Here is a 56680-nt window from a genome sequence, read left to right as displayed (position 1 = left end):
CTTTCGCCGCGAAGGACATCGTGCCTGTTGATGTCGGCATTCCGCTGGTTCTCGGGGTCAATATCGGTGGTGGGCTGATCGCGCTCTGGCTGACGCGCGGCCTGCCGGTCGAGGGGAGACGGCTGCCGCTCGGCAACCTTCTCTTTCGCGCCCTGTTCGGCGCAACCGTCTTCGGCGCATTCTCGTTGCATGCCCCCTTCGACTGGCTTCCGGGAGAGACGGCGGCCGCAAAGCTCGTCAACCTGCATGTGCATTTCAATGCCGCCCTCGTTCTCGTCGGGATGGCCTCCTGCGGTCTGATGGCGCGTCTTGTCCAGTTGTTCATGCCGGATGCCGCCGGCGCCGGCGACCGATCGGTCCATGTCAGCGCACTCGACCGCACGCTGATCGACAAGCCGCCGCAGGCGCTTGCCGCTGCGGCGCGCGAGGTATTGCATATGGGCAATCTCATCGCCCGAATGCTGGAGCCGGTGATGACGGTCATCCACGCGCCAACGCCTGAGGCCGTAAAGACGCTGCGAAGCATCGACGGGGAGATCCACCGGGCGCACAGCGAGATCAAGCTTTACATCGCCGCCGTCAACCGCGGCATCCTCACGGAAGAGCAATCGCGACGTGGCATCGAACTCACGGAGGCGGCGATCCATCTCGAATATGCCGGCGACGTGGTCGCAAAGAACCTGCTGCAAATGGCCGAGGAGCGGCTGGATGGGGCGGGCGCCTTCTCACATGACGGGTGGCGCGAACTCACCCTGCTGCACGCGGCCGTGTCTTCCAACGTCAGGCTAGCGGCCAATCTTCTCGTTTCACCCGACCCGGTGATCGCTCGCGAGATGGTCCGGCAAAAGGAACATGTGCGCCGCCTCGTCGAGGAGAGTAGCAAGAGCCATCTGGAGCGGCTTCGCCAGGGTGTGGCGGCCAGCATCCTGTCGAGCGACATGCACTTGGAAATCGTTCGGGCGCTGAAGGAAGTCAATTCGCTGGTGACGACCATGGCCTATCCGCGCCTGCGCGAGAGCGGTGACCTGCTGGAAAGCCGGTTGGTTCCCGCCGCATAGGACGTATAAGCTAGATCGATAGATTGATACAAAAGAACGATTTTACAGATATATGTTTCCGCCCCATTGTCGTTCTCGAACACGCCAACCGCGAGGACGGACAATGCCAAACACCGCTTCTGACAGAACCATCGCGCCCCTGGAAACACCGAGGCTCGGCGAGCCCTATCTGCTCACGCCCGGCCCGCTGACAACGGCCTACGAGGTCAAGGAAGCCATGCTGCGGGACTGGGGCTCCTGGGATGGCGACTTCCGGGCAATGACCGCCAGGCTGCGCCGCGAACTGCTCGACATTGCCGGTGATAACAAGGGCGAGTTCGATTGCGTGCCGATGCAGGGCAGCGGCTCGTTTTCGGTGGAGGCGATGCTTGGCAGCTTCGTTCCGAAGGACGGCAAGGTGCTGGTGCTGATGAACGGCGCCTATGGCAAGCGCATCGCCCAGACGCTCTCCTATCTCGGTCGCGACCATGTGACGATCGACAAGGGCGATTACATGCCGCCGCGCGGTCCGGAAGTCGCAGCCGTTCTCGATGCCGACCCTGCCATCACCCATGTCGTCGTCGTCCATAGCGAGACCAGCTCCGGCATCCTGAACCCACTGAAGGAGATCTCCGACACCGTCTATTCCCGCGGCCGCAAGCTGCTGGTCGATTCCATGAGCGCCTTCGGCGCCGTGCCGGCCGGCGTCAACGACTTCCGCTACGAGGCGATCGTCTCGTCCGCCAACAAGTGCATCGAGGGCGTGCCCGGCTTCGGCTTCGTCATTGCCCGCAAGAGCGAGCTGGAGGCTGCCAAGGGTCGCAGCCATTCGCTGAGCCTCGATGTGCATGCCCAGTGGGACTACATGAACAAGACGGGCCAGTGGCGCTTCACGCCGCCGACCCATGTGGTCGCGGCCTTCCTCGAAGCACTGCGGCTGCACCGCGAGGAGGGAGGCGTCGCCGGTCGCGGCGCGCGCTACGCCCGCAACCGTGATGTCATGGTCGCCGGCATGCGGGAGGCAGGCTTCGAGACGCTGCTTGCCGACCAGTGGCTGTCGCCGATCATCGTCACCTTCTTCAGCCCGGCCCATCCCGCCTTCGCCTTCGATCGTTTCTACGACCTGATGAAGGACACGGGCTTCATCATCTATCCGGGCAAGCTGACCGTGGTCGACAGTTTCCGCGTCGGCTGCATCGGCCGCATGGACGAGCATGTCATGCGCCGCGTGGTCGCAGCCGCTCGTGAATCCCTCAATGAAATGGGCGTCGATAGCGCCGCCCCGCCGGCCGTCGCCCTTGAGGAACGCCGCCGTCTCGCTGCCTGAACGAAGGAAATTCCAATGAACCAGATGTCCAAGATTACCGTCACCGCCAACCGCCGCACCTATCCCTGGCCGAAGGTTCCGGCCATCGCCATCTGCCTTGACGGCTGCGAGCCGGCCTATCTCGACGAGGCCATCAAGGCCGGGCTTATGCCGACGCTCGAGCGCATCCGCAAGACAGGAACGGAGCGCACGGCGCTCAGCGTCATCCCGAGCTTCACCAACCCGAACAACCTCTCCATCGCCACCGGCCGCCCGCCGGCGATCCACGGCATCTGCGGCAACTATCTCTATGAACCGCAGACCGGCAACGAAGTGATGATGAACGACCCGCGCTTCCTGCGCGCGCCGACCATCTTTAGGGAATTCTACGATGCCGGCGCGAAGGTGGCGGTGGTAACGGCGAAGGACAAGCTGCGGGCACTTCTCGGCCACGGCCTCAAGTTCGACGAGGGCAGGGCGATCTGCTTCTCCTCGGAAAAGTCCGACAAGACGAGCAAGGCGGAAAACGGCCTCGACAATGCCTCGGCCTGGCTCGGCCGCCCTGTGCCGGAAGTCTATTCGGCTGACCTTTCCGAGTTCGTCTTTGCCGCCGGCGTCAAGCTGCTCAAGGAGTTCCGGCCCGACGTCATGTATCTGACGACGACCGACTACGTGCAGCACAAGTATGCGCCCGGCGTGCCGCAGGCGAATTCCTTCTATGAGATGTTCGACAAATACCTGACCGAACTCGATGCACTTGGCGCCGCGATTATCGTCACCGCCGACCACGGCATGAAGCCGAAGCACAAGAACGATGGGTCGCCGGATGTCGTCTACGTCCAGGACCTGCTCGACGAGTGGCTCGGCAAGGACGCCGCCCGCGTCATCCTGCCGATCACCGACCCCTATGTCGTGCACCACGGCGCGCTCGGCTCCTTTGCCACGGCCTATCTGCCGGAAGGCGCCGACAAGGAGGAGATCATCGAGCGCCTGAAGGTGATCGAGGGTATCGATGTCGTCCTTACACGCCCGGAAGCCTGCGTGCGTTTCGAACTGCCCGATGACCGCATCGGCGATCTCGTGCTGATCTCAACCGAAAACAAGACGCTCGGCACCAGCGAGCACCGGCACGATCTCGCAGCACTCAACGAGCCGCTGCGTTCGCATGGCGGGCTCACCGAACAGGAGGTGCCCTTCATCGCCAACCGCAAGCTTCCGGAACTTCTGACGGCCGGCACGCTGCGCAATTTCGACGCGTTCTTCTACGCGCTCGTCGCAGCGGCACAAACGGCGCACTAGGGAGGGCTCGATGACCAAGGTGGAAACGACGTTCGCCATTCGCCACGAGCCGATGCGGATCGCCGGCAAGGCGGTCGATACCGAAGGGCGCATCGAGGTGCGCTATCCCTTCAACGATGCCGTCATCGGCACCGTGCCGGCGGGTAACGCCGAGCACGCCCGCAAGGCCTTCGAGATCGCGGGGGCATACCAGCCGAAGCTGACACGCTATGAGCGTCAGCGCATCCTGCTCAAGGCCGCCGACCTACTCGTCGCCCGCAAGGAGGAGATTTCCGACCTGATCACGCTGGAGCTCGGCATCTCCAAGCAGGATTCGCTCTATGAAGTCGGCCGCGCCTTCGACGTGCTGACGCTGTCGGGGCAGATGTGCATCCATGACGATGGCGAGATCTTCTCCTGCGACCTTACCCCGCACGGCAAGGCGCGCAAGATCTTCACCACCCGCGAACCGCTCAACGCCATTTCGGCGATCACGCCCTTCAACCATCCTCTCAACATGGTGGCGCATAAGGTGGCGCCGGCGGTCGCGACCAACAATTGCGTGGTGCTGAAGCCGACCGAACTGACGCCGATGACGGCGCTGGTCTTCGCCGACATCCTCTATGAGGCCGGCCTGCCGCCGGAGATGCTCTCGGTCGTGACCGGCTGGCCCGCCGATATCGGCATGGAGATGATCACCAATCCGAACTTCGACCTCATCACCTTTACCGGCAGCGTTCCGGTCGGCAAGCTGATCGCAGCACACGCCCATTACAAGCGTCAGGTGCTGGAGCTCGGCGGCAATGATCCGCTGATCATCCTCAACGATCTGTCGGACGACGATCTCGCAAGAGCGGCGGATCTTGCCGTTGCCGGCGCCACCAAGAACTCCGGCCAACGCTGCACTGCGGTCAAACGCATCCTCTGCCAGGAGAGCGTTGCCGACCGCTTCGTGCCGCTGGTGCTGGAGCGAGCGAAAAAGCTGAGGTTCGGCGATCCGATGGACCGGGCGACCGAGCTCGGCACGGTCGTGCATGCTCGCGCGGCGGAAGTCTTCGAACAGCGTGTGTTGAAGGCTGCGGAAGAGGGAGCGGAGATCCTCTATAACCCCGGTCGAAAGGGTGCCTTGTTGCCACCGATTGTGGTCGACCGGGTAGCGCATTCCAGCGAGCTGGTGATGGAGGAAACCTTCGCGCCGATCATCCCGATCGTGCGCGCCCCCGACAACGACGACGCGCTGATCGCGCTCTCGAACTCGACGGCCTTCGGCCTTTCTTCCGGCGTCTGCACCAATGACTTCCGGCGAATGCAGAAATACATCGCCGGGCTGAAGGTCGGCACGGTCAACATCTGGGAAGTGCCGGGTTACCGGATCGAGATGAGCCCCTTCGGCGGCATTAAGGATTCCGGCAACGGCTACAAGGAAGGCGTCATCGAGGCGATGAAGAGCTTTACCAACGTCAAGACATTCTCCTTGCCATGGTGATCTCAAGCGTTTCCCCCCGCTGACTCACCCCTCTGGGAGCCGCCTTGGCGGCTCCCTTTTTTATGGTTCGGAGCGTCTCACTGCATCGTCTTCGGTGCACAATCGTAGATCTGCCCCTTCTTTCGGCAGGTCGTGCGAAGTTGTATCGAAACTTGCCGCCGCCTTGATCAATCGTGGCTTGTCATGCCCAGTTCTGCGGCGGATCATCCATAGTTTTAATCTTCTGAACGATAAGAATAATAAATTTTACTTACAGGAAACCGCTGCGCAGAATGTTTCCCGAAGCCGATCACAAGAGGGCAACGACAAGATTGCCCGCCGCGCTTCCCCGGTTTTACCAGGACCTCAGAGGAGAACTTCAATCATGAACAGACGCATGCTCTTCGTGCTTGCCGGCGCCGCTTCCGCTGTGCTTCCTGCCATCGCTGCCGCTGAAACCCAGCTCACCGTCTACACCGCCGTCGAAGCCGTAGACCTCGACCGCTACAAGGCGACCTTCGAGAAGGCCCACCCGGACATCAAAATCAACTGGGTGCGCGATTCCACCGGCGTCATGACCGCCAAGCTGCTCGCCGAGAAGGACAATCCGCAGGCCGACGTCGTCTGGGGGCTCGCTGCAACCTCGCTGCTGCTCCTGAAGACCGAAGGCATGCTGGAGCCTTACCAGCCGAAGGGTGTCGAGGCGCTCGATCCGAAGTTCGTCGACAAGGACACGCCGCCGAGCTGGGTCGGCATGGACGCCTATGTCGCAGCCCTTTGCTACAACACGGTCGAGGGTGAAAAGCGCGGTCTCACACCGCCGGCGAGCTGGAAAGACCTGACGAAGCCCGAATACAAGGGCCACGTGGTGATGCCGAACCCGGCATCCTCGGGCACCGGTTTCCTCGACGTCTCGGGCTGGATGCAGATGTGGGGTGAGGAGAAGGCCTGGGACTTCATGGACAAGCTCCACCAGAACATCTCCGCCTACACCCATTCCGGCTCCAAGCCGTGCAAGATGGCGGGTGCCGGTGAAGCCGTCATCGGCGTGTCCTTCGAGTTTCCGGGTGCCAAGGCCAAGAGTGCCGGCGCACCGATCGACATCATCTTCCCCGCGGAGGGTTCAGGCTGGGAGGCGGAGGCAACCGCGATCATCGCCGGCACGGCAAATCTCGAAGCCGCAAAGACGCTGGTCGACTGGTCGGTCACCAAGGAAGCCAACGAGATGTACAATTCCGGCTATGCCGTCGTTGCCTATCCGGGTGTCGCCAAGCAGGTCGAGCACCTGCCCGACGACATCGCTTCCCGGATGATCGTCAACGACTTCGAATGGGCCGCCAACAACCGCGCGGAAATCCTCAAGGAATGGCAGAAGCGCTACGACGCCAAGTCTGAGCCGAAGAGCTGAGCCTGATGGCCGGGCGTAGCGCTACCGCGCTGCGCCCGTTCGCATTTCTCTTGGAAATCCCTCAAGCCAGCGGAGCTTGCAGATGAGGCATGCCCTGTCGATCGAACCGACGCCCACCAGCCGTCAGCACTTCGCCGATGACGCGGCCGCGGAGCCGGCTCCCTATTTGCAGATCTCGGATCTCTGGAAGACCTATGGCGATTTCGTTGCGCTGCGCGACATTTCGCTGAGCATTGCCAGAGGCGAGTTCGTCTGTTTCCTCGGTCCCTCCGGCTGCGGCAAGACAACATTGCTGAGAGCCATCGCCGGTCTCGATCTGCAGACGCAGGGCACCATCCTGCAGGATGGCCGCAACATCTCGACGCTGCCGGCCTCCAGGCGCGACTATGGCATCGTCTTCCAGTCCTACGCGCTCTTTCCCAACCTGACGATCGAGCAGAACATCGCCTTCGGCCTGGAAAACACCGGCCGATCGAAGGCGGGGGTCGCCTCCCGCGTCGCCGAATTGCTGGAAACAGTCGGCCTGTCGGCTCACGGCAAGAAGTATCCGGCTCAGCTTTCCGGTGGCCAGCAGCAGCGCATTGCGCTTGCCCGCGCCATCGCAATCTCCCCGGGGCTGTTGTTGCTTGACGAGCCGCTTTCGGCACTCGATGCCAAGGTCCGCGTGCATCTTCGCCATGAGATAAAGGCACTGCAGCGCAAACTCGGCGTCACCACCATCATGGTCACGCACGACCAGGAGGAGGCGCTTGCCATGGCCGACCGGATCGTCGTCATGAACCACGGCGTCATCGAGCAAGTCGGCTCGCCCACCGAGATCTACCGTCACCCCGAAACGCTGTTCGTCGCCGATTTCATCGGTGAGACCAACCAATTCCCAGCGCGTGTCACCGGGGACGGCGAGGTCGAGATCGGCCACTCGGCTTTCTGTTGCTCGACCCTGGATTTTTCGGCGGGCCATGCGGCAACGGCCGTCGTCCGCCCGGTTGATATCATCCCGCACGGTGCCGATGCCCATGCCGCCAACGCCATCGACCGGCCGGCGACGCCGCAGAACCTGATCGATGCCGAAGTGCAGGAGATGGAGTTCCTCGGCATGTTCTGGCGCACGCGCTTGACGGCACCGCGCCTTGGCGAACGCACGCTTGTCGCCGACTTCTCCGTCAATGCCGTCAGGCGCCTCAGGATCGAGACGGGCGGCGCCATCCAGGTGGAAATCCCGCGGGAACGTCTTCTGCTCTATCCAAGGGGTGCCTAACGATGAACATGGTCCTCGAAGCGCCTCACCTCCCCATGATCGGCAAACGGCTCCGGCAGGACGCCTCCCGCGACGATCGCATCAAGCTCGGCTTCATGGCGGTCATCGGGCTTTACCTGATCGTGGCGCTCGGCGCGCCGCTCTTTGTCATGCTGTCGAAGTCGCTTTCGACTTATCGGTTCGACCTTGCAGCTTTCGAATTCCAGATGAGCGATGAGACCGGCGCGAACTGGGGGCCGATCGTCAGTGCCGCAGACCTGAACCGGGAACTCGGAGCGGTGACGGAGGGCGAGCTTTCCAGCAGTTCAGACGGACGGCTGGCGGCCACAAAATTCTTTCCGGAATTCAAGTTCCGCAGCCCGGTCCATTACCGCATTCGCGGCACCACGGATGATGCGGCCTTCCTTGTCGGCTCCACCCTGGAAAAGGGGACGGAGTGGCGCGAATACGATTCCGGTACCTTCCGGCGCGTGGTGCTGCGGCCCGCACGTGTCTTGGGTTTTACGAACTTCACGGCCTATTTCTCGACGCCCGCGTTGGCGCAGTCGATCTACAATTCCGTGCTGATGGCGGTAATCAGCACGGTGTTCACGATCTCGATCGCCTTTGCGCTTGCCTACGGTCTGACGCGAAGCTGCATGCTGCTCAAGGGTCTGTTCCGCGGCATCCTGACGATACCGATCCTGGTGCCGTCGCTGCTGCCGGGCATCGCACTCGTCTACCTCTTCGGCAACCAGGGCATCTTCAGGGATTGGCTTCTCGGCTATTCGATCTACGGGCCGATCGGCATCGTCATCGGCTCGATCTTCTTCACCCTGCCACATGCCTTTCTGATCATCCTGACGGCGCTCTCCATTGCCGATGCCCGGCACTATGAGGCTGCCGCGTCGCTCAAAGCCAGCAAGTGGCGCACCTTCACGACCGTTACGGTCCCCGGTGCGCGCTTTGGCATTGTCTCGGCCGCCTTCGTCGTCTTCACGCTGGTCATCACCGACTTCGGCTTGCCCAAGGTGATCGGCGGGCAATACGGCATGCTGGCCGTCGACATCTACAAGCAGGTGATCGGCCAGCAGAACTTCGAGATGGGCGCGGTCGTCTCCGTCATCCTGCTTGTCCCAGCCGTGCTTGCCTTTGCCGTCGACCGGCACATGCAGAAGCGACAGGTAGCACTGCTGTCGGCGCGCGCCGTGCCCTACGCGCCGAAGCCTAACGCGCGTTTGGACGGGCTGTGCTTCGCCTTCGCCTGCCTCGTCAGCCTCTTCATCCTCGGCATGATCGCCATGTGCCAGATCGCAGCGGTGGTGAAGTTCTGGCCCTATGACCTGACGCTCACGAGCAAGAACTTCGCCTTCGACCTGATGGACGGCGGCGGCTGGGCGGCCTATGGAAACTCGATCCGGCTTGCGCTTTTGACAGCTCTCTTCGGTTCGGTCGTCGTCTTTGCCGGCGCCTACATGGTCGAGAAGGCCGACGGTTTCCGCTTCGGCCGCGGTGTCTTCCATTTCCTGGCGATGATGCCGATGGCCGTGCCCGGCATGGTGCTCGGCCTCGCCTACATCTTCTTCTTCAACAATCCGACCAATCCGCTGCACCCAATCTATGGCACGATGACGATCCTCGTCGTCTCGACGGTGACGCACTTCTACACGGTCGCGCATCTGACGGCGCTGACGGCGCTGAAGCAGATGGATCCGGAGTTCGAATCCGTCGCCGCCTCGCTGAAGCAGCCCTTCCACCGGCTGTTCTTCCGGGTCACGGTGCCCGTCTGCCTCCCGGCGATCCTCAACATCGCGATCTATCTCTTCGTCAACGCGATGACGACGGTCTCAGCGGTGGTGTTCCTCTATTCGACGGACACCAAGCTTGCGTCGGTCGCGGTGCTCAACATGGACGATGCGGGTGACATTGCGCCGGCTGCGGCCATGGGCATGATGATCTTCTACACCAATGTCGCGGCCAAGCTCGTCCATGCGCTGATCGCGCGCGGCCTGCTCGCCCGTACTCAGGCGTGGCGCTAGCCCGCTTCCGCCCCGCAATTCGTCTCGCCTTCCTTCGTCGCCGAAGGGGGGCGACGCCTTTGCCGCGTCAACCTAAGCCACCCGAATCTCTGCCATCACCGCTCTACGGTCGTTTCCCGCGCGCAGGCGTTCCATTTCGGCGAGACGCGTGCGCTGTGGCGTAAGTCCATAGCGCTCGCGGTAGGTGCGGGAAAAGTGCGAGGCGGTGGTAAAGCCGCAGGCGACCGCGATCTCGATGACCTGGAGAGATGAGGTGAGCAGCAGAAGATGGGCGCGCTCCAGCCGTAGGTCGAGATAATAACGCGCCGGCGTGCGGCCCATTTCCTTTCGAAACAGCCGCTCCGTCTGCCGCCGCGAAAGGCCGGTCGCCGGCGACATGTTGGCAAGCTTCAGCGGCTCAGCAAGATTGGCCTCCATCTGCTCGATGATCCGGATCAGAAATGGGTTGTCGATGCCAAGGCGTGCCTGCAGCGGAAGGCGCTGGCGCTCGCCTGTCTCGCGAAGACGTTCGCAGAGCGCCGCCTCGCAGATGCGGTTGACCACGTCCGGGCCGAGGTCTGCTTTGATGATACGCAGGAACATGTCGAAGGGCGCATTGCCGCCGGCGCAGGTGTAAAGGCTGCCGTCGATCTCGAAGGCGGTCTGGCGCGCACCGGCAATGAAGAACCGTTCTGAGAAATCCGGAAAATGCTCCCAGTGCACCGCGCATCGACGCTCGTCGAGCAGGCCCGCGCGGGCCAGACAGTAGACGCCGCCGGCAAGTCCGGCGAGGCGCACCTGACTGCGAGCGCAGTGCCGAAGCCAGGCCTCCAGAGCCCGGTCGGCGGGCGGCTTCGTGCGGCTGCCGCAGATGACGACGAACCCCGGCTGTTCGCCCCGGTGGAACCGGCCGCGCTCATCCGCGAGCGGTCCGGCCGCAGCAAGGCGTGTGCCGCAGGATGAGACGGCGGATGAGCCATCTGCCGTTACAATGTGCCAGTGGTAAACGGCGCGCTCGGCCACGTCATTGGCAAGGCGCAGCGCTTCGATCGCTGCGGAAAAGCCATGCAGGGCAAAGCCATCGAGCAGATAGAAGGTGAAGTGGCGGACCAGCGCGCGTGCCTGCTGCATTGTCTCTTCCTGATAATGAAAGGTCGCGACGTGTTGCGAGTTGGATAGAACAGTTACATTATGCAACATAACTAACCGTTGCCAAGCCGGTTTCGACGGCTGCGGAGGAAAATTCTCCGCGATCTCGCGTGAAATGCCGGTACTTTCCAGCTAGGCGAGCCGCGAGGCTGTGGCGCGACTTGTCAAATGGACAAAAATGAACACAGTTGGTTCCATGTCTGACTCTCAAAGCGCCCGCGCTCTTGCCCCACGCCGCCATGGCGAAATCCTTAGACGTCTTGCTGCCAACGGTACCGTGGGTATCACCGAACTGGCGGACTTTTTCGACGTGTCGCGCCAGACGATAAGGCGCGACCTGAAGCTGCTTGCCGATCGCGGCCAGCTTGATCTTGTGCATGGCGGCGCCACCCTGTTCGAACCCACTGAGGCAGCTTTTACCGAGCGACGGGAGGAAAATGCCGGGGCGAAGGCGGCGATCGGCCGTGCTGCGGCGGGTCTGGTGCGCGACGGCATGGTGATCTTCCTGGATTCCGGCACCACGACGCTGGCCGTGGCCCACGCGTTATCCGGGCGAAAAAACCTAACGATTTGCACGACTTCACTGTCGATCGCGCTTTTGATGTGCCGGCAACCACTCGTGCGGGTTCATATGCTCGGCGGAGAGATCGATCCGGACGAGGAAGCGGCCGTCGGCATCGATGCGCTCGAGGCCATCAACCATTTCCGTGTCGATGTCGCCTTTCTCGGCGGCGGCGGGCTCTCGCCGGATGGCGAGGTGACCGACTTTACCCGCAGCGGCGCCGAGCAACGATCCCGCATGGTGACGACTGCGGCCAAAGCCTATTTCGTGCTCGACAGCTCCAAGTTCGGACGGCTGACGCCGCTGCGTATTCCGCGCTTCGAAGTCGCCGCCGGGGTGATCGTCGATCGGCGCCCGCCGGAGGCGATCCGCGAGGCGCTGGAGCGTAAAGGTCCCATTCTAATCGTCGCCGAACAATGAAATGTAATATTGTGTAACGTTTTGTCTTGTTCTTTGTCAGCGTTTTGTTACCGTGTGGCCTTCCATGGTTTCGGGAGGTCGTTTCATGGCGCAGAAATTTCCAACGCAGGCCCAGGTCGTCATCGTCGGTGGTGGTATCATCGGTTGTTCGGTCGCCTATCATTTGACCAAGCTCGGCTGGAACGATGTCGTTCTTCTGGAGCAGGGGCAGCTGAGCGGTGGCACCACATGGCACGCGGCCGGTCTCGTCGGCCAGTTGCGCAGCCACGCCAACATGACGAGCCTCATCAAATACTCGACCAAGCTCTATAGCGAGCTGGAATCGGAGACCGGTCTTGCCACGGGCTGGAAGAATTGCGGTTCCCTTTCCGTCGCCCGAACAGAGGACCGCATGACCGTGCTGAAGCGCACGGCGGCCTCCGCCCGTGCGCAGGGGGTCGAGATCGAGGTGATCTCGCCGAAGGAGGCACAGGATCTCTGGCCGGTGATGGCCATCGACGATCTCGTCGGCGCCGTCTGGCTGCCTGGCGATGGCAAGGCCAATCCGACCGACCTCACGCAATCGCTCGCGAAAGGCGCGCGCAATCGCGGTGCGCGTGTCATCGAGCGCGTCCGGGTCACCGGTATTTCGACGAAGAACGGTGTCGTGACCGGGGTGGAAACCGATCGCGGGGCCATTGCCGCCGAGATCGTCGTCAACTGCGCCGGGCAATGGGCGCGCAAGGTCGGCCAGATGTGCGGCGTCACGGTGCCGCTGCACTCGGCTGAACACATGTATATCGTCACCGGCCGGATCGAGGGCGTGCATCCCGATCTGCCGGTCATGCGCGATCCAGACGGCTACATCTATTTCAAGGAGGAAGTCGGTGGTCTCGTCATGGGCGGCTTCGAGCCGGAGGCGAAGCCCTGGGGCATGGCCGGCATTCCTGATGATTTCGAGTTTGCTCTTTTGCCTGATGACTGGGACCAGTTCGAGATCCTGATGCACAACGCCCTGCAGCGGGTGCCACAGCTTGCGACCTCAGAGGTGAAGAAATTCTACAACGGGCCGGAGAGTTTTACCGCAGACAACAATTTCATTCTCGGCGAGGCGCCGGAGCTGAAGAACTTCTTTGTCGGCGCGGGCTTCAATTCCATGGGGATCGCCAGTGCCGGCGGAGCAGGGCGGGCACTTGCCGAATGGATCGTCAACCGCGCGCCGACCATGGATCTGTGGCCGGTTGATATCCGCCGCTTCGCCGGCTTCAACAACAATCCTCGCTGGCTGCACGACCGTGTCAAGGAGACACTGGGCCTCCACTACGCGATGCCCTGGCCGAACCGGGAACTGGACACGGCCCGTCCCTTCCGCCGCTCGCCGCTCTACGATCGCCTCGCCGCCAAGGGGGCGTGCTTCGGTTCGAAGATGGGATGGGAACGCGCCAACTGGTTTGCCGCAGAAGGCGAGAGTCCCGTGACGGAATACGCCTTCGGCCGGCAGAATTGGCACGACGCGGTCAAGCGCGAGATGCAGGCGACGCGCGAGGCTGCCGGTATCTTCGACCAGACCTCGTTTGCCAAGCTGCTCGTCCAGGGTCGGGATGCCGCAGCAGAGCTCAATCGCATCTGCGCTGCGGAGATCGACGTCGAGATCGGCCGTTCCGTTTATACGGGCATCTTGAACAAACGTGGCGGCTACGAAAGCGATCTGACGGTGATGCGCCTTGCCTCCGACCGCTTCCTGCTGATTACCGGATCGGCGCAAGCCGTGCACGACGCGGACTGGATCCGCAAGAACGTACCCGCGGACGCCCATTTGACGCTGACCGACGTTACCTCCGCCTATGCGGTCCTGGCGCTGATGGGGCCGAAGTCGCGCGACATCCTCTCTCGGGTCACCTCTGCGGATCTCTCGAATGAGGGCTTTCCCTTCGCAACGATCCGGGAGATCGATGTCGGTTACGCCACGACCTATGCAAACCGCATGACCTATGTCGGCGAACTCGGCTGGGAACTGATCGTGCCGACGGAATTCGGCGTCGGGGTCTACGAAGCGCTGCACGAGGTCGGCCGCGATTTCGGACTGACGGATTGCGGCTACTATGCGCTTGAGGCCCTCAGGCTCGAAAAGGGCTATCGCGCCTGGAGCCGCGAGCTGACGCCGGACGTCAATCCTTGCGAAGCGGGTCTCTCCTTTGCAGTCGCCGCCGACAAGACGGGCGGCTTCATCGGCCGGCAGGCCTATCTTGCCGCAAAGGCGAAGGGCGCTCCTTCTCGCCGTATTGTGCAGTTTACTGTGAACGATCCGTGGCCAATGCTCTGGGGCGGCGAGTTGATCCTTCGCGATGGGAACCCCGTTGGCGAGGTGCGCTCGGCCGCCTACGGACATACCCTTGGACGTTCGGTCGCGCTGGCACTGATCGAACATGCAACCGGCGTGGATACCGACTTCGTGAAGTCCGGCAACTTCGAGGTCGAACTCGCCGGCGTTCGTTTCGCTGTCACCCCTCACGTTACGGCCGCCTATGACCCGAAAGCCATCCGCATCAAGGCCTAGTCGCTGCAAGCACTTGGCGCGCCAGGCCGATCGCGCGCGCCAACCGATATTACCGCAAGGCGATATCTGCCGAGGGAATATGGCCGGTGTCCTCAGTGGCCGACCATCTTGAGCGCCGCTTCGGGAAGACGCTCGCCCTGAACCTCGATTTTGGAGAGGCCTGCGGCGATCTCGGAGCGGTCTTCGGCGGTCAGTTCGAGGTCAACCGCGCCGAGATTTTCCTCGAGCCGGTGCGACTTCGTGGTGCCCGGGATCGGCACGATCCAAGGCCTTGGGGCAAGAAGCCAAGCCAAGGCGACCTGCGCGAGCGTGGCTCCCTTGCGATCCGCTACCGCTTTCACGATATCGACCAGCGCCATGTTGGCTTTGCGGGCGTCGGGGGAGAAGCGCGGCACCATGTTCCGGAAATCCGTCGGATCGAACGTGGTGTTCTCATCGATCTTGCCCGTCAGGAACCCGGCTCCGAGCGGGCTGAAGGGGACGAAGCCGACGTTCAGTTCCTCGAGTACCGGAAGCAGTTCGGCTTCAGGCCCACGCCAGAACAGCGAGTATTCACTCTGCACGGCGGCAAGCGGATGGACGGCATGGGCGCGACGGACTGTACCGACACCTGCTTCCGAAAGTCCGTAATGTCTCACCTTCCCTGCCGCGACGAGGTCCTTGATGGCTCCGGCAACGTCCTCGATCGGCACGTCCGGATCGACGCGGTGTTGATAGAAGATGTCGATACGATCGGTCTTGAGCCGCTTGAGGCTGGCGTCGGCGACCGCCTTGATGTGCGCGGGGCGGCTGTTCGTTCCCCCGCCACGCTTGCCTGTCTTGAGATCAATGTCGAAGCCGAACTTCGTCCCGATCACGACCTGGTCCCGGATTGGTGCGAGCGCTTCTCCGACGAGCCCCTCGTTCACGAAGGGCCCATAAGCTTCGGCAGTGTCGAAAAACGTGACCCCACGTTCATAGGCACCGCGGATAAGCTTTATCATCTCCGCTTTGTCGGCCGGAGGACCGTAGGCCGCGCTCATACCCATGCATCCGAGCCCGATGGCAGAGACTTCGAGTGCTCCTAGTTTGCGCGTTTCCATTTCTCTTTTTCCTTGTGTTTGTGGCGACGACACATCGGTGACAAACGTTGTGGGGCGCCGGGCAGTTCATGCCTCATGGCTCATGGCGGCGCCCGACCGCGCTGTACTTGTCCGGAATCTAGCGATTGAGACTGTTTTCGATTAGTCGCTATAATCGGCATGAACCTATTAGCTGGACTACTGAATGCCCCAGGAAAATTACAACGACCTCGTCGCGTTCCTGACCGTCGCGAGAGAACGGAGCTTCACCAAGGCGGCAGCAAAACTCGGCGTCTCGCAGTCGGCGCTCAGCCAGACCGTGCGGGGACTGGAGGCCCGCCTCGGCATCCGGCTGCTCACGCGCACGACGCGGAGCGTCGCGCCGACAGAAGCGGGAGAGCGCCTGCTCAAGACGGTCGGCCCGCGCTTCGAAGAGATCGAGGCGGAACTCGGCGCGCTCAGCGAACTCAAGGACAAGCCCTCGGGCACGATCCGGATAACGGCCGGCGAGCACCCGGCGATTTCCGTTCTCGCGCCCGCGATCCGGAAACTTGCCATCGAGTATCCCGACATCAACGTCGAGGTGACCGTCGATTACGGTCTGACGGACATCGTCGCGGAGCGCTACGACGCGGGCATCCGGCTTGGCGAGCAGGTCGCCAAGGACATGATTGCGGTTAAGGTGAGCGGCGACATGCGCATGGCGGTCGTCGGGTCCCCGGCATACTTCGGGCGCCATGGGCGGCCGGAGACGCCCCAGGACCTGACCGGTCACAACTGCATCAACATGCGGCTGCCGACCCGCGGTGGCATCTATCCTTGGGAGTTCGAACGCGACGGTCGTGAAATCCGGGTCAGGGTCGATGGCCAACTTGTCTTCAACACTCTCGCAATGCGGATCGACGCAGCACTTTCCGGCCTGGGCCTTGCCTACCTACCCGAAGACCAGGCGACCGAGCACCTTGCAACTGGTCGCCTTGAGCGCGTCCTCGAGGACTGGTGCGAACCGTTCCCCGGCTATCACCTCTATTATCCGAACCGAAGACATGCTTCGCCTGCCTTTGCCGTCTTTGTAGACGCCCTTCGGTTTCGGGGCTGAAGACTGTTTTTTCAATCACGGCTTATCAACTGACCGTGATTAAGAAGCAGGCCTAATAAGCTCATCCCGGTTTCGGCGTCTAATGCCGCGGCCCGCTCTCACGTACCGTTCGCTTGTCCAATTCGTGAGAGAAACCGATGACACGCACTAAACTCTGGCTGGGCGCGCTGGCATTTTCCGCCGCAGCCGTTGACACCCAGGTCTACGCCGAAGCGAACCGCGTCCAGTTCCCGAAAGATCTGGACGACCTTGTGCACTACACGACCGTCCGCCGGAGCGAGGTGGCGGAGCACATCATGACCACGCGCGAGGCGGTCGACGCGGTCAAGAACGGGCAACCCATCCCTGATGGCACGCACTTCGTGCTGGTCGACCACCGAGACGGAAAGGTCCGCCGCTACTTTGTCATGCAGAAGGGGGAAGGTTGGGGCAACGACTATCCCGAGAGCCGGCGGACGGACGACTGGCAGTTCCAATGGTTCTGGGCCGACAAGTCCGTCAACATGGACGAGAACACCGCCCGCTGCCAGTCCTGCCATTCCTCCCGTTCTGGGGAGAACTTCCTCTACACGTTCGACGCGCTTGGCGCATTCGACGGCACGGTGATCGAATGACGGAGGGTTGGCGATGCCCCCCGTTTTCCTGATGCGCCTCGGGTTGGACTTCCTCGCCGTCGGTCTGTTTGTGGTCGCCATGGCCTATTGGTGGATGGACAACCGTTCGCATGAACTGATCGGCACGAGCATGTTCGCGCTGCTCCTCTTCCACAACGTCTTCAATCGCCGCTGGTACGGGGGCATAGCCCGAACGCGGCGTCAGGCGAGGCCGCTGGTAACCGTCGGGTTGAACCTCACGCTGCTGGTCACGATGCTGACCTTGCTGACCACGAGCATCCTGATTTCGCAGTCGCTTTTCGGGTTTTTCGCCGTCGGCGGCCCCTCCGCCAGAGACGCCCATATCCTGGCCGCCTATTGGGCCTTGATCATCGTCTCGATCCACCTCGGTCTTCACTGGTCGATCGTCATGAACGTCGTCCGAAGCCTGCTCGGACTCCATCGAAACCACCTCGGCCGTACGGCAGTCCTCAGGCTTGCCTCCTGTGGAATCGCGGCCTGCGGCGTCTACAATTCCCTCGAACTCGATATCGGATCGAGACTTCTCCTGATCCCCACCATGCAGTTCTGGGATTTCAACGAAGGCGCCGCTGGGTTCTTCCTCCGCATCGCCTCCATCGCCGGACTATACGTCGCTGCGGGGTACTACGGCATCTCGGCCATCCAGGCTCCCCGTCGTCGGTCGGCCGACGCCGATGCGCTCGGAGAGGACCGAGCCAAATCCATCTCCATCTCCTGACCAGTTCGCCCACCCCCTTCAAATCAAAACGAGAGAGGATACGAGAACATGGAGCTTAATCGTCGAGACCTGCTTTTGGCAGCGGGCACCCTGGCCGCCGTGACGAACGCCGGTGTCGCTGAGGCGCAGACCGCCACACGGGAGCGCGTCCCAACCAGCACGGCTGTGTCGGAAATCGGACGGAGGAAACTCGGCTCCCTCGAAGTTTCGAGCGTCGGGCTCGGCGTCCAGAACATGAGCCGGACCTACCAGCGCATCGTTCCGACGCGCGCGGAGATGCACAATATCATCCGAACCGCCTTCGACCGTGGCCTCACTTTCTATGACGCCGCCGAAGCCTATGGCCCGCACGAGGTGGAAAGGATCCTGGGCGAGGGCGTGGAGCCTTTCCGCGACCAGGTCGTCATCGCCACGAAGTTCGGCTGGAACATCGATCAGGAGACCGGGGAACGGAAGCCCGGCCTTAACAGCCGCCCCGAGCACATCAGGCTTGTCGTCGAGGGCATGCTGAAGCGGCTGCGTACCGATCGCATCGATCTTCTGTACCAGCACCGGGTTGATCCGCAGGTGCCGATCGAGGACGTCGCCGGGACCGTCAAGGACCTGATGTCCGAAGGCAAGGTCCTGCATTGGGGGCTCTCGGAAATGGGCCTGAACACGCTTCGTCGCGCACATGCGGCGCTGCCCCTGACCGCGGTTCAGAGTGAATATTCGATGCTTTGGCGCGGCCCGGAGACCGGTGCGATCCCGGTTTGCGAGGAACTCGGCATAGGGTTCGTGCCGTGGAGCCCTCTTGGTGAGGGTTTCCTCAACGGTGCGATCGATGCGGAGACGCGGTTTGCCCCCGGGGATATCCGCGGCATCGAGACCCGCTTTGCCCCTGAAAACCTGCCCCACAACCTGGCACTCGTCGAGCTCCTGAAAGTTTGGGCCGAACGCAAACAGACCAGACCGGGGCAAATCGCTCTGGCCTGGCTGCTGTCTCAAAAGCCATGGATCGTGCCGATCCCCGGAACGACGCAGATGGCGCATATGATCGAGAACATCGGCGCGCCGGCAATCCAGTTTTCGCCCGCCGAAATCGCCGAACTGAACGCCTCCGTATCAGTGATCGAAATCCGTGGCGCGAGGCTGCCAGACGCTGTCCAGGCCTATTCGGATGTTGAAGCACCTCTGAAGTCGTAATCGCAACTTAGGCCCGCCCAAAGCAATCTGTTTGCTTTAGGCTCGCAACGGCAAATCGGAAGTTATCTGTTCTAAAGTCGTCGTGTTGGAGGAAGCCGCGTTCATTTGTGGCCCGCTTGTCGAAATAACGGGCGCCCAGGCGGTTGCGTGAGGTGGGGCGTTCGCGGGTCCTATTTCGCAGATTGCCTTGGCATCTCGATTAGCCACTGCGCCAGAAGTGTCAGTGCCTCGGTCAGATCTTCGAACGATGCGCCGCCAAGGCAAAGCCGAATTCCGCTCGCCCGATCCTCTCGGTCCACCATCATGGAATCCGGTGGGGTCAGTTGGATGCCGGCCTCCGCAGCGGCGGATACGAAGCGGTTGGCAGCGTCGCGCGGCATCGGCAGCCAGGCGTTATACGCATCGGGATCAGAGACAAGTTCGGCCGTACCGAGAAGCGAGACAGCCAGACTGGATCGACGCCGCGCCTCATGGCGCAGATCGCGCTGGATCGAAGGGATGACGCCGGTGATCAGCCATTCCTCGACCACTGCACAGGAGAGCGGCGAGGGGGCCAGAGGCATGTCTTGCAAGGCGTCTTCCGCTGCTTCGTTAAAACCAGCCGGCAGCGCGAGCACGCCGATCTGCAATCCGGGGCCAAGCGACTTGGACAGCCCGTTCACATGAAAGGCGATCTCGGGCGCCAATGCCGTCAGCGGAGGCAAAGCCGGCTCGGCCGGCGCATAGACGCCGTCCTCGATGATCCATGCGCCCGCCAGACGGCAAATTTCCGCGATGGCCTGCCTTCGCTCCCCGCCCATCGTGGCGGTGGTCGGATTGTGAAGCGTCGGGGTGAGGTAAACTGCCTTTCTGCCGGCCGATGCGGCCCTGTCGAGCGCCTCTGCCAGTGCCTCTGGCACCATCCCTTCTGCGTCGATCCTGACACCCTGCATCCGATATCCCTTGCGCCGGGCCAGCGCGATCGCGCCGGGATAGGTGATCCGTTCGGTCAGAAGCAGTCCCTGCGGACCGCAGGCGAGGTCGAAGGCCAGTGAGAGCGCCTGGCGGGCGCCGCTCGTCAGCACCAGATGCGACGGATCGACGATGAGACCCAGTGTTTCGAGCCAGCGGGCCAGAACGCGGCGGTGCTCCAGATGTCCGGCGGGTGGGGCGTAGAGATTGAGATGATCCGCATCGATCTTGCGCGCGATCCCGGTCAATGTCCGCGCCAGCAGGCGTGCGTTGAGCGTTGCTGGCGGGGCGTTGGATGAGAGATCGATCTGCCGATCCTTGTGTGCGTGGCGGATCGCCACGAACGTTCCCCGGCCCTTGACGCTACGCGTCAGACCTCGACGTTCCAGAGCGGCATAGGCTTTCGTCACCGTGCCGAGGCCAATCCCCAGTTTCCATGCGACATCGCGATGCGCCGGCAGGCGGTCGCCTCCCGTCAGCCGCCCTTCGATGATGTCGTCGGCGAGAGCGAGGACCAGCCGCTCGGCGGCATTCGCCTCTATGTCGGCGAGACGTGGTGCCCATGGCGATTGAAGGAGCATGTTCGCCACCTCGATAAAAGTGTCACATGACACTATTCAGATAAACAGCAAGTGTAACATACGCTATGACGACGCTGAACGAAATACACACTTGCAGGAGGCGCCTGTCCGCGATGACGGGCGCATGGAGAGCCAGATGTTCAGTCATGTTACCGTCGGGGCGCGCGATCTTGAGCGGGCGGGTCGTTTCTATGACGCCGTGCTCGCTCCGCTCGGCCTGAAACGCCGCGTCGTTGCCTCCGATGGCGGGCCTCCGGCGCTTTGCTGGGTGGCTATTCAAGCGCCACTGCCGCGCTTCTATGTCTACATCCCCTTCGATGGCGAGTTGGCGACGGCCGGCAATGGCTGCATGGCCGCCTTTCTGTCCCCCTCGCAGGAGGCCGTGAGGACGGCCTACACGGAGGGTCTCACGCACGGCGGGACGGACGAAGGCGCCCCAGGCCCGCGCCCACACTACGGCGACGGTTACTTCGGTGCGTATCTGCGCGACCCCGATGGAAACAAGGTCCACATCGTCCACCGCGGAGACCTCCAGCATTAGTGCTGGAGAAGCCTCCTGTTTCTGGAGAATTTCGAATGATCGGCAGTCAGATAGCACTCGTCTACGGCACCTATCTCGTCGCCACCGCCAGTCCTGGGCCGAGCAACATGGCGATCATGGGAACGGCGATGCGCGACGGTCGCCTGCCCGCGCTCGTCTTGGCGGCGGGCGTTATCACGGGCTCACTCTTCTGGGCAGTACTGGCGGCGACGGGCATTTCCGCCGCGTTGGCCGCCTATGCAGAGGCGCTTTTCGTCATCAAGATCGTTGGCGGTGTCTATTTGCTCTATCTGGCTTTTCGTGCGGGCAAGTCGGCTCTGAAGCCGATCTCCGACATCACGAAGAAGGACGCAAGGCCTGCCACGCCTTGTTATCGATCGCTCTATCGGCAGGGCATTCTCATGCATATCGGAAACCCGAAGGCGATTCTGGCCTGGATAGCGATCATGTCGTTGGGGTTCCGTCAGGATGCTCCCGCAGGCACGCTACCGGTGATCATTGGCGGTTGCGCCATCCTCGGCGTCCTGGTGTTCGGTGGTTACGCCATCGTCTTTTCGACGGCCTCCATGATTGCCCTATACGCCAGATTGCGGCGCTGGATTGAAGGTGTGCTCTCGGCGGTCTTCGCGGTTGCGGGACTTAAACTGCTTGTTTCGCAGAGCTGATATCCGGTCCGTCGATGCCCCAATGAAGTGACCCAAATTGAAAGCGCGATGTCATGACCCTTGCCGTCCATATGGTCGATGTGTTTGGCGCCGGGCCGTTTTCTGGTAACCCGCTGGCGGTCGTCATCGGCGCAGATGCCATGTCGACGGATGAAATGCAGCAGTTGACGCGGTGGTTCAATTTGTCGGAGACCGCCTTCCTCTTATCGCCCACGCATCCAGATGCTGACTACCGGGTCAGGATATTCACGCTGGACAGGGAGATGCCTTTTGCCGGGCACCCGACGCTTGGAAGCTGTCATGTCTGGCTCTCGACGGGTCGGGTGCCGAAGAAGGCGACGGAAATCATTCAGGAATGCCGCGCCGGTCTGGTCACGATCCGGCGTGCGCATGGGCGGATTTCGTTTGCCGCCCCGCCGCTGATCCGTTCCGGCGCGCCAACACAGGGTGAATTGGATGGGGCCCGTCAACTGTTGGGCATTGAACCTTGCGATATCCTTGATGCCGCCTGGATCGACAATGGGCCTGGATGGTTGGGGATCAGATTGGCATCGGCGGAGAAAGTGCTTTCGCTCAATCCGCTCCGAAACTGGGCCGGTCGGATCGACGTTGGTGTGGTTGGTCCGCGTGCAAAGGGTGGCGATGCAGCCTTCGAGGTTCGTGCGTTCTTCAGCGACCATCTGGGTGCAATCGTCGAAGACCCCGTCACCGGAAGCCTCAATGCCTCGATCGCACAGTGGTTGTTCGCTGGAAGTGTGGTTGAGGAGGACTATGTCGCCGCCCAGGGGACCCGTCTTGGGCGCCATGGCCGAATTCATGTGGGCCGCGATGATGTTGGCCGAATTTGGGTAGGTGGCGAAACGCGCACGCATGTCGAAGGCCGGCTACACGGCCTTTGAAAAGGGAAAGAAGAGGTGTTTCATTGGGTACAATCGATAGGGCAGAAATTGAGCTCCCCGTCCAAAGACAGCTCGAAGCCTACAACGCCCGAGACATTGAGGCATTCATGCCCTGGTGGGCTGATGATTGCCAGTACTACGCATTTCCCTCCACGCTTCTGGCAGGGGGTGCTGTCGAAATTCGAGAGCGACATATCGAGCGGTTCAAAGAGCCTGATCTACACGGAACGGTGCTGACACGTATCGTGGTCGGCAATGTCGTCATCGACCACGAAACGGTTGCGCGAACTTTTCCGGAAGGGAAGGGCGAGGTCGATGTCGTTTGTATCTACGAAGTTGAAAACGGCAAGATTGCCAAAGCCTGGTTCAAGATCAGCGAGCAGAGGCATTTGTAGCCTTAGACAGACTGTATGAGGCCAATTGCATGGCCATTGAAGCGGCAAACAAGAGAGTGGTGACTTGATGGACGAGAGTGTTTTCCGGCCGATCGCGGAGCGTGTATTGGCGGATGATTGGGGACGGCTGACCAAGTACGAATTTGAACTTCGGCTCAGGGATGGAGGTTGGCAGCGGCAGACCCGAGAGACTTACGATCGTGGCAACGGGGCGACATGTCTGTTGTACAATCCCGGAAGTGGCCGTGTTCTGCTGACCCGTCAGTTTCGTTTGCCGGTTTTCTTGAATGGTGGTCTGGAGTCACTGATCGAAACCCCGGCGGGACTGCTTGATGGTGCCGAGCCGGCAACGCGGATGCGTGCAGAACTGATTGAAGAAACTGGTTATGATGTCTCCGAGCTGACGCATCTTTTCGACATCTACATGAGCCCCGGATCGGTCACGGAATACCTGGCATTTTTCTACGGCGAATATACCGAGAAACACAGGGTGGGAACTGGCGGCGGCGCTCCTGACGAGGGAGAAGACATAGACGTACTGGAAATTTCGTTGTCCGACGCGATCCAGATGATCGACCGTGGTGAGATTCGCGACGCCAAAACGATCATTCTGCTTCAGCACCTGACGATCCGGCTCTTTCAGGAACACGACGTGAAGCGCTGATCCGGATCTCCGGGCCATATCGATCTCGGACAGATGATGATCCTGCTAAGATTGCCGTCCCCGACATGGGAACCTCGAGATGGATCAGTTTGCCCCGAATGTCCTTTCCGACTTCGACATCGACATCGACATCGACATCGACATCGAAGTCATCCCGCCAGAGCGCGACGGAGGCCAGTCCGGAAACGCGATGATAGGCCTCTGTTGTCAAAAGAAGCGGTCGGCCTCGCGAATGGACGCCGACGGTCGCTGCAATTGTGACGAGTGCCTCGCGCCATGACGCCGTCGGTGCCAGAGCTATCGTCTGAGGTGCTGGTCAAGTTTGAGAAGGCGCTTGCGCAGCTTCCCGACGGCTATGGACAGGGAAGCTTCGCAGGTCGCCCATGGGGCGTGACCGTCAGGCGCTCGGCCGATGGCAGGCGGATCTGGTTATATGGCGAGGAACTGGGCGGAGCGGATGTCGTCAGCTTCAACTTTTATGTGCTTTCTGGTGCGAGCACCACGCTCAAGCCCTGCGAAATGTCCTCGTCGAAGGTCGTCGATTTCGTGCTTGGCTTTAAACCAACCTAAAGCGGTGATCTGCTTTCCGCTTTGATGGCTCAGCTTGCCATTACCGAGATCGCCCGACCAAAAGAAGTCCGGTAGGTCGAGACGTTCAAGCTGGCCTGACGTTTTCGGCTTTCGATTTTCCTGTCTTGCGGTCCTGGCCAAGTTCGTAGCTGACCTTTTGACCCTCTCGAAGTGGGCTTCCGCCTTCCACCGCTGACACATGGACAAAGACGTCCGCTCCACCGTTGTCCGGTGTGATGAAGCCAAAGCCCTTGTCCTGATTGAAAAACTTAACGGTACCGATTGCCATGATTATCCTCGTCAGCTGAGTGGCCTGCAAATTGCCACTGCAGCTTATTCAAGGCTGCCCCCTCCCGCAACCGCGCATTCACGCGATTCGCGGCTCGGACGGCGCGCGGTCGAGCTCTTTCGTGTCGTGTTGGCGAAGGCCGCCTCCGGCCACTGCCGTGCCCGTCGTAGACGGTGCCTAATGATTGAAGGCGAACGCTGCGACTTTTCGCGCACGATATCGCGCGGCGGGGCAGTGAACTCTCACACAAGCGGAGGTGCGCTCGGGGGCCTCATGCCATCCGACCTGACGATCATACATTGCGCCCCGATTGCGCTATGAGCTCATCGGTATTGGCTAGAAGTCGCCGCACGGCATTGCGAGCCGCGTTCGGGCGTCCGAGGCGGATGCTTTTCTCGATGTTCTCGTGGAGCTTCAGCGCGTGGACGGAGCTGCTGTCCTCCCGGGTCACCAGCAGGAAAAGGTGGTTGAGTGCAGATTCGATCAGCGCGCCCAGCGGCACCAGGAGATCGTTTCCCGACGCGCGCAGGATTGCAAGGTGGAAGCGTGTGTCGGCCTGGATGCGGGTCTGCAGCGTTGTCGCCTGTTGCATGTCTTCCAATGCGGCGCTGATTTCGGTCATCTGCTTTTCGTTCCGGCGGGTGGCGGCGAGCGCCGTCGCCTCCGGCTCCAGGATGTGGCGAAATTCCTGCACGGTCTTGAGGAACTGGAGATGGTCCGGTGAGACCGCATACCAGCTCAGAACGTCGCGATCGAGCAGGTTCCAACGCTCCCTCGGCTCCACCCAGCTGCCGACTTTCGGGCGCGAGGCGAGCAAGCCCTTGGCCATCAATATCTTGATCGCCTCTCTCACCGCAGTGCGACTGACGTTGAAGATTTCCGTCCATTGCGTCTCGTTCGGCAGGATCGTTCCGGGCGGATAGTCGCCACGCACGATACTGAGCCCGATGTCATCGGCAAGCGACATGTGGACGCTGGGTCCCGACATACGCGGCGCATCGAGGCGTCGGCTCGCACGCTTCGCCTCTGCCGTGGTCGAACCGGCGGAGACTTTTTCTGATTGTCGTTCAGCCATTTTCGTCTTTTCTCGCGTCTGTAACGCTCAGCCGCGCAGAGCGTCACCCGACGTCAACATATTTCCGCCAGCTGTGTTGCGGCTCAAAGTCGAGCATCGCGCGGGCTTTGCGGTTTGATAAGAGCGTCTCGTATTCGCCGATCTGCCCCTTGACAGGAACGCCTTGGTAGAACCGGTCGATCAGTTCGCGGGTTGGAATGTCGGAGGACGTATCGTCGCTTGCTGCGTTGAAGACCTGGAACCCAAGACCGTCCGTCTCCACGGCCCTCAGTGTGATCTGGCCGAGGTCGCGCGCATCGACATAGCTCCAGGCAATGCGCTTGCGAAAGCCCGGATCGGCAAACCAGCCGGGGAAGAGATGGTATTCGTTGGGCTCGATCACATTGCCAATGCGCAGGGCATAGATGTCGGCGCCGCTTCTGAGTGCAAAGGCGCGCGCGGTCTTTTCATTGACGACTTTGGAGAGTGCGTAGCTATCCATCGGGTCGACGTCATAGTCCTCGTCGAGCGGGAAATAGCGTGGGTTTCGCGGCTCGTTGGCGAAGACGAGGCCGTAGGTCGTCTCACTCGATGCGATGACGATCTTGCGGATGCCAAGCTTCACCGCCGCCTCGATGACATTGTAGGTGCCGATCGCATTGACGCGAAAGAGCTCGTTGTCGGGGGCGATCAGGATGCGCGGGATCGCGGCAAAGTGGACAACGGCATCGATCGGCTGCGGCGCGAGCGAAGGGTCGAATTCGTGCAGGCCCGTGTAGCTTGACAGTGCATTGAACACTTGGCCGCTGTCCGTGATGTCGGTGATCAGCGTGCGCACTTTCGGGTTGTCGAGGGGCTTCGTGTCGAGGTTGAGCACCTGGTGGCCCTGTTCGACGAGGTATTGCACGACATGGCGGCCGGCCTTGCCGCTCCCTCCGGTGAAGATGATCCGCTTGGTCATTGTGTTCTCCATGTCCTGCAAGATTGGGGGATGATCCCTATCGATGATAGTTCGTAAGGGAGATCTTCCAAGCGGGGTCGTTGCAGGTTACCGCGGCCAGCCGGCAAGAGTGCGCGCTGACCCCGGTTGTCGCGGATAGGGCGAAGGCCGGGACGCTCGGTAAAGGGCGCCCCGGCGGCGGTTTTACTTCTGAATGCAGGTATCCGCCGTGTCCTTGGTGCATTCGTCGAGACCCGTGAATACCGGATCCTCCACCGGCTTGCCGGCGATCAGGTCCAGCATGACCGACGGCGCCTTGTAGCCCATTTCGAACGGGCGCTGGCCGACGAGCGCAGTTACGAGACCTTCCTTGGCAATCGCCACCTCGTCGCCGATCGTGTCCGCCGCGCCGATGACGAATTCATTTTTCGCGATCTTGTCCGCCATCGGCTTGAACAGGTCGCGATAGGGTTGCGGCGCGCCGAAAAGCGGCCAACCGCCCATGATGCCGAAGGCGTCGAGGTCGGGATTGGCAGCGAGGATATCCGTCATCGCCTGTACGCCCTTGGCGCCGTCGTCATTGGTAAAGACCGGGCAACCTGCGACCTCCGTCCACCCGCCTTCACCCTTCAGTTCGGCAAGCCCGTCTTTCCCGGTGAGCACGTCACGCATGCCCTGGGCCCGCCGCAGGATGTTGTCGGCACCAGGGTTGCCCTCGATCGTGCAGATCTTGCCACCGTTCGGCTTGGCCTTCTTGATGTAATCGGCGATCCGCGCCCCCATCGTGTAGTTGTCGGTGCCGAGATAGGTCTTGCGCAGACCCGCGTCTTCCTTGGCGAGATCGGCGTCGAGCGTCATGACCGGAACCGTCGGATTGGCGGTTTTCAGTGTCTGGGCAATCAGCTTGGCGTTGGATGGCGAAATGGCAATCGCAGCCGTGCTGGGCTTGCCGAGCATGTCCTGGACGATCTGCGCCTCGCCGGCTTCGTCGGAGGTCGACGCCGGGCCGGTATAGAAGCACTCATATTCCGAGCTTGTGTTTTCCTTGTTCCACTTCTGGCATCCCTGGTTGATTGCCTCGAAGAACGGATTGTCGAGGCCTTTGACGACAATGACGAGCTGCTTCTTCGTCTGGGCGCCGGCGGAGCCGGCGGCCAGCGCGAGCGCTGCAACTGCAAGCACCAATGCTTTCCTCATTCTATCCTCCCGTTGAACAAGCGGACACTATCTGTCCGCGGCACAAATCAACCCGGATACCAGACGATGCGAGGGTCGCTTGACGGCCGCTCGTATTGCCAGGCCTGGTCGATAAGCTTTTTAAGATCGTATTCCGGCTGCCAGCCCAGCAGGTACTTCGCCTTGCTGTTGTCCAACCAGTTCGAGTGGAAGTGGCTTGGAACGTCGACGGACGGCAGACCGCGCGTGCGCCTGAGGTAGCTTGCGACCTCGCCGTAGTCGACCGGGCGATCCATGGCGACGTTGAAGCGCTGGCGTTCTGCGCGCGGATTGTCGATCGTGTTGAGTATTGCCGAGACGAGGTCGCTGACGTGAACGAAGTTGCGCTTGAGCGGCCTTCCGTCGGCATCGCGCAGCAACGGAACCGTTCCGGCCTCTGCGTAGCGCCTGGCTTCGTCGGGCGCAAAAAGCGTTTTCCAGTCGGGTCCACCGAACACGTCGTCACCGAAGGAAAGCGAATATTTGAAGTCGTCCTTCTCCATGATCCACGGAGCCCGGAGGCAACAGACGTTCAACCCGTATTGGATCGCGTACTGCTCGACGACCACTTCCTCGAGCACTTTCGAGAGCGCGTAGCAGCCGGGATAGGCGCGGTGCGGTGTCGACTCCGTTATCGGTCCGTCATGAGAATAGAAGAAATGCCCGACCGCGGCGTCGCCGCCGATCAGGATGAACTGCCGTGCCGTGGGGCTCGTTCTGAACGCTTCGAGCAGCCAGAAGAGGCCCTTGACTGTCACGTCCATGACGTCGGCCGGTGTTTCCTTGCAAGTCGCCAGATGCACGACGTGGCTGACACCGGCAATCGCGTCTTCCGCGACCGCACGATCGGCGATAGAGCCGCGGATGATATCAAGCCGCTCGGCTGGATCGAGCACACGGTTATGGCAGAGCGCGCGAACGCGCGCTTGCGAAAAACGTGGCCGATCAAGCAGCGTTGCTATGAGGTGCCGCCCGACCTTGCCAGTTGCCCCGGTGACAAGGATAAGCATGCTTATCTCCCAAGAATTAGCTAATATATGATCGCTTCGCCTCAATGTCTATTTGTCATACAAAACAGGTTTATCGGGTGAGAGATCATTGACGCGTTCATGACGATTTGCGTAAATAAGCAGTCGCTGGATCGCGAGGGGGCGGACATGCGGCGAGGCGTCCTGGCGGATTGGCGCGTGTTGGCGAGTCTGGAAGGCTGATCGTGCTGCTAGAGCTCAGCAATATTTCCAAGCATTTCGGGGCCATACAGGCAGTGAATGACATTTCGCTGTCGTTAGAGGCCGGTCAGGTTGTCGGCCTGATGGGCGACAACGGCGCCGGCAAATCGACGCTTGTCAAAATGATCGCAGGCAATTTCCGTCCGAGCCACGGAACCATTCGCCTTAACGGCAGCGATATCGTGCTGCATCGCCCCATCGAGGCAAGGCAGTTCGGCATCGAGATTGTTCACCAGGATCTGGCCCTTTGTGACAACCTCTCCGCGGCCGCGAATGTCTTCCTCGGCCGCGAACTGAGGCGCGGTATCGGCCCCCTGCGCGTGCTAGACTACAAGGCTATGTACCGCCGCGCCGGGGAGATCTTCAAAGAACTCCGCTCGGAGACCAGGCCACGCGACCTCGTGCGGCAGATGTCGGGTGGCCAACGGCAAGCGGTGGCGATTGCGCGTACGATGATCTCGCAGGCGAAGATCGTCTTGATGGACGAGCCGACGGCGGCAATTTCCGTGCGCCAGGTGGCCGAAGTGCTGCATCTGATCCGGCAGTTGCGCGATCGCGGCATCCTGGTTGTGCTCATCAGCCATCGTATGCCCGATGTCTTCGATGTCGCCGATCGCGTCGTCGTCATGCGCCGGGGCCGCAAGGTGGCGGACAAGCCGATCTCGGAGACCTCGCCGGAGGAGGTGACGGGGCTGATTACTGGCGCCATCGAGGTTGGATGAGGGACAAGCGAGCTCGATCTTCTGCACCGGAGGAATGGGAGGAACGATGGCAACGACGCTGGACCAGACGATCGAGCGCAGGCAGCGCACGCTCGGAGGAACGATCCTCGGCAACCAGACCTTCTGGGTTCTGATCGCTGTCATCCTTGCCTGCATCTTTCTGTCCTTTGCCACCGACAGCTTCGCGACCGCAAAGAATCTTTACAACATCACCCGCAACGTCACCTTCGTCGCAATCATCGCCCTCGGCATGACGCTCGTCATCATCACCGGCGGGATCGACCTCTCGGTGGGCTCGGTGCTGTGCCTGTGCAGCATGGTGCTCGCCGTCACGATGCACGCGGGATACAGCATCGAGACAGGTATTGCCGTCTCAATCGCGACTGCGTTGGTGATCGGTGCGTTCAATGGCATCCTCATTGCCTATCTCGGCTTTCCGCCCTTTGTCGTGACCCTCGGCATGCTCTCGATTGCCCGAAGCCTGGCCATGGTCGCGTCCAACAATACGGTGGTTTTCGAGTTCGGCCCGGACCACGACAAGCTGCTGTCGCTCGGCGGCGGATCCGTCTTCGGTATCGCCAACCCGGTGATCTACATGATCATGTTGGCACTGCTCACCGGTTTCGTGCTGCGCTGGACCCGGATTGGCCGCTACATTTACGCCATCGGCGGCAACGAGAAGGCGGCCACGGCCACGGGCCTCCCCGTGCGGCCGATCAAGGTCTGTGTCTACATGATCTCGGCGCTCTCGGCCGGCGTCGCCGGCATCATCCAAACCGGCTGGCTCGGTGCGGTGACGACCAATATCGGCGCCGGCATGGAACTGCAGGTCATCGCCGCGGCCGTGATCGGGGGCGCGAATCTCGCTGGCGGCGTCGGCACTGCCTTCGGCGCGCTCGTCGGCGCAGCACTGATCGAGGTGATCCGCAATAGCCTCGGGCTTCTCGGCATCAATGCCTTCTGGCAGGGTACGTTCATCGGCAGCGCGACTATCCTCGCAGTTCTTTTCGATCGTATCCGCAATTTCCGCCAGAGCGAGTAGCATTCAGTCTTCCTCTACACTGGTGCGTGAATTCTCACGAGGACTGCAGAAGGGGATGGGATTGCGACGCAAGCCAGCCGTTACGCGGTGAGTGGTGTCCCGCCGAAGCATCCCAGTTCTTCAATGAATCTACTGACATTGCTCGCTTTAAAGCCGGCGACGGGGCCGCAAGTTTGTTTGCGGGCTCATGAAATCATCTGTTCCGGAATGTGCGCAGACTGCCAAGAAGGGAGCCACCCTGAGGGTCGCGCACTGGCAAGTCGCCCATACGAAGCCGGTTTGGGCTCCGCGCGGCCTCATTCGATTATGTTGCCGACAATATTCTTGTGAAAAATCCTTCCCTCAGGCACAATTTATGAACGCAACCGAAGTGCGGCGCTATCTGAATTCCGGCCGTCACGCGCCGCGGAACGGTTCGCGCGGGAGAGGCTGCGTCAATGGGCCAGGGGTTCTTCCTTCTGTTTGCTGCGGGGGCCGTGATCACCGCCCTGACAGTCGTCCTGGCGCGCAACCCTGTTCACAGCGCATTGGCGCTGATGGCATGTTTCCTGCAGATTTCGGCAATCTTCGTCCTGCTCGAGGCGCCGCTGCTCGCGGTCGTGCAGATCTTCGTCTATGTCGGCGCCATCATGGTCCTCTTCCTGTTCGTGATCATGATGATCGACGTGCGCGAGGCGGTGCTGCAGCGGTTTATGCCGGGGCGAAATCTGCCTGCTTTGACCCTGCTCGTCCTGCTTGGGGTCGAGATGCTGGCACTGGTGCTCTGGAGCGGCCGCTTCTCGGCGGTTGAGCCGATAGCACGGCGCGCCGGTGATCAAGTCAGGCAGCTCAGCACGACACTTTTCGCCGACTATCTCCTGCCGTTTGAAGTCGCTTCGATCATCCTTCTCGCGGCACTTGTCGGCGCCATTGTGCTGGCACGAAAGGAGTCCGGGTGATGGTTCCGCTCTGGTGGTACATTTCACTCGCAGTGGTCCTGTTCGTGATCGGAGCCGCGGGTGTGCTGCTCAGGCGCAATATCCTGGTCGTGCTGATGTCGCTCGAACTGCTGCTCAACTCGGTCAACATCAATTTCATCGCGTTCGGACGTTACTACGATGATTTTCGCGGGCAGATCTTCGCGATCTTCGTCATCGCCATCACCGCGGCGGAGGTTGCCGTCGCCCTCGGCATTCTGGTCGCCCTCGTGAGGAACAAGTCCACCCTCAAGATCGACGACGTGACGGCGATGAAAGGATAGCGGCTTGGAACCGGTGCTATCAGTCCGGCCGCTACTTGCCGTCGCCATCGCCGGGCTGGCGGCACTTGCAGTTCTCCTCCTGAACAAGCACGAGAAAATCCGGGATGCCGTCTCGCCTCTGGCTGCGGTCGCCATGTTCGCGATCGTCATCTCGATGGCGCCCATCGTGCTGGCGGGCGGCACCGTCGAACTGCGCCTGTTCGAGATCCTGCCGGGGATCGACTTCGTTTTCCGGGTCGACGCGCTCGGCATGGTGTTTGCCACCGTCTCGTCGCTGTTGTGGATCGTCGCAGCGGTCTATTCGATCGGCTACATGCGGCACCTGAACGAGCACGCGCAGACCCGCTTCTTCGCCTGCTTTGCCACTAGTCTCGCCGCCGCCGTCGGTGGTGCTTTTGCTGCCAATCTGTTCACGCTGGTGATCTTCTACGAGGTGCTGAGCCTCGTGACCTATCCGCTCGTCTACCACCATGAGGACGAAGAGGCCTGGTCGGGCAGCCGCAAGTACCTCGTCTACCTGATGGGCGCGTCGAAAAGCGTGCTTCTCGCCGCGCTGGCGCTGACCTATCAAATTGCCGGGTCCCTCGACTTTGTACCCGGAGGGTTGCTGGCGAGGGTCGATGCCTCGGCGCCGCTGCTGACGGTTATCTATTTCTGCTACCTGTTCGGCTTCGCCAAGGCCGCAGTGATGCCGATGCATGCCTGGCTGCCTGCTGCAATGGTTGCACCGACGCCGGTCAGCGCGCTCTTGCATGCCGTGGCGGTGGTCAAGATGGGCGTATTCTGCGTGTTGCGGGTGGTGTTCCATGTCTTCGGCGTGGAACTGGTGGGCAGGCTGGGTCTCGGCATTGCGACGGCCTACCTCGTCTCCTTCACCATCCTGATGGCGTCGATCTATGCCCTGACCCGGGACGACCTCAAGGCGCGGCTCGCCTATTCGACGGTCAGCCAGCTCTCCTACGTGGTGCTGGGCGCGGTGCTTTTGTCTCCCGTGGCGATGATTGGCGGCATCCTTCATATCGCAGTGCACGCCTTCTCCAAGATCACGCTGTTCTTCTGCGCCGGGTCGATCTACTGCGCCTCGGGAAAACGAAACATCAGCGACATGGCCGGCATCGGCCGCCGGCTGCCCTGGACGATGGGGGCATTCTTCGTCGCTTCACTCAGCATGATCGGCGTGCCGCCAACCGCCGGTTTCATCAGCAAGTGGTATCTGACGCTCGGCTCGGTCGAAGCAGGCGAGATGGCGTTCCTGGCCGTCCTCTTGGCGAGCTCGGTCCTCAACGCCGCCTACTTCCTGCCCGTCAGCTATATCGCCTTTTTCAAAGCGGAGGCGCCGGGAGCGGCGGAACCTGTCCGTGAAATTCCGCTGGTGACGATCCCACTGGTCGCGACCGCTGCCTTGTCGGTGTTGATGGGCATCTTCCCCGGTTATTTCCTCGCCTTGGCGGAAGGAGTGGTCAGATGATCAAGCGGCTCGTCGATTTCTTTGGTGACGAGGGCTATGCGCGGTCGCGCCGCCGGTTGTTCTATATCGTGCTCGCTCTCATCGTCGTCGCCGATTTTCTGGTTCCGCGCGAACACGCCGAATATCTCTGGGACCGTTTGCCTGGCTGGTCTGCCGTCTATGGCTTCGGCTCCTGCCTGCTGCTCATCTTCGTTTCCAAGTTCCTCGGCCATCAGGGCGGGCTCATGCGGCGCGAGGACTATTATGATTGAGTTCGTCCATCCCGCCCTTCTGTTCATTCTCGGTGCCGTGCCGATCCCGTTCCTGAAGGGATCCATCCGCAAGACCTACCTGGTGCTAATCCCGGCTCTGGCGATCGCCGCGGTCCTCGCGATGGAGCCGGGCAGCTATGGCGCGGGGCGCTTCATCGGACAGGAAATCCTGTTTGCAAAGGTTGACAAGCTCAGCATCGTTTTCGCCACCGTTTTCACCATCATGGCGCTGATCGGCATGGTCTACGCGCTGCATCTGTCGCAAGCTGGCCAGCATGTGGCCGCCTTCGTCTATGTCGGCAGCGCGCTCGGTGTTGTCTTCGCCGGCGACTACCTCACCCTTTACCTCTTCTGGGAGGGCATGGCGTTTGCGTCGGCCTATCTGGTCTTCGCGCAAGGGGGTGAACGGGCAATCCGTGCCGCGTTCCGCTATCTGATGGTGCATCTCACGGGTGGCGTCGCTCTGCTCGGCGGTATCGTGCTTCACGGGCTCGCGGCCGGCTCGCTGCTCTTTGGCCCGATCGGGGGCGGCGCTCTCGCGGGAACAATGGATACGGGCGGCTATCTGATCCTGGCAGGGTTCCTGCTCAATGCCGCGGTGCCGCCGCTCAATGCCTGGCTGACTGATGCCTACCCCGAGGCGACCGTCACGGGGGCGGTGTTCATGAGCGCCTTCACCACCAAGACGGCCGTCTACGTGCTGGCGCGCGCATTTCCTGGAACCGAGCTTCTCGTCTGGCTCGGCGCTGTGATGGCGCTCTACGGCGTCATCTACGCGGTGCTTGAGAACGACTGTCGGCGGCTGCTTGCCTATCACATCGTCAGCCAGGTGGGTTACATGGTGGCGGGTATCGGCATCGGCACCGAGATGGCCGTGAACGGAGCCACCAGCCACGCGTTTGCCCATATCCTCTACAAGGCGCTTCTCTTCATGGGCGCGGGGGCGGTGATTGAGGTCACCGGGCGGCGTAAGCTCACCGAGTTGGGCGGCCTCTATAAAACCATGCCGCTGACGGTTGCCCTCTACATGGTCGGCGCTTTCGCGATCTCGGCCTTTCCGTTCTTCTCGGGTTTCGTCACCAAGTCGATGGTGATAGCCGCCGCCGGGCAGGACCACCGGGCGCTCGTGGTTCTGGCGCTCACGATGGCATCGTCAGGGACGTTCCTGCACACCGGACTCAAGCTGCCCTACTACATGTTTTTCGGCACGGACCGAAAGCTGGAGGCGCGGGAGCCGCCCCGCAACATGCTGGTTGCCATGGGGATAGCGGCGGTGTTTTGCATCGTGATCGGCGTGTTCCCGGAACCGCTTTACGCGCTGCTTCCCTATCCGGTCGCTTTTGAGCCCTATACGGGCGTCCATGTCACCGAGAGCCTGGGCTTGCTGATGTTTACCGCGCTGGGCTTCGTCCTGTTCTTGAAAGCGCTCGATCCGGAAAACACAATCAGCATCGACACGGACTGGTTCTACCGCAAGGGTGTGCGTGCCTTCCTGTGGCTCGCAGAGAAGCCGCTGGCGCGCTATGAAAAGGCGGTGAGCAACGTGTCCGACACCTTAGCGCTGCCGCTTCTGCACGGGACGGCGCGCGCCGGGCTGCGGGTCGACCTCAACGGCGTCGATGCCGCCGTGAATGGCTTCGCGCGTGCCATCCTTGTTGGCGGCGGTGCGCTGCGGCGTCTGCAGACCGGTGTCGTCACTCACTACGCGCTGGCGATGATCGCCGGTGTGATCGCGGCGATCGCCGTTTTTGCCGTCGTGTGGCAGTAGAGGAGGAGTGATGGCGTTCCCGCTGCTCAGCCTCATCGTCTTCGTACCTGCCGCCGGGGCAGCGGTCGTGATGTTCTTGCGCAGCGACGATCTCGTGCGGTGGGTGGCGCTCGGCTTCACCGTGCTCGACTTAACGCTCGCCATCGCGATGCTCGCCGGTTTTGACACCGGGACCTCCGAGATGCAGTTCGTCGAGAAGCGCCCGTGGGTGCCGGCGCTCGGCATTACCTTTGCGCTCGGTGTCGACGGAATCAGTGCGCTCTTCGTGTTCCTGACTGCGCTGTTGGGCTGGATCTCGGTGCTCGCCTCATGGATCGCCATCGACCGCAAAGTGAAGCAGTTCATGGTCAGCCTGCTCACCATGCAGGCCCTGATGTTGGGTGTGTTCTCGGCGCTCGACCTGTTTCTGTTCTATGTCTGCTGGGAGGCGATGTTGATCCCGATGTATCTGATCATCGGTATCTGGGGCGGCGACGGCCGGGTCTATGCGGCGTTCAAGTTCTTCCTCTACACCCTGGCGGGCAGCCTCCTGTTCCTGATCGGCATCATCGTGCTGTATTTCGAGGGCGGCAGGACCTTCGACATCCTTGTCTTGATGGAACTCGACCTACCATTCGAGGTTCAGTCCTGGCTGTTCTTTGCCTTCCTTGTCGCATTCGCGGTCAAGGTGCCGATGGTCCCGCTCCATACCTGGCTGCCGGACGCCCATGTGCAGGCTCCAACGGCAGGCAGCATCATCCTTGCCGGCGTGCTCCTGAAGATGGGCGCCTACGGGTTCCTGAGGTTCTCGCTGCCGATGCTGCCGGAGGCCTCGGTCCATTATTCGACCCTGATGATGGCGCTTTCGGCGCTCGCGATCGTCTATGGCGGCCTGCTGGCGCTGGCGCAGGACGACCTGAAGAAGCTCGTCGCCTATTCCAGCATCAGCCATATGGGATTCGTGACGCTTGGGATTTTTGCCCTCAACCCGCTCGGGCTCCAGGGCAGCATCCTGCAGATGTTCAATCATGGCGTGACGACCGGCGCCCTGTTTCTGTTCGTCGGCCTGATCTACGAGCGCACCCACACCCGCAGCATCGCCGACTATGGCGGCTTGATGAAGGTCGCGCCTGTCTACACCGGGTTTCTGGCGCTGTTCGTGCTGTCCTCGATGGCGCTACCGGGAACGAACGCGTTCGTGGGTGAGTTGCTGGTGCTGTCGGGCGGGTTTGCGGCCAACCTTGCCCTCGGCGCGGTCGCGGTTTTGGGCGCATTGCTGGGCGCAGCCTATCTGCTCGGCATGTACCGGAAGGTCGCGCTTGGTCCGGCGAGCGTCGGTGCGCGCTTCAAGGTCCGCGATGTCAACGGCCGCGAGATGGTGGCGATCCTGCCGCTCGCCGTCTTCGTGTTTTGGGTCGGGCTCTACCCAAAACCCTTTCTCGCCATCATCGATAGCTCGGTCACGCATCTCTTGCAGCAGGTCTACGACAAGGGGAACGGCCCATGACAGCCGTAGCGCTCCTTCCGTCGATCCTCGCGAGCCTGCCCGAAATCATCGTGGTTACGGGGGCCTGCATCCTGCTGATCGCCGGACAGTTCGTGCCGAAGGGGCGGGACGCTGTCCTTGTCTGGTCCTCGGTCGCAATCGTGCTGCTTGCCGCCCTGGGGACATTCACACTGTCGGGTGGGGCGCAGCCGGCCTATGCGGGCATGTTCGTCGCCGACCCGTTCTCTGTCTTCTTCAAGTCCCTGTTCTACCTGGCGATCGTCCTGACGTTCCTGCTCTCGCGAAACTATGCTGACATCGAAGGGATTGGCGGCAGCGAATATTACGTCCTGCTGCTCCTTGCGCTTTCCGGCATGATGATCATGGCCTCGGCGACCGATCTCCTGTCGATCTATGTCGGTCTCGAACTGATGGTGCTCTGCACCTACGTGCTGACCGGCTTCCTGCGGCGTGAGCAACGGTCAAACGAGGCGGCGCTGAAATATGTGATCCTCGGCGCAGTCTCGACCGGGATATTCCTTTATGGCGTCTCGCTGGTCTACGGCCTCACCGGCACGACGCAACTGGACCGGATGGCGGCGGCAGTCACCGGTGATCCGCTCGATCCGGGCTTGCTTTTGGCGGTGGTCTTCATCGTCGCCGGACTGGTCTTCAAGATTGGCGCGGTGCCGTTCCACATGTGGGTGCCGGATGTCTACGAGGGTGCACCGACGACGATTACCGCCTTCATGTCCGTCGGGCCGAAGGCGGCGGGCTTCGCGGTGATCCTCAGGGTGTTTCTCAACCCGCTGGTCGCCGGCTCCAACGTCTGGATCATATTGGCCGTCATCGCGGTGGTGACGATGGCGCTCGGCAGTTTCGTGGCGCTGGTGCAGGACAATTTCAAGCGTCTGCTCGCCTATTCCAGCATCGCCCATGCCGGCTTTGCCATTTTCGGCATTGTGGCCGGCGGTGCCGACGGGGTCGCCAGCGTGATGCTCTACCTCTTGATCTACACCTTCATGAATCTCGGCATCTTCGGCGCCGTCATCATGATGCGAAACGGCAATTTCTCGGGCGAGGTTATCGAGGACTATGCCGGTTTCGCCAAGCTGCATCCGGGGCTGGCTTTACTGATGTTGCTCTATCTGTTCTCGCTCGCGGGTATTCCGCCAACGGCCGGCTTTTTTGCCAAGTTCTACGTGCTGGTCGCGCTCGTCGAGCGTGGTTTTGTCCTGCTCGCCGTGATCGCAGTACTCTTGAGCGCTGTCGCCGCCTATTTCTACATCCGCATCGTCATGGTGATGTTCATGCGCGAGCCGGAACGGGTGTTCGAGCCGGCGCTGACGCCTCTGGTCGGCGCCGCTCTCGCCGTCACTGCCGCCGGCACGGTCGGCATCGGTCTGTTTCCAGCATGGTTTCTGAAGCTCGCTCAGCAGTCGGCCTTCGGCGGCTGAGCGATCGGATTTGCATTGGCCTATGCGACGGAATAAACTAGCGGTTTAGGAAAGGAATGCCCTTAGTCGCTTCCCGGGGCGACCGCGTTACCGGCCCGAAGGAGCCGATCGCGGCTTGAGCAACGTCCCCGATGGGTGACCGGGCTGCGCAATATGTCTGCAGCGGAATTCCTCCCGGTTCTTTTCATGATCGCCGGAATTGTTCTGGTGGTGGGGGCGACGCTTTTTGTTTCCTCGCTCTTGCGGCCGTCCAATCCTTATCTCGAAAAGAACATGCCCTATGAATGCGGCATGGACCCGGCAGGCGAAGCCGCCGGGGGGCGCTTCAGGGTGCAGTTCTTCATCCTCGCGATCCTCCTGGTCGTCTTCGATGTCGAGGCGATGTTTCTCTTTCCCTGGGCGGTCGTCCTCAAAGAGATCGGTATCGTCGGCTATCTTGAGATGTTCGTCTTCATCGTCCTGCTTCTCGTGGGCTTCGCCTACGCCTGGCTGAAGGGAGCGCTGGAATGGGAGGAGTAGGAAACACGATCCAGGACAGCGTGCTGTTCACCACGGCCGAGAGCGTCATCAATTGGAGCCGAAGCTCGGCCTTGTGGCCCGAGACCTTCGGTATCGCCTGTTGTGCCATCGAAATGATCTCGGCCGGTTGCGCGCGCTACGACCTCGACCGGTTCGGTGTGGTGTTCCGCCCTTCGCCGCGGCAGTCCGATGTGATGATCATCGCCGGCACCGTGACCCGGAAGTTCGCGCCCGTCGTGCGCCGGCTCTACGACCAGATGCCGGAACCGCGCTGGGTGATCGCCATGGGTACCTGCGCCATATCGGGCGGCGTCTACAACACCTATGCCGTGGTGCAAGGGTCTGAAACCTTCGTTCCGGTTGACGTGCACGTCCCCGGATGCCCACCGCGCCCCGAGGCGCTGATGCATGGCTTCCTGCTGCTGCAAGAAAAGATCAAGAGGTCCCGCGCGCTGGCCGGAACGCCTCTCGATCGGGCTGCGGCATCATGAGTGTCGAACCGTCTCTCAATCGCGCTCCGATCCTGGAGCGCTTCGGGGAAACGATCGAGGATCTCGGCACTGCGCATGGCATCGATGTCTTTGTGGTTCCGCCCGAAAAGATCGTCGAGTTCTGCCGGTTCCTGAAAGACGATCCGGAGCTCAGGTTCAATTTCCTTTCCGACATCTGCGGCGTCGACCACTATCCCGAAACGCCGCGCTTCGAGGCGGTCTATCATCTCTATTCGCTGCCCAACCGCTGGCGGGTCCGCATCAAGTGTCGGCTTGGCGATCCGCCCGAGGTCCCCTCGGTCACCCCGGTCTGGCGCACCGCCAACTGGCATGAGCGCGAGGCCTGGGACATGTATGGCATCCGGTTCCAGGGGCATCCCGATTTGCGCCGGATCTATATGTGGGAGGGCTTTGAGGGCTTTCCTCAGCGCAAGGATTTCCCGCTCAGGGGTTACAAGGACAAGCTGAACCCGTTTGGTGCCGAAGGCCCGCCGCCGACACAGCCAGACCTCGCCACGCGGGAGATTCCATAGGGAGGGAGGAAAGGTGCGGGCGGATTTCCGCTGGGACCGATCCGAAATCATCATGAACTACGGAGACCGATCGACGCTGGAGAGTTGAGATGACCGAAGTCACCGAGCTCACGAGGCCGGAAGGAGAAGCGCTCAACAGCAAGGAAGTGCTTCTCAATCTCGGGCCCCAGCACCCCAGCACCCATGGGGTCCTCCGGCTCGTCCTCGAACTGGACGGCGAATATGTCAAGCGTGTGGACCCCCACATCGGGTACCTGCATCGCGGCACCGAAAAACTGGCGGAAAGCTTCACCTATACGCAGATCTTCCCGCTGACCGACCGGCTCGACTATCTCTGCCCACCTTCGAACAACCTGGCCTTCGCGCTTGCGGTTGAGAAGCTCCTTGGCATCGAGGCCCCGATCCGGGCGCAATATATCCGCGTGATGATGGCGGAACTCGCGCGCATATCCGGTCATCTGCTGATCACCGGCGCACTGCCGATGGATCTTGGCGCCATGACCGCGCTGCTTTACGTGATGCGCGAACGCGAAATGATCATGGATCTCATGGAAATGATCACCGGTGCGCGTATGCACACTTCCTTCTGCCGGGTTGGTGGCGTGCGCGAGGACCTTCCTGACGAATTCTTCCCGAAGATCCGGGAGTTTTGCGAGATCTTCCCGAACCGGATCCGCGACTATGAGCGGCTGCTCGAAGACAACCGGGTGTTCCTCAAACGCACTCAGGGGATTGGCGTGATCTCTGCCGAAGACGCCATTGATCTGGGCCTCAGCGGTCCGAACCTGCGGGCCTCCGGCGTCGACTGGGACATCCGCCGTGACGAGCCTTACGAGATCTACGACCGGCTCGATTTCAATGTCATCACCCGCACCGAGGGCGATTGTTATGCGCGTTGGCGGTGCCGGGTCGACGAGATGCGCGAAAGCATGCGGATCATCGAACAATGCATCGACCAGATGCCCGAGGGGCCGTTCCAGGTCGACATGCCGACGATCGCCTTCCCCGTCGACAAGGAGCGCGTGCATTGCTCGATGGAGGCGTTGATCCAGCATTTCGACCTGTCGGCCTACGGCTTCAACGTGCCGAAGGGGGAGGTCTATTCGGCAATCGAGGCACCCAAGGGTGAGCTGGGGTTCTACATCATCAGCGACGGGTCGCCGAAACCGTTTCGCATGAAGGTCAGGGCACCCTCGTTCGTCAACCTCCAGGCGGTCTTCGGAGTGACGAACGCTCGCTATCTGGCGGACATGATCGCCGTGCTCGGCAGCCTCGATCCTGTGATGGCGGAGGTGGACAAGTAGCAGGGATTTGGACGTGATGACGTTGCGTGAAAAGATCGAACAGGCGGCAGCGCGGTACCCCGACCAGCGCTCGGCGATCATGCCCGCGCTTCTGATCGCGCAGCGGGAACATGGCCATCTGCCCGGGCCGGTGCTGGAAGAGGTCGCCGACATCCTCGGCGTCGAGCGGATTTGGGTCTACGAGCTGGCGACCTTCTATACGCTTTTCCATACCGAGCCGGTGGGGACGTTCCATCTACAGCTCTGCGACAACGTCTCCTGCATGTTGCGGCGATCCGAGGATCTGCTGACGCATCTGGAGGAGGTCCTTAGGATCAAGAAGGGCGGCACGACCCCCGACGGGCTGTTCACGCTCTCGACCGTCGAATGCCTCGGTGCCTGCGAGATGGCCCCGGTGATGCAGGTCGGCGACGACTATCACGGCAATCTCGACGTCGAGCGGATCGATGCGCTCCTCGCCCGGCTGCGCGCGACGGTGCCTGAGACGACCGGCGCCGATCTTGCTGCCGCCGAACCACCGGGGGAATAGCGCCATGTACGAACCGGTTCTTTTGAAGAACGTGCACGTGCCGGATGGACATCTCCTCTCCACCTATGAGGCCGGCGGTGGCTACCGAGGGCTTGCCAAAGCCCTCAAGGAATACACGCCCGACGAGATCATCGAGCTCATAAAAAGATCGAACCTGCGCGGCCGCGGCGGAGCCGGGTTTCCGACCGGCATGAAGTGGAGTTTCGTGCCGAAACGGGCCGACAAACCGAAATATCTCTGCTGCAACGCAGACGAAGGGGAGCCCGGCACCTTCAAGGACCGTATCGTCATGGAGCGCGACCCGCACCAGCTGATCGAGGGCATGGCGATCAGTGCCTACGCGATCGGGGCTGAGGTCGCCTATGTCTATATTCGCGGAGAGTATGTGCTGGCGATCCGGCGGCTGGAACAGGCGATCGCGGAGGCCAAGGCCAAAGGGTATCTCGGAACCCGGATACTGGGCTCGGATTTCAATTTCGTCGTCCACGTCCATTGCGGCGCGGGTGCCTATATCTGTGGCGAGGAGACCGCGATGCTCGACTCGCTGGAGGGCAAGAGGGCGCAGCCGCGCCTGAAGCCGCCTTTCCCGGCGGTTGCCGGGCTCTATGCCAGCCCGACTGTCATCAACAATGTCGAGACGCTGGTCTGCGTGCCGCATATCGTGGCTCGGGGCGCCGATTGGTTCCGCAGCATCGGACCGGAGAAGAGCCCCGGACCGAAGCTCTATTGCGTCAGCGGGCAGGTGCGCAAACCCGGGCTTTACGAACTGCCGATGGGAATTCCGCTTCGCGAACTCATCGAGGACCATGCCGGCGGGCCGCCGGCCGGTCGCAAGATCAAGGCGGTGATCCCAGGTGGTGTTTCCGCGCCGGTGATCCCTGAGCCTGGCCTGGACGTCGGGATGGACTTTGACTCGCTTGCTGCCGCCGGCACGATGCTGGGCTCGGCCGGGGTGATCGTCGTCGACGACACGACCTGCATGGTCAAGGTCGCCACCCGCATCATCGAGTTCTTTCACCACGAGTCCTGTGGCAAGTGCACACCCTGCCGCGAGGGGCTGAACTGGGTGGTGAAAGTGCTGCGCCGGATCGAAGCGGGCGAGGGCGCCCCCGGCGACATGGAGCAGCTGGATATGCTCTGCAAAGGCATTTTCGGCAATACGTTTTGTGCTTTGGGTGACGGCGCGGCGATGGGATTGCGGGCCTCGCTGGCGCATTTCCGCGAGGAGTTCGTCGCCCATATCGAGGAGCGGAAGTGCCCGTTCCACTGAGGAGCGCTCTAGCGCGGGCGAGTAGGCCATGGTTAGCGTTACGATCAATGGGCAAACACTGGAAGTCGAGGCCGGCTCGACTGTGTTGCAGGCCGCCCAGCGATTGGGCATCGAAATTCCGACCTTCTGCTACCTGAAGCGCCTGCCGCCGCTTGCCTCCTGCCGCATGTGTCTCATCGAGATTGAGGGGCTGCGTCGGCTACAGCCGTCCTGCGCCACAGCTGTCACTGAAGGCATGGTCGTGCGAACAGACACGCCGCTGATTGATGAAACGCGTTCTTCCATGCTGGACATGCTGCTCGCCAACCACCCGCTCGACTGTCCGATCTGCGACAAGGGTGGCGAATGCGAGCTTCAGGACATGGTGATGGCCTATGGTCCGGGGAGAAGCCGCTTTCATGATCCCAAGCGCGTCTTCCATTCTCGCGATATTCGCCTCAGCCCCGTCGTCATCATGAACGTCAACCGCTGTATCCAGTGCCAGCGCTGCGTGCGGATGTGTGAGGAGGTCGTCGGCGCGGTCGCCCTCGGCACCGTCGAGAAGGGCATGGATACGGCCGTCACCGGCTTTGAGGGCAGTCTCGCCAGTTGCGACCAATGCGGCAACTGCATCGAAGTCTGCCCGGTCGGCGCGCTGATGAGCTTTCCCTATCGCTACAAGGCGCGGCCCTGGGATCTCGCCGAGGTCGACACGATCTGCCCGCATTGCGGCACCGGATGTCAGCTGACGGTCGGCGCGCGCAAGGGCGAGTTCATGCGGGTTCGCTCCAAGGAGGAGCACGGCGTCAACCGCGAAACGCTATGCGCACGCGGCCGGTTCGGCCTTGACTTCATCGAAGGCCACGACCGGATCAAACGACCAATGATCCGCCGCGATGGCGCGCTGGTTCCGGTTTCCTGGGACGAAGCAGGAGACTATCTGCGCCGGCGGCTGGCGGCGGTCGAAAGCAAGGCTTCTGGCGGAGTTGTCTCGCCGCGCCTGCCCAATGAGGTGCTCTATCAGTTCCAGAAGCTCATGCGTACGGTCTTCCGGACCAACAACATCGACTGCTCGTCGCGCTGGTCTACGCCCTTCGATGCACTCGCCCCTCTGATGGCGAGCTACACGCGTGCGCCGCTGCAGGAGGTGATCGGTGTCGACCGCGTGCTTGTCATCGGTGGCAACGTGACCGAGGAGAACCCGGTCACAGAATATCTGCTGCGGGATGCCGCCCGGCGGCGCGGCACCCGATTGCTCATGCTCACAACGCGACCGTCCCGCCTCGACGCCGATGCCGAGGCTGTGGTTCGCGTACCGCCCGGTGGCGAGGCGACGAGCCTTGCGTCCGTTGTCGCCGCACTGGCGGTGGCAGCCGGCGAGAAACTGTCGGGTGACGTTCTTGCAGAGATCGGGGCAACGATCGGCGGCCCGGCAGCTCGCATTGGCAGCGGACCAGATCGCCTGGCCGCCGCGCTCAACGAAGGCGACACCGTCACCGTGCTCGTCGGTGTCGACCTCCTGAGATCGTCCGAAGCGCGGGTGGTGTTGCACCAGCTCAACAACCTCTTGCAACTGCTCCGCCTCCTCGGCAAGACCCCAGCATTGCAGATCCTTTTCGACCGCGCCAACCAGATGGGCGCGTGGGATATGGGGGCTTTGGCCGCCGACGATACGGTGCGCAGCGCTCTTGCCCGGAACTGGGGCACCGAAATCCCTCACGAGCCGGGTTCTGATCTCGACGCGATGCTGGATCTGTGCGTCGCTGGGCAGATGGGCGCCCTCTACCTTGTCGGAACCGACCCGCTGATCGCCTATCCGGACAGGGAGTTCGTGGCACGGGCCCTTGGGGCTGCTGATCTGCTGATCGTGCAGGACAGTTTCCTTACGGAGACGGCCGCACTGGCCGAGGTCGTTTTGCCAGCGGCGGGCTACGGTGAAGAGCACGGCAGCTTTACCAACAACGAGGGTCGCATCCAGCAGGTCCGCAAGTTCCGGGAACCGGTCTTCGAGGCGCGGGGCAATCTCGCTATCTTCGATTTTGTCGCAGCACTGCGCGGCCAAACATTGCAGCATTCGACACACGTCGAGATTTTCGATGAGATCGCCCGGCTGCTTCCGGCCTATCAGGCGTTGACCTGGGCCGGGCTTGGCGCCGACGGTGCCTTCACCAAGGCGAGCCCGACGCCACCCTTGGGCGCCTTCTATGCACCGCCGGCTGTTTCCCGGGCGAGCGACGGGCTCATGCTCGTCACTGGCAACTGTTTGTTCCACAATGGCTATCTTTCGGAGCGCTCGGAGATTCTGAATACGGTCGCCAACGACCCCTATGTCGCGATGAGCGCCGAGGATGCTGCGCAGCTTGGCCTTGCAGATGGTGATCAGGTTGTCGTTCGGTCAACCCGTGGCGAACTGAGCGCGCAGCTTAAGGTCGAGAAGCCGTTTCCCAAGGGCCTCGTCTTTATCCCCGAAAACTATCGGTCTCTGCGCCTCAACAGCTTGATGCAGCGGGGTGAATACCCGTGTCCGGTCGAGGTTCAAAAGGCGCAAGCCGCCCACGAAATCAAGGGCACGAACCGGATCTGGCGTGGAGCGTGAGGTTGGGCGCGAGGCACTGTTCCCTGCATTCTCGCCATTCGGCCGGCGCGGACCTCATCAGTGGTAACCGGCCCCGGCAATGTATTCGTGCAGGTGCCGCTCCGTGCGCTGCGCTTCGTCCAGCCGATGCTTGACCACATCGCCGATGCTGACGACGCCCACAATGGCCTCCTCCTCTATGACCAACACGTGACGTGTCCGTCTCTGGGTCATGATCGACATCACCAGGGGTAGCCCGTCGACAGCCGAGCAAATCGCCACGTTGCGGTTCATAATATCGGCGACCGGCATCAGCGCCGCCTCGGGCCCGTATTCCGCAAGTGCGTTGCAGCAGTCCCGTTCCGACAGCGTGCCCAGATACCTTCCGGGCGCGTGGCTGACGACCACGAAGCCGATATTGTTGTCACGAAAGAGCCGCAGGATCTCCACCATCGTCTGGTCGGGAGCGACCGCGATCACTCCAGCGCCCTTGTCTTTCACGATTTCACCGACAAGCATCTGAGCCTCCTATCTGCGCGCGCCGGTTTGATCGTTGCTCCTCACGTTCGCCGGATGTTGCGCCACCAGTTATAGCCATGCGGCTCGCTCGTCTCGACCAGCACGTCCTGTTCCGTGTTCAGGCGTGCGGCGACGACGCCACCGCCGGTCATTGCCTTTCCAGGTTTGCCAAGCAGATCGTCACGTCCGATCACCAGGTCACGTGACGAGAAACTCGAGAACTCGTACTGCTGGCCAAGTGCGATGGCGTCCGCAGGGCAGGCGTCCTCGCACAGGCCGCAGAACAGGCACCGGGCCGTGTCGATCTCGAATTTTGCTGGGTGGCGGTTGCCCTTCTCGTCCTCATAAGGAACGACTTCGATGCAATCGCAGGGGCAGATGCGAGCGCAGAGTTCGCACGCGACGCATTTGATTTCGCCCTCTTCGTCCCGTTTCAGGAAGTGATGCCCGCGATAGCGCGAGTAGGGGAGCCATTTCTCCTTGTCCGGATACTGCATGGTCACCGGCTTGGAGAACATATAGCCAAAGGTCAGCGTGAAGGCGCTTAGCAGATCCGCAAAAAGCGCCCAGCCGATCCATGTTCCAGCTCTGTCGACTACGCGTGACATCGTCGCGCCATTCTACAGCGGCGTGCGTTTATTCCGACGCAGGAGGGTCGCTGTAGTCCCTTCGATCGCTGTACGTACCTTCCTCGGATCGACACCGATCCAGGAACGCACGCGGAGGAGCCGCCATGGCCCCTAAGTGAAAGCAATACCAGTGATAATTATGTTCGCCATCGACAAAGGAAGCAAGACCTTCCATCCGATCGCCATCAGTTGGTCATAGCGATAGCGAGGCAAAGTGAAGCGGAACCACATAAAAACATAAATGAAGAATGCCACCTTGAGCGCAAACCAGAGAAGCGGTGGCAGCGGAATCAGAATACCGTTCCAGCCGCCGAAAAACAGGATGACGGAGAGAACCGATACCAAGAGCACGATGACGTATTCGCTGACCATGAAGAGCGCGAAACGGATACCGCTGTACTCGGTGTGGAACCCGGCGCCGAGATCCCCTTCCGCCTCGGCCAGGTCGAAGGGAATGCGCTGCGCTTCGGCCAAGCCCGCGACGAAGAACACGAAGAACCCGATCGGCTGATAGACGATGTTCCAGAGATCGCTCTGGGCGCGCACGATGTCCACGAGGCTCATCGACTGTGCCAGCATGACGACGCCGATGACCGCGAAACCCATGGGGATTTCGTAGCTGATCATCTGCGCGCAGGTCCTGAGACTGCCTAGAACCGCGTATTTGCTGTTGGCGGCCCAGCCGCCGAAGATGACGCCATAGACCTCCAACCCGATCACCGCGAATACGAAAAGCAGTGCCACGTTCAGGTTGGAAACGTAGAGCGTGATCTCGGCATTGAACACTGAAACTGTCTCCCCGAAGGGGATCGCGACGAATACGACAAAGGGCGGAGCGAGCGCCAGGATCGGCGCCAGCTTAAACAGAAAGCGGTCAGCCTCTGCAGGGATGTGGTCTTCTTTCGTCAGAAGCTTGATACCGTCCGCCACGGGCTGCAACAACCCGTGCCACCCCACGCGCATGGGACCCATCCGCTGCTGCATATGGCCGGCAATTTTGCGTTCCAGCCAGGTCAGCGGCAAAGGCAAAAGAAGCAGCATTGCGATCAGCAACGCGATCTTGATGGCGATCAGGCCAAGGGCGAAGAGAAGTTCCATGTTCCGCGGCCAACTAGTCAACAGGCTGAAACACGACTGGACTTGGCCCAGCTTACCCGTTGAGCGCTTCGGTACTTCCGATTTCTCGATTCTCTCACGAAACGGCGGCTGTGGACAAGCTGCTCCTTCCAGCTCTGTGCTTTACGGCGAATGCGGAGATCATCGCGGGATCCTTTGCGGGTGAACAACGCCCAGACGAAACCGGAACCCACCTGTCAAGGGTGAATGGCCTTGTTGGCGGCATCGCGGAATGAGACGAGTCTCTTGCGTCCGTCATCCCACAAGACGAGCCTAACGCAGCGCAAGCTTTCCCAAAAAGTGATGCGGCCGATATCCGCGAGTTGGGGGTGGTCGCGCAGAACTTCCGGCAATCTGTAGTAAGGGATCCTGCTCGACAGGTGATGCACGTGATGAATGCCGATATTGCCGGTCAGCCATCTCAGCACCAGCGGCAGGTCATAGTGGGATGCGCCATGGAGGGCTGCCTGGGGAAACTGCCAATCCTCGCCGGCCGACCAGTGCGTCTCCTCAAACTGGTGCTGCACGTAGAAGAGCCAGATGCCGGCGGCGCCGGCCAACAGCACGATCGGCAGGTGGATCACAAGGAAAGGCAGGAGCCCAACCATCCAAGCCACCAAGGCGGCGCACACCAGGATCGCAGCGTTCGTCGCCATGGTGGAGACCCAGGGCAGGGCACCTTCCTTCATCATCCCGAAAGGCATACGCTGCTTAAGGAGAAAGAGCCAGGCAGGGCCGATGCCGAACATCACAAGCGGGTGCCGGTACAGGCGATAGCCCAGGCGTTTCACGGGTGAAAGTGCACGGTATTCCGAGATCGTGAGCGTGGTGATGTCGCCGGTACCCCGCTCGTCCAGATTGCCAGCCGAGGCGTGATGAGCGGCGTGCGCCCGGCGCCAGTAGTCGTAAGGCGTCAACGTAAGCACACCGATGACACGACCTGTCCAATCGTCGGGGCCGCGACGGGCGAAGAACGAACCGTGGCCGCAATCGTGCTGGATCATGAAAAGGCGCAGGAGGAAGGCTGCGGCGGGAATGATTGCGATCAGCCCGTACCAGAACCCATACGCGAGGGCAAAATAGGCGATGGCCCAGAAGCCGGCGAACGGCACGACTGTGACAAGAAGCTCCAAGGCGCTGCGCCCAATGCGGGGCTGACGGTATTTCGCGAGGATCTTCAACCACGCTCGGGCATCATTTTCCACAAGTGATACCGGTGAGTAGACATGTGTGTTCATCAAAACTGGTCCGTATTTCCTCGCCTCGCAAATAACCTGCCAGGCCTATGGCTTGCGCCGGAGTTTCAAGCGCAATGGTGGAGAGTGTCGGGCCCGACGAGCCATGCGCGCCGCATAACGGCGATCGCGCTCGGCCTCGTCGGTCAAAATGTCGTCATGGGTGCGCTTCTGGTGGCAAGGTGAATGTCGCGGGAGGGTGCCATAGCTTGGCAGCATTGAACCTTCGGGCGCTGCGTGCCGGAACGTATCCTACGAAGTGGATGCGCAATGCAATAGCGTTGACCGCAATTATCTCCTGCAGGGCGGCGTTCGAAAAGCTTGCAAATCCGGGATCGCCACGCACCCCCGCGCGTGCCGGCCGGATCAGGGAGCCAAACGGATGAAAACGGAAGCTCCATAGATGAGCCACCGCCTTAATCAAAGCTGCCCACCGCTCGCCGTCGATAAGCCGATAACCTTGGCGTCATCAGCTGTGGCAGAGGCGGCATGCAAGTCGCCTCTGCTCCACTAGAGCTATTTCTGCTTCTTGCCTACGCTGGGCGCGCTCGTGGCGAACTTGACCTGATTGCCCGGCGCGGCGGCGGCGGCCGGTGCCACGGACTTGTCCTTTTTCGGCTTTCGAACTTCGCGATTGCTTCTTACCTGGCCTTTGGCCATCTGATCCTCCTGGATTTTCGGTTGATTGTGGGTTGCAGTATTTCAATGCTGCGACATGACCGTGCCTTTGTGTCCACTCAGCAAGGACGGAACGTTCCGCCACGAAGGCAGGAAAGCCTGGGGCCTCGTGCTGCCGAACTGAACCGCTTGATACGGAGTGCGGCCGTAGTTTCACCTTTGCATATTTGCTGAAGCCGACCGCGTTCGCGGTATCCAAACCCGCTAACGTTGACGAGATTACGCGCGGTAATGTGAAGGTGAAGCTCGGAAGACACGCGGTCCTCCTTTCGTTGGGGCCAGGACACTAACGCCCCGAAGCAGCAGCGCCCTGAAAATGGCTACTGAAGATGAGAGCATGTGCTATTTGAAGGTCGTACGCAATGGCCCTTGTCCTCTCTTTGAACAGGCGGGTCGGCCCAAGACGCGCCCGCTGACATTGCACACTTTTTACCATTCGTCTTGGTATTGAGCTCAGCTGAGTTCTTGGGCGAGTCCGATGAGAAGCCCTTCAGGTCCACGGATGTAGCAGAGCCGATACGCATCCTTATACTGGACTACTTCGCCTACCAGCTGCGCGCCGCGCTTGAAGAGCCTTTCAAGCGTCTCGTCGATGTCGTCCACGGCGAACATGACGCGGAGGTAGCCCAGGGCGTTGACCGGGGCGTTCCGGTGATCTGCGACCACAAGTGGCGTGAGGAAGCGGGAGAGCTCGAGCCGGCTGTGGCCGTCCGGTGTGCGCATCATGGCAATCTCGACACGCTGATCACCCAGTCCAGTGACGCGTCCGGCCCATTCTCCTTCGATCGTTGCCTGGCCTTCGAGCTCGAGGCCGAGCTCGCGAAAGAAATCAATCGCCGCTGCCAGGTCTTCGACGACGATTCCTACGTTGTCCATCCGCTTGAGCGCCATGTTTCCAATCTCCAGGGTGGCGTTCCAATCTATAAGGTGTCCCCTCGTCTAACAACGGACGCTTGAGATGCCCTGAACATCGGCAGTCATCCGGGCCCGATCCACGATTGGAGAAAGGCGCCTCTTGGGACGTCAACGAAAGCGGCAACTTTTCTTGTTTTGGGCAGCGAAAGAGAACGTCATTCCTATAATCTATAAAAATTATGTATTTAATGATGTTATGTTGTCCACTGTGCCGGAACTCAGAACCCATGTCCTATCTGCTCAGCCTTCTCGACAAGAGTCCCGTCGATCCCGGAGGCACGCCGACACACGCCCTGCATGCGACGGCCAACCTTGCCGTGAAGGCCGAGGAATGGGGCTACCATCGCTTCTGGGTCGCGGAGCACCATAACATAGCCGGCCTCGCAAGCTCCGCGCCGGAAACCTTGATCGCGTACCTCCTGGCGAAGACGTCGAAGATCCGCATCGGTTCCGGGGGCGTCATGCTGCAGCACTATAGTGCTTACAAGGTCGCCGAGACCTTCAACCTGCTTGCCAGTCTCGCACCATCCCGGGTCGATCTCGGCGTCGGCAAGGCACCTGGTGGTTTTCCGTTCTCCACCAAAGCGTTGCAGGTCGGAGTTGACCCGGCATTGCGGCCGAGTTTCCCGGAGCAATTGAGCGATCTCAACCGTTATTTCCTGGCGGAGGGCGGCCCGGATTCGGAGCTGTTGGCGACGCCGCTGCCGCCCGTCGCACCGGAACGCTTTCTGCTGGGAGCGAGCGTCGACAGCGCGTTGCTGGCTGCCGAAAAAGGCTGGAAGCTTGTCTTTGCCGGCCATCTCAACGGCGATCCGGACAATCTGCAAAGAACCTTCGACGCCTATGATCGCGCAACGAAGGGCGAGCGGCCGCTCCTCGCTCTCGCAGCTTTCGCGGCTGAAAGCGAACAGCGGGCGCGCGAACGCGTTGCCGATCTGAAGATCTTCAAGGTGCTGCTTGCAAACGGCCAGAGCGTCAATGTCGGCAGCGAGGAGCAGGCAGCCGAATACGCCCGCCAGGCCGGCATCACGGACTACCGCGTCGAGAAAAAGACGCCGAGCGTGCTCACCGGCACGCCTCGGCAGGTGCGCCGGGAGCTCGACGACTTGCATCGTCGCTACGGCGTCCAGGAATTCATCATCGATACGCCTTCGGTTGCTGCTTCCGAACGCTTCGCCTCGATCGAACTCATTGCACGAGAACGACTGTCTCTCGCCGCCTAATCATTCCGGGAAGGAACTGTCATGACCAAGAAGAATGTGACTTTCGGTATCATGTTGCAGGGGCCGGGCGGGCACATGAATGCCTGGAAACACCCGAGCGGGCCGGCCGATGCCAGCGTCAATTTCGGCTTCTTCGTCGAAACGGCGCGCAAGGCCGAAGCCGCCGGCATCGCCTTCGCCTTCGTCGCTGACGGCCTCTACATCAACGAGCAGTCGATCCCGCATTTTCTCAATCGCTTTGAACCGCTGACGATCCTGTCTGCCCTTGCCGCTTCGACGTCGAAGATCGGTCTCGTTGGCACGGTTTCGACCTCCTACAGCGATCCGTTCACCACTGCCCGCCAGTTCGCTTCACTCGACCTGATCAGTGGTGGCCGCGCCGGCTGGAATGCCGTGACATCGCCGCTTGAAGGTTCCGGCCGCAACTACGGGCGCGAACATCCGGAGCACGAGCTGCGCTACGAAATTGCCGACGAATATCTCGACGCCATCAAGGGGCTCTGGGACAGTTGGGACGACGACGCCTTCGTGCGTGACCGCGCGTCCGGCGTGTATGCCGACAAGTCGAAGCTGCGCCGGCTCAACCACAAGGGACGGTTCTTCCGGATCGAGGGGCCGCTCAATATCGAACGCTCCAGACAGGGACAGCCGGTGGTGTTCCAGGCGGGAGCCTCCGATTCCGGTATTCGGCTTGCCGGCAAGCACGCCGATGCGGTGTTCACCAACGGCGGCCCGATCGAGGATGCGAAAGCGTTCTACAAGCAGGTCAAGCAAAGTGCGGTGGCTCAAGGGCGCCGCGCCGCCGAGATCGGCATCTTCCCCGGCATCGGCCCAATCGTAGGCGCGACTGCCGAGGAAGCCGAGGCGAAGTACCGTGCCATTCGCGATCTGGTGACGATCGAAGAGGCGCTTCTCTATCTCGGCCGCTTCTTCGACCACCACGACTTCAGCGCCTATCCGCTGGACGCGCCGTTCCCCGATATCGGCGACATCGGCAAGAACAGTTTCCGGGCAACGACCGACCGCATCAAGAAGACGGCGCGCGAAACCGGGGCGACCCTGCGCGAGATCGCGCTCGATGTCGCAACGCCAAGGACCGCCTTCATCGGCACGGCCGGGCATATCGCCGACGAGATCATCCGCTGGACCGAAGAGGATGCGGCAGACGGCTTCATTCTCGGCTTCCCGGTGATCGCCGAAGGGCTCGCCGATTTCGCCGAACATGTCCTGCCGCTGCTTGAGCGCCGCGGCTACTTCAAGCGCGAGCTCGAAGGCGAAACGCTGCGCGACCACCTCGGGCTCTCCTACCGCGAGAGCCGCTACGCCGCGCCGGCAGCGGATGTCGAACGAGGAAGGGCCGTCGGGGCCTGATGGCATCGGCGGAGCTGCACACATGAACCTCATTCTCACCGACACCCAGAGGTCCGCCGCCGTGGAGCGAGGCCTTGCCGCCTTTCTCGATGAGATCGTCGCCATTCGCCACGACCTGCATCAGCATCCGGAGCTAGCCTTTCAGGAGAAGCGGACGAGCGGTCTCGTCGGCGATCTGCTCGCCGCCTGGGGCTATGAGGTGAGCCGCGGCATCGCCGGCACGGGTATCGTCGCAACACTTCGGCGCGGAAGCGGCGAGAAGGTGATCGGCCTTCGCGCCGACATGGATGCGCTGCCGATCGAGGAGGCGACCGGGCTTGCCTATGCCAGCCGCCACAAGGGCGTCATGCACGCCTGCGGTCATGACGGGCACACGGCGATCCTGCTCGCCGCCGCGCACTTTCTGGCGGTCGAGGGCCGTTTCGACGGCACGCTGCGGCTGATCTTCCAGCCCGCCGAGGAAATCGGTGCCGGCGCACGCAAGATGCTGTCGGAGGGCTTGTTCGAGCGCTTCCCCGTGGACGCCGTCTTCGGCCTGCACAATTGGCCGGGCGTGCCCGCCGGACGCTTCGGCTTCGTCGCCGGTCCAGCCATGGCCTCGGTCGATCAGGCCAACATCACGGTCGTCGGCAAGGGCGGGCATGGGGCTGAGCCGCATCTGACCGTCGATCCGGTGCTGGCGACGGCGTCGCTGATCACCGCGTTGCAAAGCCTGGTTTCGCGCAATGTCGACCCGCAGGACATGGCCGTCGTTACGGTCGGCTCCATCCACGGCGGCCAGGCGTCGAACGTCATTCCCGAGAGCGTCTCGCTGAAGCTGACCTTGCGTGCCTTCAATGGCGAGGTCCGTCGCCTGCTCGGCGAACGTGTCCAGGCGCTGGCCCGGGCGCAGGCCGAAAGTTTTGGCGCGAGGGCCGAGGTCGACTACAGGCTCGGCTTCCCGGCGCTGGTCAACCACCGGCGTGAAACGGATTTCGCCCGCAATGTCGCGCTTAGGGCCTTTGGCCCCGAAGCGGTCGTTGCCGACTTCAAGCCGCGCACCGCCAGCGAGGACTTCGCATTCTTCCTGGAGGAGAAGGCGGGCAACTACGCCTTCGTCGGCAACGGCGACAGCGCGCCTCTTCACAGCGCCGAATACGATTTCAACGACGCGATCATCGCACCGGCCGCCCGCTACTGGATCCGGCTGGTGGAAACCTTTCTCGCATGACGACCATGGGATGGCGAAAGACATGAGCGACACGTTTCTCTACACCACGCCCCTCGACCCGCGCGCCAAGCCGCTGATCGACGAACTGATCGTGGAATACGACAGCCGCTACGGCAACTACTTCAGCGAAGAAGGGGCGGCGGCGGAGATGAACCGCTATCCGGCAGAGGCCTTTGCGCCGCCGCACGGCAATTTCGTGCTCCTGATCCGCAACGGCGAAACCATCGGCGGCGGCGCCTTCAAGTACTATGACGACCACACCGCCGAGTTCAAGCGCATCTGGACCCGCTCCGATCTGCGGCGCCAAGGCCTGGCGCGCAAGGTGCTGTTCGAGCTCGAGGCGCAGGCGGCGCGGCAAGGCTATTCGCGCATCTATCTGACCACCGGCTTCCGTCAACCGGAAGCGGTCGGCCTCTATCTCGCCAACGGCTATACCGCGCTCTTCGACGTCGAGGCCGACCCGGAGGTCTACAAGACGCTGCCCTTCGAGAAGGACGTCACCCACCTCGTCACGACGCTTGCGTTTCTCGGCGAAGTGCCGCCTTCCCATCCCCAGACCGCAAGCCACGCCTGACCCCGAGCGATCGCGCCGGTCGCGAGTCCGGCCGCCAACCGACTTTCAAGAGAGGATCCAACATGGCAGTTCTGAGCGATCTCGCCGGCGCGCCCGGTGTCAGCCGGACCAGTGAGCCCAATCCGGCCTATGCGCACTACCGCATCGTACCGGCTCGCCATCCGGGCCGCGCGCTCGGCACGCTGTTTGCGGCGCTCGTGATTGCCAGCGTGCTCTATTCGGTGCTGACCAACCCGCGTTGGGGCTGGCCGGTTTTTGCCGAATGGTTCTTCGCAGAACCGGTGATCGCGGGCCTCGGTCGAACCTTGCTATTGACGGCGCTTGCCACCGTCTCGGGTTCACTTCTCGGTACCGCTTTGGCGCTTGCCCGCGTGTCGAAGTCGCCGCTGCTTGCCAGCCTCTCCTTCGGCTATATCTGGCTGCTGCGCTCGATCCCGCTGATTGTTCTGCTATTGGTGCTCAACAATCTCGGCTACCTCTACGAGACGATCGCGATCGGCGTGCCCTTCACCGACACCGTCTGGCTGAACTATCCGACGACCCAGCTGCTGACGCCCTTTGCCGCCGCCTTCCTTGGCCTTACGCTCAATCAGTCGGCCTTCTTCGCCGAGATCGTGCGTGGCGGCATTCTCGCCGTCGATCAGGGGCAACACGAGGCGGCCGCGGCGCTGGGCCTGCCGCGCCGCCGCCAAGCCTTCCGCATCGTGCTGCCACAGGCCATGCGCTCGATCCTGCCCACCGGCTTCAACGAGATCATCGGTCTCGCCAAGGGCACCTCGATGGTCTACGTGCTGGCGCTGCCCGAGCTCTTCTACACGGTTCAGGTCATCTATCGCCGCAATCTCGAGGTCATCCCACTCCTGATGGTCGCGACCGTCTGGTATCTGGTGATCATGACCGGGCTCTCGATCGCCCAGCACTACATCGAGCGCTACTATTCGAGAGGCGCGGTGCGCAATCCGGTGCCGCTGCCGTTTCAGGCACTCGTCGCGCGCTTCCGCCGGCCCTTGCCCGCGGTCGCTGGCCCTTCTGGTGCAGCCGCAAGAGTGGGCTTTCGCGACGCCCAGGTCCTGCGCTCCGGCGGCGCGGTGCATGTGCACGGCATTTCCAAGAACTTCGGGCCGCTGAAGGTGCTCGATCGGGTCGAGCTGAACCTGCCGGCCGGCAGCGTCACGGCGATCCTCGGGCCGTCCGGTTCGGGCAAGTCCACGCTCCTGCGCGCCATCAATCATCTCGAGCGCGTCGACGATGGTTTCATCGCGATCGATGACGAGCTTGTCGGCTACAGCCAGAAGGGCGACACGCTCTACGAACTGAAGGAAAAGGAAATCCTGAAACGGCGTGCCGACATCGGCATGGTGTTCCAGAACTTCAATCTTTTCCCGCACCTGACCGTGCTTGAAAACCTGATTGAGGCGCCCATCCACGTGCGTGGTCTCAGCCGGGATGACGCGGTGCGCCTCGCTCGGGATCTGCTGGACCGCGTCGGC

The 56680-nt window shown here is 61.7% G+C and carries 55 protein-coding genes (2 of these 55 only partly in view); 41 read left to right on the top strand and 14 right to left on the bottom strand.

What is annotated here, in order from left to right; genetic code table 11:
• The 7 genes from IB265_RS29925 to IB265_RS29895 form a co-directional block, all read left to right on the top strand.
• Positions 1-1058, top strand: the 3' portion of a protein-coding gene (locus IB265_RS29925; RefSeq protein WP_192495599.1) for a Na/Pi cotransporter family protein. 595 nt of this gene lie to the left of the window's left edge; only the last 1058 of its 1653 coding nucleotides appear in the window; its start codon lies beyond the left edge, outside the window; it ends in the stop codon at positions 1056-1058.
• A gap of 103 nt (positions 1059-1161) precedes the next feature.
• Positions 1162-2364, top strand: a complete 1203-nt coding sequence (locus IB265_RS29920) for a 2-aminoethylphosphonate--pyruvate transaminase (protein WP_113131869.1) — start codon at positions 1162-1164, stop codon at positions 2362-2364.
• 15 nt (positions 2365-2379) lie between these two features.
• Positions 2380-3642 (top strand): phosphonoacetate hydrolase, encoded by a 1263-nt coding sequence (gene phnA, locus IB265_RS29915; RefSeq protein ID WP_192495598.1) that lies wholly within the window; start codon positions 2380-2382, stop codon positions 3640-3642.
• A gap of 10 nt (positions 3643-3652) precedes the next feature.
• Entirely contained in the window at positions 3653-5107 is a 1455-nt protein-coding gene (gene phnY / locus IB265_RS29910) for a phosphonoacetaldehyde dehydrogenase (RefSeq protein WP_192495597.1), read from the top strand.
• A 364-nt stretch (positions 5108-5471) separates the two neighbouring features.
• The gene (locus tag IB265_RS29905; protein ID WP_192495596.1) at positions 5472-6494 is read left to right on the top strand and encodes a putative 2-aminoethylphosphonate ABC transporter substrate-binding protein; all 1023 of its coding nucleotides are present in this window, start codon (positions 5472-5474) and stop codon (positions 6492-6494) included.
• Between the two features lie 82 nt (positions 6495-6576).
• Positions 6577-7752, top strand: a complete 1176-nt coding sequence (locus IB265_RS29900; protein ID WP_113131866.1) for a putative 2-aminoethylphosphonate ABC transporter ATP-binding protein — start codon at positions 6577-6579, stop codon at positions 7750-7752.
• Between the two features lie 8 nt (positions 7753-7760).
• A complete protein-coding gene (locus IB265_RS29895; protein ID WP_192495619.1) occupies positions 7761-9770 on the top strand; it encodes a putative 2-aminoethylphosphonate ABC transporter permease subunit in 2010 nt (669 codons plus the stop codon).
• Positions 9771-9842: 72 nt separating this feature from the next.
• Here the strand turns inward: IB265_RS29895 and IB265_RS29890 are convergent, their stop codons facing one another.
• A complete protein-coding gene (locus IB265_RS29890; protein WP_192495595.1) occupies positions 9843-10880 on the bottom strand; it encodes a GlxA family transcriptional regulator in 1038 nt (345 codons plus the stop codon).
• A 214-nt stretch (positions 10881-11094) separates the two neighbouring features.
• Here IB265_RS29890 and IB265_RS29885 point away from each other — a divergent pair, with 214 nt between their 5' ends.
• Positions 11095-11880, top strand: coding sequence for a DeoR/GlpR family DNA-binding transcription regulator (locus IB265_RS29885; RefSeq protein ID WP_192495594.1), 786 nt, complete (start codon positions 11095-11097; stop codon positions 11878-11880).
• 85 nt (positions 11881-11965) lie between these two features.
• Positions 11966-14416: an FAD-dependent oxidoreductase gene (locus IB265_RS29880; protein ID WP_192495593.1), complete on the top strand. Its 2451-nt coding sequence runs from the start codon at positions 11966-11968 to the stop codon at positions 14414-14416.
• 92 nt (positions 14417-14508) lie between these two features.
• On the opposite strand, the gene IB265_RS29875 is transcribed toward IB265_RS29880, so the two are convergent.
• Positions 14509-15498, bottom strand: a complete 990-nt coding sequence (locus tag IB265_RS29875; RefSeq protein WP_192495592.1) for an aldo/keto reductase — start codon at positions 15496-15498, stop codon at positions 14509-14511.
• Positions 15499-15682: 184 nt separating this feature from the next.
• Between IB265_RS29875 and IB265_RS29870 the strand changes: the two genes are divergently transcribed.
• The 4 genes from IB265_RS29870 (at position 15683) to IB265_RS29855 (ending at position 19114) form a co-directional block, all read left to right on the top strand.
• A complete protein-coding gene (locus tag IB265_RS29870; protein ID WP_192495591.1) occupies positions 15683-16576 on the top strand; it encodes a LysR family transcriptional regulator in 894 nt (297 codons plus the stop codon).
• Positions 16577-16713: 137 nt separating this feature from the next.
• Positions 16714-17190, top strand: a complete 477-nt coding sequence (locus IB265_RS29865) for a cytochrome P460 family protein (RefSeq protein ID WP_113131860.1) — start codon at positions 16714-16716, stop codon at positions 17188-17190.
• Between the two features lie 13 nt (positions 17191-17203).
• Entirely contained in the window at positions 17204-17929 is a 726-nt protein-coding gene (locus tag IB265_RS29860) for a DUF4405 domain-containing protein (protein ID WP_192495590.1), read from the top strand.
• Positions 17930-17977: 48 nt separating this feature from the next.
• Positions 17978-19114, top strand: a complete 1137-nt coding sequence (locus tag IB265_RS29855; RefSeq protein ID WP_192495589.1) for an aldo/keto reductase — start codon at positions 17978-17980, stop codon at positions 19112-19114.
• 170 nt (positions 19115-19284) lie between these two features.
• Here the strand turns inward: IB265_RS29855 and IB265_RS29850 are convergent, their stop codons facing one another.
• Positions 19285-20646, bottom strand: a complete 1362-nt coding sequence (locus IB265_RS29850; protein WP_192495588.1) for a PLP-dependent aminotransferase family protein — start codon at positions 20644-20646, stop codon at positions 19285-19287.
• A gap of 136 nt (positions 20647-20782) precedes the next feature.
• Between IB265_RS29850 and IB265_RS29845 the strand changes: the two genes are divergently transcribed.
• The 7 genes from IB265_RS29845 to IB265_RS29815 all read left to right on the top strand — a co-directional run bounded on the left by IB265_RS29845 (position 20783) and on the right by IB265_RS29815 (position 24380).
• Positions 20783-21187 (top strand): VOC family protein, encoded by a 405-nt coding sequence (locus tag IB265_RS29845; RefSeq protein ID WP_057248754.1) that lies wholly within the window; start codon positions 20783-20785, stop codon positions 21185-21187.
• 35 nt (positions 21188-21222) lie between these two features.
• Positions 21223-21852, top strand: coding sequence for a LysE family translocator (locus tag IB265_RS29840; RefSeq protein ID WP_112995841.1), 630 nt, complete (start codon positions 21223-21225; stop codon positions 21850-21852).
• A gap of 53 nt (positions 21853-21905) precedes the next feature.
• Positions 21906-22751, top strand: coding sequence for a PhzF family phenazine biosynthesis protein (locus tag IB265_RS29835; protein WP_057248752.1), 846 nt, complete (start codon positions 21906-21908; stop codon positions 22749-22751).
• Positions 22752-22774: 23 nt separating this feature from the next.
• Positions 22775-23146 carry a nuclear transport factor 2 family protein gene (locus IB265_RS29830; RefSeq protein WP_192495587.1) on the top strand — a complete coding sequence of 124 codons (372 nt, stop codon included), beginning with the start codon at positions 22775-22777 and terminating at the stop codon, positions 23144-23146.
• A 67-nt stretch (positions 23147-23213) separates the two neighbouring features.
• The gene (locus tag IB265_RS29825; protein WP_112995840.1) at positions 23214-23810 is read left to right on the top strand and encodes an NUDIX domain-containing protein; all 597 of its coding nucleotides are present in this window, start codon (positions 23214-23216) and stop codon (positions 23808-23810) included.
• 79 nt (positions 23811-23889) lie between these two features.
• Positions 23890-24090 (top strand): hypothetical protein, encoded by a 201-nt coding sequence (locus tag IB265_RS29820; protein ID WP_113479807.1) that lies wholly within the window; start codon positions 23890-23892, stop codon positions 24088-24090.
• On the top strand, positions 24075-24380 hold the full coding sequence (locus tag IB265_RS29815; RefSeq protein ID WP_375293094.1) for a hypothetical protein: 306 nt from the start codon (positions 24075-24077) through the stop codon (positions 24378-24380). Before IB265_RS29820 ends, IB265_RS29815 begins: the two co-directional genes overlap by 16 nt.
• An 85-nt stretch (positions 24381-24465) precedes the next feature.
• Here IB265_RS29815 and IB265_RS29810 read toward each other — a convergent pair whose 3' ends face one another.
• The 5 genes from IB265_RS29810 to IB265_RS29790 all read right to left on the bottom strand — a co-directional run bounded on the left by IB265_RS29810 (position 24466) and on the right by IB265_RS29790 (position 28888).
• Complete coding sequence (locus IB265_RS29810; protein ID WP_057248747.1) at positions 24466-24669, bottom strand: cold-shock protein; 204 nt, start codon at positions 24667-24669, stop codon at positions 24466-24468.
• Positions 24670-24961: 292 nt separating this feature from the next.
• The gene (locus IB265_RS29805; protein WP_112995838.1) at positions 24962-25744 is read right to left on the bottom strand and encodes a FadR/GntR family transcriptional regulator; all 783 of its coding nucleotides are present in this window, start codon (positions 25742-25744) and stop codon (positions 24962-24964) included.
• Positions 25745-25787: 43 nt separating this feature from the next.
• Positions 25788-26684, bottom strand: a complete 897-nt coding sequence (locus IB265_RS29800; protein ID WP_057248745.1) for an NAD(P)-dependent oxidoreductase — start codon at positions 26682-26684, stop codon at positions 25788-25790.
• Between the two features lie 183 nt (positions 26685-26867).
• Positions 26868-27860 carry a sugar-binding protein gene (locus IB265_RS29795; RefSeq protein WP_057248744.1) on the bottom strand — a complete coding sequence of 331 codons (993 nt, stop codon included), beginning with the start codon at positions 27858-27860 and terminating at the stop codon, positions 26868-26870.
• A 47-nt stretch (positions 27861-27907) separates the two neighbouring features.
• Entirely contained in the window at positions 27908-28888 is a 981-nt protein-coding gene (locus IB265_RS29790; RefSeq protein ID WP_112995837.1) for an NAD(P)-dependent oxidoreductase, read from the bottom strand.
• Positions 28889-29058: 170 nt separating this feature from the next.
• On the opposite strand from IB265_RS29790, the gene IB265_RS29785 reads away from it, so the two are divergent.
• The 16 genes from IB265_RS29785 to nuoG all read left to right on the top strand — a co-directional run bounded on the left by IB265_RS29785 (position 29059) and on the right by nuoG (position 45741).
• The gene (locus IB265_RS29785) at positions 29059-29829 is read left to right on the top strand and encodes an ATP-binding cassette domain-containing protein (protein ID WP_057248742.1); all 771 of its coding nucleotides are present in this window, start codon (positions 29059-29061) and stop codon (positions 29827-29829) included.
• A 46-nt stretch (positions 29830-29875) separates the two neighbouring features.
• Positions 29876-30871: an ABC transporter permease gene (locus IB265_RS29780; protein ID WP_057248741.1), complete on the top strand. Its 996-nt coding sequence runs from the start codon at positions 29876-29878 to the stop codon at positions 30869-30871.
• 437 nt (positions 30872-31308) lie between these two features.
• Positions 31309-31809 (top strand): NADH-quinone oxidoreductase subunit J, encoded by a 501-nt coding sequence (locus IB265_RS29775; protein ID WP_057248740.1) that lies wholly within the window; start codon positions 31309-31311, stop codon positions 31807-31809.
• A complete protein-coding gene (nuoK, locus tag IB265_RS29770) occupies positions 31809-32111 on the top strand; it encodes an NADH-quinone oxidoreductase subunit NuoK (RefSeq protein WP_057248739.1) in 303 nt (100 codons plus the stop codon). Before IB265_RS29775 ends, nuoK begins: the two co-directional genes overlap by 1 nt.
• A gap of 4 nt (positions 32112-32115) precedes the next feature.
• Entirely contained in the window at positions 32116-33579 is a 1464-nt protein-coding gene (locus tag IB265_RS29765; protein ID WP_113131854.1) for a monovalent cation/H+ antiporter subunit D family protein, read from the top strand.
• Positions 33576-33830: a hypothetical protein gene (locus IB265_RS29760; RefSeq protein WP_057248737.1), complete on the top strand. Its 255-nt coding sequence runs from the start codon at positions 33576-33578 to the stop codon at positions 33828-33830. The genes IB265_RS29765 and IB265_RS29760 overlap by 4 nt, the downstream gene beginning before the upstream one ends.
• Positions 33823-35598, top strand: a complete 1776-nt coding sequence (locus tag IB265_RS29755; protein ID WP_192495586.1) for a Na(+)/H(+) antiporter subunit D — start codon at positions 33823-33825, stop codon at positions 35596-35598. The genes IB265_RS29760 and IB265_RS29755 overlap by 8 nt, the downstream gene beginning before the upstream one ends.
• Positions 35599-35608: 10 nt before the next feature.
• Positions 35609-37084 (top strand): NuoM family protein, encoded by a 1476-nt coding sequence (locus IB265_RS29750; RefSeq protein WP_112995835.1) that lies wholly within the window; start codon positions 35609-35611, stop codon positions 37082-37084.
• Positions 37081-38520: an NADH-quinone oxidoreductase subunit N gene (locus tag IB265_RS29745; RefSeq protein WP_192495585.1), complete on the top strand. Its 1440-nt coding sequence runs from the start codon at positions 37081-37083 to the stop codon at positions 38518-38520. Before IB265_RS29750 ends, IB265_RS29745 begins: the two co-directional genes overlap by 4 nt.
• Positions 38521-38673: 153 nt before the next feature.
• Positions 38674-39039: an NADH-quinone oxidoreductase subunit A gene (locus IB265_RS29740; protein WP_057248733.1), complete on the top strand. Its 366-nt coding sequence runs from the start codon at positions 38674-38676 to the stop codon at positions 39037-39039.
• Complete coding sequence (locus IB265_RS29735; RefSeq protein WP_057248732.1) at positions 39027-39530, top strand: NADH-quinone oxidoreductase subunit B family protein; 504 nt, start codon at positions 39027-39029, stop codon at positions 39528-39530. The genes IB265_RS29740 and IB265_RS29735 overlap by 13 nt, the downstream gene beginning before the upstream one ends.
• Positions 39527-40063: an NADH-quinone oxidoreductase subunit C gene (locus IB265_RS29730; protein WP_112995834.1), complete on the top strand. Its 537-nt coding sequence runs from the start codon at positions 39527-39529 to the stop codon at positions 40061-40063. The genes IB265_RS29735 and IB265_RS29730 overlap by 4 nt, the downstream gene beginning before the upstream one ends.
• Positions 40064-40152: 89 nt before the next feature.
• A complete protein-coding gene (nuoD, locus tag IB265_RS29725; protein ID WP_057248730.1) occupies positions 40153-41367 on the top strand; it encodes an NADH dehydrogenase (quinone) subunit D in 1215 nt (404 codons plus the stop codon).
• Positions 41368-41383: 16 nt separating this feature from the next.
• Positions 41384-41896: an NADH-quinone oxidoreductase subunit NuoE gene (nuoE, locus tag IB265_RS29720; protein WP_057248729.1), complete on the top strand. Its 513-nt coding sequence runs from the start codon at positions 41384-41386 to the stop codon at positions 41894-41896.
• A gap of 4 nt (positions 41897-41900) precedes the next feature.
• Complete coding sequence (nuoF, locus tag IB265_RS29715; RefSeq protein ID WP_113131851.1) at positions 41901-43166, top strand: NADH-quinone oxidoreductase subunit NuoF; 1266 nt, start codon at positions 41901-41903, stop codon at positions 43164-43166.
• 28 nt (positions 43167-43194) lie between these two features.
• Complete coding sequence (gene nuoG / locus IB265_RS29710) at positions 43195-45741, top strand: NADH-quinone oxidoreductase subunit NuoG (RefSeq protein ID WP_192495584.1); 2547 nt, start codon at positions 43195-43197, stop codon at positions 45739-45741.
• 57 nt (positions 45742-45798) lie between these two features.
• Here nuoG and IB265_RS29705 read toward each other — a convergent pair whose 3' ends face one another.
• The 6 genes from IB265_RS29705 to IB265_RS29680 form a co-directional block, all read right to left on the bottom strand.
• Positions 45799-46239, bottom strand: a complete 441-nt coding sequence (locus IB265_RS29705) for a CBS domain-containing protein (RefSeq protein WP_057248726.1) — start codon at positions 46237-46239, stop codon at positions 45799-45801.
• Positions 46240-46280: 41 nt separating this feature from the next.
• Positions 46281-46847, bottom strand: coding sequence for an NADH-quinone oxidoreductase subunit I (locus IB265_RS29700; protein ID WP_057248725.1), 567 nt, complete (start codon positions 46845-46847; stop codon positions 46281-46283).
• Between the two features lie 132 nt (positions 46848-46979).
• Positions 46980-47966: an NADH-quinone oxidoreductase subunit NuoH gene (nuoH, locus tag IB265_RS29695; protein WP_192495583.1), complete on the bottom strand. Its 987-nt coding sequence runs from the start codon at positions 47964-47966 to the stop codon at positions 46980-46982.
• Between the two features lie 215 nt (positions 47967-48181).
• A complete protein-coding gene (locus IB265_RS29690) occupies positions 48182-49222 on the bottom strand; it encodes a fatty acid desaturase (protein WP_192495582.1) in 1041 nt (346 codons plus the stop codon).
• 513 nt (positions 49223-49735) lie between these two features.
• The gene (locus IB265_RS29685) at positions 49736-49879 is read right to left on the bottom strand and encodes a hypothetical protein (RefSeq protein WP_192495581.1); all 144 of its coding nucleotides are present in this window, start codon (positions 49877-49879) and stop codon (positions 49736-49738) included.
• A 471-nt stretch (positions 49880-50350) separates the two neighbouring features.
• Positions 50351-50788 carry a VOC family protein gene (locus IB265_RS29680; protein WP_113131850.1) on the bottom strand — a complete coding sequence of 146 codons (438 nt, stop codon included), beginning with the start codon at positions 50786-50788 and terminating at the stop codon, positions 50351-50353.
• A gap of 251 nt (positions 50789-51039) precedes the next feature.
• On the opposite strand from IB265_RS29680, the gene IB265_RS29675 reads away from it, so the two are divergent.
• From IB265_RS29675 to IB265_RS37495, 5 genes are all read left to right on the top strand, one after another.
• Positions 51040-52035 (top strand): MsnO8 family LLM class oxidoreductase, encoded by a 996-nt coding sequence (locus IB265_RS29675; RefSeq protein ID WP_192495580.1) that lies wholly within the window; start codon positions 51040-51042, stop codon positions 52033-52035.
• A 21-nt stretch (positions 52036-52056) separates the two neighbouring features.
• Positions 52057-53406, top strand: a complete 1350-nt coding sequence (locus IB265_RS29670; RefSeq protein WP_112995828.1) for an LLM class flavin-dependent oxidoreductase — start codon at positions 52057-52059, stop codon at positions 53404-53406.
• 22 nt (positions 53407-53428) lie between these two features.
• Positions 53429-54616 (top strand): M20 aminoacylase family protein, encoded by a 1188-nt coding sequence (locus tag IB265_RS29665; protein ID WP_112995856.1) that lies wholly within the window; start codon positions 53429-53431, stop codon positions 54614-54616.
• A 22-nt stretch (positions 54617-54638) separates the two neighbouring features.
• Positions 54639-55190, top strand: a complete 552-nt coding sequence (locus tag IB265_RS29660) for a GNAT family N-acetyltransferase (RefSeq protein WP_082615748.1) — start codon at positions 54639-54641, stop codon at positions 55188-55190.
• A gap of 62 nt (positions 55191-55252) precedes the next feature.
• On the top strand, positions 55253-56680 hold the 5' portion of the coding sequence (locus IB265_RS37495) for an amino acid ABC transporter permease/ATP-binding protein (protein WP_192495579.1). 348 nt of this gene lie beyond the right edge of the window; only the first 1428 of its 1776 coding nucleotides appear in the window; the start codon lies at positions 55253-55255; its stop codon lies beyond the right edge, outside the window.

It is taken from the genome of Ensifer sp. ENS10 (genome assembly GCF_014852025.1).
Taxonomy (GTDB): domain Bacteria; phylum Pseudomonadota; class Alphaproteobacteria; order Rhizobiales; family Rhizobiaceae; genus Ensifer.
This window is presented reverse-complemented; position numbering and strand designations above follow the sequence as displayed.

Bases quoted from the DNA above. Each gene is read 5' to 3' on its own strand.
- IB265_RS29845 (WP_057248754.1), top strand. From the start codon at position 20,783: ATGTTCAGTCATGTTACCGTCGGGGCGCGCGATCTTGAGCGGGCGGGT.
- IB265_RS29705 (WP_057248726.1), bottom strand. From the start codon at position 46,239: ATGCTTGTCGGTGAAATCGTGAAAGACAAGGGCGCTGGAGTGATCGCG.
- IB265_RS29850 (WP_192495588.1), bottom strand. From the start codon at position 20,646: ATGCTCCTTCAATCGCCATGGGCACCACGTCTCGCCGACATAGAGGCG.
- IB265_RS29700 (WP_057248725.1), bottom strand. From the start codon at position 46,847: ATGTCACGCGTAGTCGACAGAGCTGGAACATGGATCGGCTGGGCGCTT.
- IB265_RS29755 (WP_192495586.1), top strand. From the start codon at position 33,823: ATGATTGAGTTCGTCCATCCCGCCCTTCTGTTCATTCTCGGTGCCGTG.
- IB265_RS29690 (WP_192495582.1), bottom strand. From the start codon at position 49,222: ATGAACACACATGTCTACTCACCGGTATCACTTGTGGAAAATGATGCC.
- IB265_RS29885 (WP_192495594.1), top strand. From the start codon at position 11,095: ATGTCTGACTCTCAAAGCGCCCGCGCTCTTGCCCCACGCCGCCATGGC.
- nuoD (WP_057248730.1), top strand. From the start codon at position 40,153: ATGACCGAAGTCACCGAGCTCACGAGGCCGGAAGGAGAAGCGCTCAAC.
- IB265_RS29860 (WP_192495590.1), top strand. From the start codon at position 17,204: ATGCCCCCCGTTTTCCTGATGCGCCTCGGGTTGGACTTCCTCGCCGTC.
- IB265_RS29670 (WP_112995828.1), top strand. From the start codon at position 52,057: ATGACCAAGAAGAATGTGACTTTCGGTATCATGTTGCAGGGGCCGGGC.
- IB265_RS29660 (WP_082615748.1), top strand. From the start codon at position 54,639: ATGAGCGACACGTTTCTCTACACCACGCCCCTCGACCCGCGCGCCAAG.
- IB265_RS29790 (WP_112995837.1), bottom strand. From the start codon at position 28,888: ATGCTTATCCTTGTCACCGGGGCAACTGGCAAGGTCGGGCGGCACCTC.
- IB265_RS29735 (WP_057248732.1), top strand. From the start codon at position 39,027: ATGGGAGGAGTAGGAAACACGATCCAGGACAGCGTGCTGTTCACCACG.
- IB265_RS29665 (WP_112995856.1), top strand. From the start codon at position 53,429: ATGAACCTCATTCTCACCGACACCCAGAGGTCCGCCGCCGTGGAGCGA.
- IB265_RS29880 (WP_192495593.1), top strand. From the start codon at position 11,966: ATGGCGCAGAAATTTCCAACGCAGGCCCAGGTCGTCATCGTCGGTGGT.
- IB265_RS29680 (WP_113131850.1), bottom strand. From the start codon at position 50,788: ATGGCGCTCAAGCGGATGGACAACGTAGGAATCGTCGTCGAAGACCTG.
- IB265_RS29675 (WP_192495580.1), top strand. From the start codon at position 51,040: ATGTCCTATCTGCTCAGCCTTCTCGACAAGAGTCCCGTCGATCCCGGA.
- IB265_RS29805 (WP_112995838.1), bottom strand. From the start codon at position 25,744: ATGGCTGAACGACAATCAGAAAAAGTCTCCGCCGGTTCGACCACGGCA.
- nuoH (WP_192495583.1), bottom strand. From the start codon at position 47,966: ATGGAACTTCTCTTCGCCCTTGGCCTGATCGCCATCAAGATCGCGTTG.
- IB265_RS29750 (WP_112995835.1), top strand. From the start codon at position 35,609: ATGGCGTTCCCGCTGCTCAGCCTCATCGTCTTCGTACCTGCCGCCGGG.
- IB265_RS29820 (WP_113479807.1), top strand. From the start codon at position 23,890: ATGGATCAGTTTGCCCCGAATGTCCTTTCCGACTTCGACATCGACATC.
- IB265_RS29795 (WP_057248744.1), bottom strand. From the start codon at position 27,860: ATGAGGAAAGCATTGGTGCTTGCAGTTGCAGCGCTCGCGCTGGCCGCC.
- IB265_RS29825 (WP_112995840.1), top strand. From the start codon at position 23,214: ATGGACGAGAGTGTTTTCCGGCCGATCGCGGAGCGTGTATTGGCGGAT.
- IB265_RS29920 (WP_113131869.1), top strand. From the start codon at position 1,162: ATGCCAAACACCGCTTCTGACAGAACCATCGCGCCCCTGGAAACACCG.
- IB265_RS29810 (WP_057248747.1), bottom strand. From the start codon at position 24,669: ATGGCAATCGGTACCGTTAAGTTTTTCAATCAGGACAAGGGCTTTGGC.
- IB265_RS29875 (WP_192495592.1), bottom strand. From the start codon at position 15,498: ATGGAAACGCGCAAACTAGGAGCACTCGAAGTCTCTGCCATCGGGCTC.
- nuoE (WP_057248729.1), top strand. From the start codon at position 41,384: ATGACGTTGCGTGAAAAGATCGAACAGGCGGCAGCGCGGTACCCCGAC.
- IB265_RS29855 (WP_192495589.1), top strand. From the start codon at position 17,978: ATGGAGCTTAATCGTCGAGACCTGCTTTTGGCAGCGGGCACCCTGGCC.
- IB265_RS29800 (WP_057248745.1), bottom strand. From the start codon at position 26,684: ATGACCAAGCGGATCATCTTCACCGGAGGGAGCGGCAAGGCCGGCCGC.
- IB265_RS29870 (WP_192495591.1), top strand. From the start codon at position 15,683: ATGCCCCAGGAAAATTACAACGACCTCGTCGCGTTCCTGACCGTCGCG.
- nuoF (WP_113131851.1), top strand. From the start codon at position 41,901: ATGTACGAACCGGTTCTTTTGAAGAACGTGCACGTGCCGGATGGACAT.
- IB265_RS29740 (WP_057248733.1), top strand. From the start codon at position 38,674: ATGTCTGCAGCGGAATTCCTCCCGGTTCTTTTCATGATCGCCGGAATT.
- IB265_RS29835 (WP_057248752.1), top strand. From the start codon at position 21,906: ATGACCCTTGCCGTCCATATGGTCGATGTGTTTGGCGCCGGGCCGTTT.
- IB265_RS29905 (WP_192495596.1), top strand. From the start codon at position 5,472: ATGAACAGACGCATGCTCTTCGTGCTTGCCGGCGCCGCTTCCGCTGTG.
- IB265_RS29890 (WP_192495595.1), bottom strand. From the start codon at position 10,880: ATGCAGCAGGCACGCGCGCTGGTCCGCCACTTCACCTTCTATCTGCTC.
- IB265_RS29840 (WP_112995841.1), top strand. From the start codon at position 21,223: ATGATCGGCAGTCAGATAGCACTCGTCTACGGCACCTATCTCGTCGCC.
- IB265_RS29775 (WP_057248740.1), top strand. From the start codon at position 31,309: ATGGGCCAGGGGTTCTTCCTTCTGTTTGCTGCGGGGGCCGTGATCACC.
- IB265_RS29730 (WP_112995834.1), top strand. From the start codon at position 39,527: ATGAGTGTCGAACCGTCTCTCAATCGCGCTCCGATCCTGGAGCGCTTC.
- phnA (WP_192495598.1), top strand. From the start codon at position 2,380: ATGAACCAGATGTCCAAGATTACCGTCACCGCCAACCGCCGCACCTAT.
- phnY (WP_192495597.1), top strand. From the start codon at position 3,653: ATGACCAAGGTGGAAACGACGTTCGCCATTCGCCACGAGCCGATGCGG.
- IB265_RS29895 (WP_192495619.1), top strand. From the start codon at position 7,761: ATGGTCCTCGAAGCGCCTCACCTCCCCATGATCGGCAAACGGCTCCGG.
- IB265_RS29685 (WP_192495581.1), bottom strand. From the start codon at position 49,879: ATGGCCAAAGGCCAGGTAAGAAGCAATCGCGAAGTTCGAAAGCCGAAA.
- nuoG (WP_192495584.1), top strand. From the start codon at position 43,195: ATGGTTAGCGTTACGATCAATGGGCAAACACTGGAAGTCGAGGCCGGC.
- IB265_RS29780 (WP_057248741.1), top strand. From the start codon at position 29,876: ATGGCAACGACGCTGGACCAGACGATCGAGCGCAGGCAGCGCACGCTC.
- IB265_RS29865 (WP_113131860.1), top strand. From the start codon at position 16,714: ATGACACGCACTAAACTCTGGCTGGGCGCGCTGGCATTTTCCGCCGCA.
- IB265_RS29900 (WP_113131866.1), top strand. From the start codon at position 6,577: ATGAGGCATGCCCTGTCGATCGAACCGACGCCCACCAGCCGTCAGCAC.
- IB265_RS29760 (WP_057248737.1), top strand. From the start codon at position 33,576: ATGATCAAGCGGCTCGTCGATTTCTTTGGTGACGAGGGCTATGCGCGG.
- IB265_RS29745 (WP_192495585.1), top strand. From the start codon at position 37,081: ATGACAGCCGTAGCGCTCCTTCCGTCGATCCTCGCGAGCCTGCCCGAA.
- nuoK (WP_057248739.1), top strand. From the start codon at position 31,809: ATGGTTCCGCTCTGGTGGTACATTTCACTCGCAGTGGTCCTGTTCGTG.